Below are 56278 nucleotides of genomic sequence, written 5' to 3' on the forward strand. Positions count from 1 at the left end.
TTTGACCAGTGCGTCGAGAGGCGAGACTGTCGCATCTCTAACTGGCCCAACTGTCGCATTACTAAATAGCCACTACACAGAACGATCGCGTAATCAACATTATGGAACCTTATCATGTTACTACGAGGGGACGCGGTCTGCCGCTCAGGGTGCCGCCGGCGGCCGACAAAGGGACACACACCCAAGAAGCTGTTACGTCACCGCGTCAACTCCCCCCACTTTTTTAAGTGGCCATCGCAGCGGCCATCGCACTTTTGGTCGTCTCGATAAGCTGCTGGTCGCTGAATGGCTTGGCGACCACGGGAACGCCCGCAAACCTCGTCGGAAGGTTCTCCCGGCCGTAGCCGCTGACGAACACGAAGGAGATTTTCTTGTCCTGCAGCGCAGAGGCCACGGCATCGACAGCCTGGCCACGCAAGTTTCCGTCGAGGAGCGCGACGTCGACGTCGACATGGCTGATCATGTTCAGCGCCTCGTCGATGCTCGCGGCGATGCCGGCAATTTCGAAGCCGTCCGTTTCCAGCAGCGTGGCAATATCGAGAGCCACAAGGGGCTCATCCTCGATGATCAGCGCTCGGCGTGGTCTTTTCGAAGGCAACGCGTCTCGCGTGACCGCGATCCGATCGAGTTCATTTCCCGCCGCGAGCGTCGATTGTCCTACCAGGCTTTCAGGCATGTCCTCAATTAACAGCTTGATATGCCACTCGATGCCGTTCGCCGCGACCGTCATGTGGGCGGATCCGCCACCTGCTCGTGCGCTTTGCTCGATCAACGTAGTTCCAAATCCCTTCGGAGCCTTCGCTGCAAGGCGCTGCTTGCCTTCCTCAACCCATCGCAGATAGAGCAAACCGGCGTCGAGTTGCCAGTCGAGCCGGGCACGGCCCTCGGCAACCGAGTAGGCGCCATACTTGACCGCGTTGGTGGTGAGCTCATGCACGATCATCGCGATGTGAAGCGCTTCCTGTGGCTTCAGATAGACTGACGGCCCGGCATACGTGAAGCGATCTTCCTCGATAAGTCCGAGCCTCAACTGGTCTGCGACGATTTCATGAAGCTTTGCTCCCCGCCAGGTCGCCGCGCTTAGCATCGAATGCGCGCGAGACATCGACTGGATGCGTCCGCCGAACGTCTCGGCGAACGAAGCGGGATCACCGGTAAACCGGAGCGTATGAGCTGCCATGGCCTGGACGGTTGCCAGCGTGTTCTTGACGCGGTGATTGAGTTCGCCAATCAGCAAGCGCTGTGTTTCTTCGGCACGCTTGCGGCCGGTCACATCAAGAACCTGGACGCTCATCGACACTAAGCGGCCCTTCGCATCGTAGAGCGCTGAGAGATACCATTCGGCGGTGAACAAAGTGCCCTTGCGATCGCGCGCGACCAGCTCGCATACACCCCTTCCGGTTGCGTCATCTTCTACAAGCGACGCTGCCAACGACGCGAACTGCTCAGCATCCTGGGGCCGGAACACATCGAGTTCGGCAAATGTACGGCCCATTGCGTTATGCGCGGCCCAGCCGAGCATACGCTCGGCGCCCCTCGACCACGACGTCACGCGAAACTGGCAATCCAGTTGAATGAACGCCATCGGCGAGTTGTCCGTATGGGCCTGAATCAGCTCGAGCGCCTGGTTGAGCTTGGTGGTCTGCGCGCGAAGCGAGTTTCGCTGACGCGCCAATTCGAAGAACACGCCGGTCTTGTTGTGTAGGACGATTGGATCGATCGGCTTTTGCAGGTAATCGACGGCACCTGCTTCATATCCACGGAAACGTCGGGCTTCATCAGCCGGCAAGGCTGTCAGGAAGATGATCGGAATGTTGCGGGTGCGCTCGGGCCCGCGCATGACCTCTGCCAGCTCGAAGCCGTCCATGCCGGGCATTTGCACGTCGAGAAGCGCCAGAGAGATGTCGTGGACGAGCAGCAACTCAAGGGCCTGTGGGCCGGACGTAGCCCGGATGAGTTCCAGCCCGTCCCGAGGAAGCAGCGCCTCGAGCGCAACGAGGTTTTCTTCCAGATCGTCGACGATCAGGAACTTGACGGTGTCACGGTCAGCCATGACGTATTCCTTCATTGCTATGGTGCCGCATGTCTTTGCGATAGATTTTCTCGGTCCGGGCAAAGACATCGAACCGGTCCGCGTATGCCGAGAAACTCAAGGTCTCCTGCATGCCGAGCCCCAGGAAGCCGCCGTGCACGAGCGAGTGATCGAACACGGCGATTGAACGATCCTGCAGCGCCTTGTCGAAGTAGATGAGCACGTTTCGACAAGAGACCAGATGGACTTCGGAAAACACCTGGTCGCTAACAAGGCTATGTTCCGAGAATACGGTGCGAGCCCGCAGCGATTTGTCGAAGACGGCGGAGCCATATGCAGCAGTATAATAATCGGACAGGGACGACCTGCCACCGGACAACCGGTGATTTTCGGTAAAGTGGGCCATGCGGTCGAGCGCGTAGATACCGGCCTCCGCCTTCTTCAGCGCAGCGGGGTTGATATCCGTCGCATAGAACATGGTGCGGCTTTCAAGACCCTCTTCACGAAAGAGGATGGAGAGCGAATAGAGCTCCTCCCCGTCGCTGCAGCCAGCAATCCAGACTTTCAGCGAAGGGTAGGTCTTGAGGTGCGGGATCACTTTTTCCCGCAGCATGCGGTAGTATTCGGGATCGCGAAACAGTCCGCTCACCTGCACGGTCAGGAAGTTGAGCAATTCGCGGAAGACCGAGGGTTTGTGGAGCACGAGGTGCTGAAGCATGGAAAGGCTGCCGCACCCGAAATGGACCCTCGCCTGCTCCATCCGTCGCGCCAGCGACGCCTGGGAATAGCCCCGGAAGTCGTAGTGGCTTTTCTGGTAGATGGCCTCCAGCAGCAAGGTAAGCTCGATCTCATCGATCCTGCTTGCGGACAGTGCAGCATCCGTCATCGCGAGATCCAGACCCGCGCTAGCGATAGCAGCTTGTCGACATCAAGCGGCTTGGCCAGGTAGTCGTTGGCGCCGGCGTCGATCGACTGCTGCTGGTCCTGGGGCATGGCCTTGGCTGTCAGCATGATAATCGGCAGGCCCTTCAGACCCGGGCGCCTGCGAATTTCGCGAACGGCAGTCAATCCATCCATTTCGGGCATCATCACGTCCATGAGCACGAGATCGAAGGGTGATCCGGCGCCTTGCTTCTGGCCCTCGTCAATTGCCTTCAACGCCTCCAGTCCATTTCTGGCGATGGTGACGCTTGCGCCATGGGTTTCGAAGATGCTGGTCAAGGCATAGACGTTGCGCACGTCGTCCTCGACAATCAGGATGCGCCGGCCTTGCACCGCTTCATCGCGATTGAGCGATTTCGCGAGCATCTCCTGCTGCTGGTTTGGAAGCGTTGAAACGACCTGGTGCAGGAAGAGAGTGACCTCGTCCAGCAGGCGCTCGGGCGACTTCGCTCCCTTGATGATGATCGATTTGGCGTATCGCCTCAGACGGAGCTCGTCGTCGGGGGTGATGTCGCGGCCGGTATAGACGATAACAGGCGGGAAGGCGATCGAAGCGTCCTGGCTCAGTTCGTCCAGAACATCCAGGCCCGAGGCGTCGGGCAAGGTCAGATCGAGCACCATGCAGTCGAATGTCTCGCCTCTCAGCTTCTCAAGGCATTCGGCTGCGGTCTTGGCGCCGACAGTGCTGACATTGCGCGAGTTCAGGAGCAGTTGCACACTCTCGAGCTGCGTCGCATCGTCTTCAACGACAAGCACGCGTCGCACGGGTTCGAGCAGTTTGTGTTCGAGGCCCTCCAGCGCCTGCACCAGTTCCTCGCGCTTGACCGGCTTTAGCGTGTATCCGGCTGCCCCCAGCGCACGCGCGCGGCGGACATAATCCGAAGCGGAGACGACGTGCACGGGGATGTGACGCGTCCGCAGGTCATGTTTCAGCCTGTCGAGCACGAACAGGCCGGTATGGTCCGGCAGACCGATATCGAGGATGATCGCATGCGGCAGGTATTGGCGGGCGAGAATGACGCCGTCTTCCGCGGTGCCGGCAACGATGCATTGAAAACCGAGTTCGTGGGCAAGATCATAGAGGATCTCGGCGAAGGTCGCGTCGTCCTCCACGGCCAGCATCACGCGGCCACCGGCCGTCAACCTGGCGCGGTCGTCGGGGATCAGTTTGGTCGATACGTCTTTGGGAGCGTGCGCCTCTGAGGAGGCCTGTACAATGACAGGCTGGCCGACGACCGATGTCCTCGTCGGGGATTGCGCCGATGTTTCGAGTTCAAGAGGCAGTACCAGCCTGAAGGTGCTGCCCTGCCCTTCCCGGCTTTCGACCTCGATGCGGCCGGAGAGCATGGTGCCAAGCTCGCGCGAAATCGAAAGACCGAGACCGGTGCCGCCGTATTTGCGGCTGATCGTCCCGTCGGCCTGCCGGAACGGCTCGAAGATCGCCTGCTGATGCTCTTCGGAGATCCCGATCCCGGTGTCACGAACGCTGAACGAGATATGGCGCCCTCCACTCTTTTCGATTACCAGCGCAACTTCGCCATTGTGCGTGAACTTGATCGCATTGCTGAGGAAGTTCTTGAGGATCTGCTCCAGTCGGAGCGGGTCGGTGACGACGGTCGCCGGCGTTTCGGATGGGATATCCACGCGCAGCTTCAGACCTTTCTCGACGGCAGTGGTCTCGAACATGCCCTTTAGCTTGCCAACGATATCAGCAACGGCGACTGACTGGGGCTGAACCTCGACCTGACCGGCCTCGATCTTTGAAATGTCGAGGATATCGTTGATCAGCAGCAGCAGGTCATTACCCGAAGATTTGATCGTGTTTGCAAACTTGACCTGCTCTGCGCTCAGATTGCCAGCCTTGTTGTCAGCGAGCAGTTGGGCAAGGATAAGCAATGAGTTCAGCGGTGTCCGCAACTCGTGCGACATGTTGGAGAGGAATTCGGATTTGTAGCGGCTCCCCTTCTCCAAATCCCGGGCCTGCTGCTGCAGTACCAGTTTGGCGCCAGCGAGGTCATCGCGCTGTGCCTCGAGTTCACGTGTCTGGCGTTCGAGCTGGGCGTTGTTCTGTTCCAGTTCGGTCTGCTGAAGTTCCAGCCGCGATTGTGAGTCCTACAGGGACCGGCTCTGGGCCTCGAGTTCGTCGTTCGCGGCGCGCATCTCGTCGCTTTGCGCCTGAAGTTCGGCTGCCTGTTCTCGCGTCTCTTCAAGAAGGTCCCGCAGGCTGTCGCGATATTCCACCGAACGGACGGCGATGCCGATCATGGGAGACAGCCGTTCGACGAGCGCGGCGCCGTCCCTATCGATATCCTTGAGGAAGCCGAATTCCAGAACGGCGTTGATGACGCCGTTATCCTCGGCGGCAAACATCAGCAGATTGCGCGGAACCGCACGGCCAAGGGCCGAGCCGACATAGAGATAATTTTCCGGGACGGCCGAGAGCGTGATGGTCTTTCCGTCCTTCGCTACCTGGCCGATCAGTCCGTCTCCGATCGCGACCGATTGCGGGACCGGCGCGTCGTCGGGCACGCCGAACGATGCCTTGCGACAGAAGGTGGCGCCCTTGCCAATAAAGATCGCGGCACTTTGGGCCCCGAGGAAGGACGTCAGATAATCCAGCACATTATCGGAGAGCTGCTCGATCGTCTGTTCACCGGCTATGCGGCTCGCGAGCCCCACCTGGCCCGCTTGCAGCCATTCCTGCCGACGCACTTCGGTCTTGTTGCGGATGAACGCAAAGCCGGTGGCCGCCAGAACCCATATGGTTGCGACGCAGAGAGAGCGATTGATCTGGGCCAGGCTTTCCGAAACGCCGCTCGGGGCCAGAAAATAGCCTATGACGATGAGGATGGTCGACACGACCGCCACGATAATGGGCGCCTCTTGCCGCCAGGCAAAGAAGGATACCGCAGCCGCCAGGATGTAGACGACCCAGACGGCGGTGCCCAGAGGCAGCATGAGATCGGCTATGAACGGCAACACGACCAGGATCGCGAGGAGAGCATAAATCCAAGGAGCGGACTTTTCCGCCGATGCAGTCGTCATGTCTGTCAATTTCCCCGAGCCGATGCCACTTCGAGCCCACAACTAGCCCTGCAGCATCGCGGCAGATAGTGCCGGACATGGCTTTTTCCAGTCAAAGGCCTGGATAAATATTCATGCGTTCAACAAGGTCTCCCAGCCATTGTTGTCGCTGGCGCGATGGCAACGAAGAAATCGCTGCCAGACAAGGCCCGCCACGGTGGCAATCAGTCCCGGACCAACTGGTGACAACCGCAGAATTGGCGGATGGACTACCGTTGCAAACAGTCGGGTCGCGCCTCAATTTGGAACGAAGACGAGATTGCCGACGAAGCCCTTGGCCATGAAATCCGCCTGCACGCGATGGAAGGCGGATGTGCGCCCGCCTGCCCTGACTTGAGCCATGCAGTTCGAGTTGTTTCAGATACAGGATGCGCAGATCGAGCCGAACGACCGGCCCGCCAATCGCGCCTGCCGTCGTGTATCGGCCCTCCGATCTGAGCACTTTCAAAAGCTCGTTGAAGAGCGGGCCGGCGACGAGATCGGCGACCACATCGATCGGCCTGCCTTTCGCCGCCTTGCGGACCGCATCGACAAAATGATCGTCACCACGACCTGCGGACCGATGGCAAGAACGGGTTGCTCCTTGCCCGGGCCCGTTACGGCAATCGGGATCGCATCGAGCACGCGCTCAGCTGGATGATGGCGATGCCGACCCCGCCCGATGCACCGGTCACCGGCGCGGCCTCGCCGGCTGCAAGGCCGGCCCGCTCGAGCACGCGTTCTGCCGTTAGATAGGCACAGCAGAATGTCGCGAGCTCGATATCGGTCAGGTCTGTATCGACGAGCGCGTTCTGCGCCGCCACCGCCACGTATTGCGCGCAGCTGCCATCGCGGCCCCGTGGCCGACGCGTTGCACCGCGCCCATCGTGCTCGGCATCGCGGGCATGACGGTCATCGTGCGAACACCTCTTCGATCGCTGCCGCTGCTGCCTTCACCACCACGTCAGCCTCTTCCCTAGACAGGCACAGCGGCGGGGCGAAACCGAGAATGTCTCCCTGCGGCATGGCCCGGCCGATAACGCCGCGCTCGGCAAGTGCTGCCGCCACCTGCGGTCCGATCTTCCGGCCCACATCGAAAAACCGCCGGTCATCCCGGTCTTCGACGAACTCGACGGCCGCCATCATTCCGTCGCCGCGAACCTCGCCGACATGCACATGATCGCCGACCGCCTCGGCAAGCTGCTTACGGAAATAGGCGCCGGTCACGCCGGCATTTTCGACAAGGCCAAGCTCGTCGATCAGTTCGAGATTGGCGATCCCGGCGGCGGCGCAGATCGGGTGGGAGGAATAGGTCCAGCCGTGGCCGATCGCACCCAGTTCGTCCGATCCCTGAACCAGCACCTGCCAGACCTTGTCGGAGACGATCGTTCCCGAAAGCGGCGCATATGCGGAGGTGAGGCCCTTGGCGATGGTGATCAGATCCGGCTTCATTCCATAGTGATCGGAGCCGAACATCGTGCCGAGGCGGCCGAAACCGGTGACGACCTCGTCGGCGATGAGCAGGATATCGTATCTGTCGAGCACGACCTGGATCTTCTGCCAGTAGCCCTTGGGCGGCGGAACGATGCCGCCGGTGCCGAGGATCGGTTCGCCGATGAAGGCGGCGATCGTTTCAGGGCCTTCGGCAAGGATCATGTCCTCCAGCTTGTCGGCGCAATATTGTGAAAACTGCTCCTCGTCCATCGAACGGTCCGGCCGGCGGAAATAATAGGGCGCCTCCGTATGCAGGATCGGCGCGCGCGGCAGGTCGAAGGCGTTGTGAAACAGCGCAAGGCCGGTCAGCGATCCGGTCATGACACCGGAACCGTGATAGCCGCGCCAGCGCGAGATGATCTTCTTCTTGTCCGGCCGGCCGAGAATGTTGTTGTAGTACCAGATCAGCTTGATGTTGGTTTCGTTGGCGTCGGAGCCGGAAAGACCGAAATAGACCCGCGACATGCCCTGCGGCGCGCGGTCGATGATCATCTTCGACAGCGTGATCGAGGCCTCCGTGCCATGCCCGACATAGGCATGGTAATAAGCGAGGTTCTTCGCCTGCTCGGCGATCGCATCGGCGATCTTCTGGCGGCCGTAGCCGACATTGACGCAGTAGAGCCCGGCAAACGCGTCGAGGCTGGTGCGACCGTTGACATCCGTGATGTAGACGCCCTCGCCGCCGGCGATGACCCGCGTCGGTGTTTCGCCGCGCGCATGCATGCCCATATGGGTCGACGGGTGGAAGAAATGGTCACGATCCCAGGCGGTCAGTTCGTTGTTGCGGTCGAGCATTTTCTTTTGTCCTTATGCTGTCGTCTTGAATGGATCTCGCGCCTTCGACATCAGGCCGCGGTGTCGATGCAGAGGTATTTGAGCTCGGTAAAAGCCTCGAGCCCGTGCCTGGAGCCCTCGCGGCCGAGACCCGATTGTTTCCAGCCGCCGAACGGAACAGGCCCACCGGTGATCTTCACACGGTTGATCGCCACCATGCCAAACTGCAGGGCGCGGCCCATGCGCCATTGCCGTTTGCCATTCTCCGTCAGGACATAGGCGACCAGACCGTATTCCGTGTCGTTGGCCCGGGCGATGACCTCCGCCTCGCTGTCGAACACCGTCACGGCCGCAACGGGGCCGAAGGTCTCTTCTTGCATGATCAGGGCGTCATCCGGGACATCCGTCAGAAGAGTCGGCTCATAAAACAGCGCCCCCGCGTCGTGCCGCTTCCCGCCGGACAGAAGCGTCGCCCCTCGCATCAAGGCGTCGGCGACCTGCTCCTCCACCTTGGCGACCGCGCGCTCATGCATCAGCGGACCAATGTCGACGCCGGGGCTGAGCCCGGGGCCGACTTTCAGCGCAGCGATGCGCGCCGCAAAAGCGGCGTTGAAGGCCCCGACGATCGGGCGCTCGACATAGATGCGGTTGGCGGCCAGGCAGTCCTGGCCGGAGGTCGCAAACTTGGCGTTGACCGCGATATCGGCGGCCTTTTCGATATCCGCGTCGGCGAAGACAATGAGGGGTGCATGGCCGCCCAGCTCCATCACGAGACGTTTCATGGTTGGGGCGCATTGTGCGGCGATCAGACGGCCGATCGCGGTCGAACCGGTAAAGCTCATGGCACGGACCCTGTTGTCGTCGCACATCTGGCCGACGATCGTCGCGGCATTGCCGGTGACGACGTTGAAGACGCCGGCCGGAATGCCGGCCCGTTCGGCGAGTTCGGCAAGCGCCAGCGCCGAGAGCGGCGTTTCGTAGGAAGGATGGGCGACCACCGTGCAGCCGGCCGCAAGGGCAGCGGCCGCCTTTCGCGTTACCATCGCCGAAGGGAAATTCCAGGGCGTGACGATGCCGACGACGCCGAGCGCTTCCCGCCGCACGACCATCTCGGCGCCGGCAAGGTGGCTGGTGACGCTTTCCGCATTCATACGCTTTCCTTCTTCGGCATACCACTCGAGGAAGGAAGCGGCGTAATCGATCTCGCCTCGCGCTTCGGCAAGCGGCTTTCCTTGTTCCAGCGCCATGATCAAGGCGAGATCATCCCTGCTGGCAAGCATCAGTTCGCCCCATTTGCGCAGCATCGCGGCGCGGTGATGTGGGAGAAGATCATGCCAACCGAGAAAGGCCCGGTCCGCAGCATCGACGGCGGCCGTCGTTTCATCTCCGTCGAGCGAGGCCACCCGGGCGAGCGAACCGCCCGTTGCCGGATCGGTGACCGCAAAGCTCGTGCCGTGGCGGGAAGAAGTCCAACGCCCGCCGACATAGGCAAGCTCGCGCAGCAGATGGCGATCTTTCAACTGGTGCAGCGTGTCGTGAAACGGCGTGCGGGCGAAAACGGCGGTCATCGGCATCTCCTCGGCATGTGTTGCGGAGATGGTGACAGCAGGGGCGCGAGAGATTGTCTCTTCAGCGCATGACCAAGAGAGAATTTGTCTGAATTTAAGCTCGAAGGCAGAGAGATGGTCTAGGGCGATGCGGGAAGCAATGCGGCAAGCGGCAGAACGGTTTCTTCCTTGATCGTCTTCGTCACGATGTAGGTGAAGTAGCGGTCGATGCCGAGTTCGCGATCGAGCAGTCCGTCCACCAGCCGCTGATAGGCGTCGATGTCGGCAGCGACGAGCTTCAAGATATAGTCGACGCCGCCGCCGACCGACCAGCAGGCGGTGATCTCGGGGATGGCTGCGACAGCGCGCTCGAAGCGTTCGAAATCGGCCTGCCGGTGATTGCCGAGCGTCACCTCCATCATCACGCTCGCCACCGGCGCCACGCGGCGCACCGCGACGCGGGCATGATAGCCAGTGATGATGCCGGCCTTTTCCAGTTTGCGAAGCCGCATCCAGCAGGGGGTCGGGGAAAGCCCTGCCTTTTCCGCAAGCGCCAGCTTGGTGATGCGCCCGTCTTCCTGGACCGCCTCAAGGATGCGCAAGTCGATGGCGTCGAGTTTCATTTAGGGGGCTTTCACGCGTGCTGTTTCATGTCAAATCCGGAAAAAGAGATTGGGTGTTGATTTTGGCGTTGTCAATTGACCTCATTTTCAGCAGTGTAAAATCATGACAAATTGGCGCCCCGACCCTGCCCAGCTCCGCCGCCCGGCCTACCTCTCGTTGGCCGAGCAGTTCGCACGCGCCATCCAGGAAGGCAAGCTATCGAACGGGCAGCGCCTCCCGACCCATCGTCATCTCGCCGACGAGCTTGGGCTGTCTGTGCAAACGGTCAGCCGCGCCTACGATGCGCTCATCCGCCGTGGATTGATATCGGGCGAGATCGGACGCGGCAGCTTCGTACAGAGCCAGGCGAAGGAGCCGGAGCCACCCTATCTACCGGAGCGCCTTGGTGAACTGATCGACCTGTCGATCCTCAAGCCAGTCTGCGAACAGCTGCATCTGCAGAAGATGCGCGGCGCCTTTGGCTGGCTTGCGGAGAACCTGCCTTCCAGCTCTGCGCTTTCCTTCCGCCCCCACATGGCGTTCCCGCGCCATCGCAGCGTCGCCGCCGAATGGCTTGCGCGCTGCGGCCTCCAGATCTCGCCGCTCAACATCAGCCTCACCAACGGCGCGACATCCGCCATGACCGTGGCACTGATGAGCGTCGCACCTCCCGGGTCGACGATCGCGACCGAGGCGGTCAGCCACCACACGCTGGTGCCGCTGTCGACCTATCTCGGCATCCATCTCGAGGGCTTGCCCATCGATCAGGACGGCATGGTCCCAGAAGCGCTGGACGAGGCGTGCCGCAAAGGCGTCATCCGGGCTATCTTCCTGCAGCCGTCGGTCATTAATCCCACGGCAACACTGATGAGCGAGGCAAGGCGCGCAGCCCTTGCCGAGGTTGCCCGCCGGCACGACATCGCGATCATCGAGAACGACATCCTCGGCCCGCTCGTCGATGCCGGACTGAAGCCGGTGGCAGCATTCGCGCCGGAGCGCACGCTCTACATAACCAGTTTCACCAAGATCACCGTACCCGGCCTGCGCATCGGTTATCTTGCGGCCCCCGATCGCTACGTGGCGGCCGTTGCCAATAGGCATCTCGTCTCCAACTGGATGGCGACCCCGGCGATCGCCGAGATCGCCACACATTGGGTCAGCGATGGAACCGCATCGGAACTGGTCGACTGGCAGCGTCGGGCGCTGGCTGCGCGCCATGCCATTGCCGCCGACGCACTCGGCAATCTCGACTATCGCTCGCATCCCCAGGGCTTGCACATCTGGCTGCCCCTGCCGGAAGGCCATACGGAGGAAGGCTTCGTCTCGCAGGCGCGGCTTCGGGGCGTGGCGATCGCGCCAGGTTCCTCATTCCGCACATCGGACCTTGGCTGGCGGCCGGCTGTGCGCATCTCTCTCGGCTCGACGAGCGAGCAGGAATTGGGTCAAGGCCTCGGCATCGTCGCCTCTCTGGCGCTTGGAAGTCCCGAAGCTCTGCTGCTTGCGATTTGACGCAGTTGCCTCATTCATGAGCGGAATCGGAATAATTGTCATGATATTATTATTCCAATTAACATGATTTAGATGAGCGATCATCGTTAGGGCATCACCGCGGCCTTGTCGCTGCCGACGAGCGCTATTTCTAGCGGATGCGCGGGAAGATCGGCATGGTGTTCCAGCACTTCAATCTGTTTCCGCATAAATGCGTTCTCGACAATGTCACGCTCACTCCGATGCTGACCAAGGGCATGGCAAGGCCGGCCGCGCAAAAGCCGGCAATGGAGCTTCTCGACATGTGTGCGGCGGTTGCCTATTCGGAGCCGGCGCTGTGCGACGCGGAAGCCTTCGCGCTGAAGAAGGGCAATCCGCTGAAGCTGATGAGTTACAAGGACATCGCCGACAACGCCGACGTCAAGATCGGCGCGCCGGATGGCGGCACGGAGGAGAAACTGGCGCTCGAAGCGGGTGTGCCGCGCGATCGCGTCATCGTCGTGCCAGACGGCCAGAGCGGACTGAAAATGCTGCAGGACGGCCGCATCGACGTCTATTCACTGCCCGTGCTCTCGATCACGATCTGATGTCGAAGGCCAACGATCCGAACCTGGAGGTTGTCGCACCGGTCGAGGGTGCGCCGGTGTATTGCGACGGCGCCGCCTTCAAGAAAGGCGACGAAGCGCTGCGGGACGCATTCGACGTCGAGTTGGCCAAGCTGAAGGAATCCGGCGAGTTCGCCAAGATCATCGAGCCCTATGGCTTTTCCGCCTGGGCCGCGATGTCGACCACCCGCGAAAAACTCTGCGCCGCCAAGTAACGCGCTCCGGCTCCCTCATGCGCCTTGCGACGCGGGGGCCGGTCCCGATCTTTTCGACGATGCGACGAACCTGAGCCTCTGTCATTCCACATCGCGCGCTGTGCCATTGGGCCGAAAGCCGGCACCATGATGCCTGGCCGGCAACCGGTTGCCCTCACCGAATAGCCGGTTGCGCAGGCTGCCTTCGCCATAGGCTGTCTTGTAGCGACCCCGTTCCTGCAGCACGGGCACCACGAGATCAATGAAATCCTCGTAACTCTCCGGCGCAACGGTCCGTGCAAGGTTGAAGCCGTCCACCTCGCCCTCGTCTATCCAGGCCTCCAACGCATCGGCAACCTGGTTCGGATCGCCAACGATCAGCGGATACCGTCCACCGAGTGCCATATCCGACAGGATGCTGCGCTTTGTCCAGCCGCGCTCGCGCGCAAGATCGACGGATGTCTGGACGAAATTGCCCTTGCCGTAGGTGATCGGCTCGTCGAGTTCATATTGCGAGAAATCCATGCCGGTACCGGCGGAGAAGTGGGCAAGGCCCGCTTCCGGGCTCGCGTAGCGCAGGTAGTCTTCATACTTTTCGCTGGCGGCCCTTTGCGTCCTGTCGACCACGACGGTGATACCGGCGAAAATGCGGACATCATCAACGCGTCTGCCTTCGCCGACGGCCCCCTCGCGGATCGCGCGCGAAGCAGCGCGGGCAACTGTCGTGTCCGGCGAGGAGATGAAGACGCATTCGGCGTGGCGAGACGCAAATTTGCGCCCTCGGCCTGAAGTCCCAGCCTGGTAAAGAACCGGCGTGCGCTGGCACGACGGTTCGCTGAGGTGGTAAGCGTCAGCGCGATAGTAGGTGCCCTCGTGCCGGATCTTTCGGACCCGCGCCGGGTCCGCATAGACCCGCGCCTTGCGATTACCCAGCACGGCGTCGTCATCCCAACTGCCTTCCCAGAGCGCATAGAGAAGATCGAGGCACTCGTCCGCACGATCGTATCGCGTGTCGTGCTCGCCAAGTGCTGACTGTCCCACCGCCCGTGCGGCGCTGTCGAGATAGCCGGTCACGATGTTCCAGCCGATGCGCCCATCCGTCAGGTGATCGAGCGTCGACAGGCGTCGCGCGAAAATATAGGGCTCTTCCGCATGCACATTGACCGTGACGCCAAAGCCCAGCCCCTTGGTCACGGCCGCCATGGCGGAGACCAGCATCAGTGGATCGTTGACCGGAAGCTGGATGGATTCACGCAGCGCCAGATCCACGGATTGCTGGTACACGTCATAGACCCCGACGATATCCGCCAGAAACAGGCCATCGAACAGACCACGCTCAAGCGTCGCCGCCATGGACGTCCAATAGTCGAGCCGGTGATAGCGGTCCGACTGGTCGCGCGGATGGGTCCACAGGCCATGGTTGATATGCCCGACGCAATTCATGTTGAATGCGTTGAGGAGAATTTCTTTCGGCATCACGCACTCACGCAACAGTTGGGCATAAGGCCCGTCAGATCCAGGAATGCAGCGGCGGTTGCACGCCGTTCAGGTAATATTGGCCGACGGCGTGGAATTTCCACCGGACCGGATCGTGCAGCGTGTGCGTGCGCGCGTCGCGCCAGAACCGGTCGAGATTGTGGACGCCGAGCGTCGAGCGCGTGCCGGCAAGCTCGAACAGCTTGTTGGCGGCGGCAAGGGCCACTTCCGTTGTCAGCACCTTGGCCTCGGCAACGGCGATCTTCGCCCTCGCGATCGTCTCGTCGTTGACATCGGCAATGGTCTCGTCGAGCTGCCGGCCGGCCCGCTCCAGCAGGGCTTCCGCTGCGTGCAGGCGGATCTTCAGATCGCCGATTGTAGCGATGGTATAGGGGTCGTCCGCGGCTCGGTCCAAGCCGCTGTCTATCCACGGCCGTGCATGGTTGCGCACGAGATCGATGGTCGCCTCGATAGCGCCGCGCGCAATGCCCGCGTCAATCGCCGCATGGATGAGCTGGCTCTGCGGACCGACAGCACTCTGGTTCTCATAGACGATGTGCGCGGGCAGAACGCGGCTGGCCGGTATCGAAACTGCATCGAGGATGACCGTGCCGCTCGATGTCGTGCGCTGACCGAAGGCCGACCAATCGTTGACAACCTCCAACCCCTTGGCGTCGCGATCGGCAATCGCAACGACGACATGCCCCTCTTCATCGATGGCGACGATCGGCACGAGATGGGCGAAGAGCGCCCCGGTGGAATAGAACTTGCGGCCGCTCACGACGAAATCGTTGCCCGAACGCACCAGTTTCGTCTCGAAGGCCTCGACGTTCTTGCCACCGAATTCGGAGAAGGCATTGCCCAGGCGTTTGCCCGCAAGCACGGCACCGAAAAGATCGCGTTTCTGCTCCTCGCTTGCTGTCTGGCGGATGACGTCGATGATTTCGAAGCTGTTTTGCGCGATTTGCGTCAGTGACGGATCGCCGGCGGCGAGCGTGGCGAACACCTTTGCCAGCGTCACCTGCGACACCCCTGCGCCGCCATAGGCCCTTGGGATGGTGATCCCCCAGAGCCCGCTTTGCGAAAACAGGTCAACCTCCGCAAAAGGCAGGCGTCGTTCACGGTCCCGCTCCTTCGCCTCGGCGGCAAACAACGGCTTCAGCCGTTCGGCAACGGCGATCGCCTCTGCGTCGTCACGGATAATGTGGGCGGCCTGGACGGGCGGATGTGGCAGCCAGCCCGCCTCACCAGGCACGGGATCGGATGTCAGGGATTTCGCGCTGGCGTTCGTTACGGTGGTCATGGCTCTGCCGTTCGTGCGGTGGGATGAAGATGGGCCGGGCTGCGATGGAGCGCAGCCCGGCGTCGAGAGACCGAATGTCTCAGAAGGCTGCCGCGACCTGTCCCTTGTAGCGCTCCTCGATGAACTTGCGCGTCTCCTCGCTGTTCAAAGCCTTGGCAAGCTTTGCTACACGCGCGTCATCCTTGGTTTCGGGCCGGGTGACGAGATACTCGCTCCAGACGTTATGGCCGTCCTGGCCCCGATCGATGAGGATAGACTTCGAGATGTCGAGCTTTGCCTCGAAGACATAATTGCCGTTGAGGGCCGCGAGATCGACCTCGCCCAGTGCCCGTGGCAGGAGCGCGGACTCCAATTCGACGATCTTCAGGTTCTTCGGGTTTTCGATCACATCCTTTATGGTCGGAAGCGGGTCTTCCGGAGAGGTCAGTTCCGGTTTGCCCGACACCTTGATCAGCCCCAGCTTCTGCAGGAGCAGCAGGCCGCGGCCGCCGTTGACCGGATCGTTGGGGATGGCGACGGTCGCGCCGTCTTCCAGCTTGTCGGCTGAATCAACCTTCGTCGAGTAGGCGACGAACGGCTCGATATGCACCGGCACGATCGGGACCAGCTCGGTACCGCGCTGCTTGTTGTAGTCGTTCAGGAACGGTCGATACTGATAGTAGTTGGCGTCGAGCTCGCCGGAGACGAGCTGGGCGTTCGGCTGGATGTAATCCGTGAACACGCGGATATCGAGGTTCAAACCGTCCTTGGCGAGGATCGGCTTCACGAACTCCAGAATTTCGGCGTGCGGGATCGCCGTGGCGCCGACGACGAGCGTTTCGTCCGCCTTGGCGGAACCAAGGGCTGCCAGAGCAAAGCCGGCAGCGATGGTTAGGGACTTCAGGATGCGCATGTTGTCCTCCTAGCTAAAGGTTATCTGCAGGAAAAATGGGTGACGAGCCGATTGCCGCCCGCCTGAATGAGCTGGACGAAGACGATGAGGATCGCGACGCAGACCAGCATTATTTCCGTCTGAAAGCGGTGATAGCCATAGCGGATCGCAAGGTCGCCAAGCCCGCCGCCGCCGATGGCACCGGACATGGCGGTGTAGTCGACCAGCACGATCGCCGTGACGGTCACAGCGGCAAACAGGCTCGGCAGGGCTTCCGGCAGCACGGCGCGCAAGATCGTCTGGCTTGTCGAGGCGCCCATGGCAAGGCTCGCTTCGATGATGCCCCGGTCCACTTCACGCAGCGCCGTCTCGACGAGCCGGGCAAAGAAGGGAGAGGTGCCGACGACCAGCGGGAAAATCACGCCGCGGATGCCGAGGGACGTGCCGGTAACGAGGACCGTGACCGGCATCAGCACGATGAGCAGGATGATGAACGGCACCGAACGGATAATGTTGAGCACGAAGGAGAGGCTGCCATAGGCGACCGGAGCCTGGAAAAGCTGTTGCCGCCCGGTGAGGAAGAGCAGGATGCCGAGCGGCAGACCGACGACAATGGTCAGCAGCAGGGCGCCGCCGACCATGGCCAGCGTCTGACCGAGCGCCGCTGCGATGTCGCCCCAATAGATGTTCTCAAACGACATGAAGCGCTCTTTCCCCGACCCGAGGTGAAGTAACCGCTGTCTGCTCGGTTTGCGGCCCACCCTGCAGTTCGACATCGACCCCACTGGCCCTGAGGCCGGCGATCGCACCGGCGATATCGCGGCCGCTCAGCGAGACGATGAATTGTGCATAGGGCGCTTCGCGGATGTGGCCGACGCGACCGGCGAGAATGGCGTAATCGACGACATTCTCCCGGGCGATGCGACCGAGGATCGGCCTGTGGGCGTTCGGCCCCGTAAACGTCAGCCGGACTGTCGAGCTGCCGAGCTCGGATGCGGAAATAGCCTCAAGTGACCCACCGTCCGGCTCTGCCTCGCGCACCAGCCGCAGCGTTGCCGGGTGGCGCGGATGCAGGAAAACATCAGTGACCGGCCCTTGTTCAACCACACGACCGCGGTCGATTACGGCCACCCGGTCGCAAGTCCTGCGGATGACATCCATCTCATGCGTGATGAGCACGATGGTAACGCCGAGGTCGCGGTTGATCTGACGCAGTAGGTCGAGCACCGCACCGGTGGTCTGGGGATCGAGCGCGCTCGTCGCCTCGTCACACAGCAGGACCTGCGGCTCGCAGGCAAGGGCACGGGCGATACCGACGCGCTGTTTCTGGCCGCCGGAAAGCTCGCGCGGATGTTTATGCGCATGCTCGCTCAAGCCCACCCGGGCAAGCAACCTGGCGACTTTCTCTGTAATCTCGTCCTTGCCGTATCGTCCCGTCAGCTCGAGTGGATAGGCGACATTGCGGGCGACCGTGCGGGCGCTCAACAGGTTGAAATGCTGGAACACCATGCCGATCGAGCGACGAAGTTCGCGCAAGCGCTCGCCCCTGGCATCCGTGACCCGTTCACCCGCGACGAAGACCTCACCGCCCGTCGGGCGTTCAAGCAGGTTGATAAGGCGCACCAGCGTCGACTTGCCGGCCCCGGACGAGCCGATGATGCCGAAGATCTCACCCTTGGCGATCGACAGATCAATCCTGTCGAGCGCCGACACCGGACCATCCTTGCCGGCGAAGCTTTTGGAAATGCTTTCGAGCCTGACCATCACCATCAGCCCGCGCTTGCGCCGATGCGCCACTGATAGGGCGGCGGCGTGCCGTTGACCGCGAAATCGCCGATGATGCGGTGCTTGTAGATCCGGGGATTGTGCGAGGCGAGCGTGCGGGCGTTGCGCCAGTGCCGGTCGAGGCCCGCCGGTTTCTTCGTTGCCGAAGCGCCGAGCGCATCGAAAAGCAGGGTCGAAGCTTCAAGGATCAGATCGGACACCACCGTCTGGGCCTGCGCGGCCTCGAGCTCCGCGATGGCGTTTGCCTTCTCCTCTGCTTCGGGATCGTCGATAAAATGCGCCTCATAGGCACGCTCAAGACTGCTTGCCGCCTGTAATGTAATGGCGCTTGCCGCATAGGCGGCTGCACGAATACGGCCAACAACCTGCAGCACCTGCGGATCCTCGCTGGAGCGCGACGCCGCCGCGTGAGTATAGGTACGCCGCCGTTCGGCAACAGCCTTGGCGACATCTGTCGTGATCGCCCGGCCGATGCCGGCGAGCGTGGCCAGATGTACGATCTGGTAGAAGGCGGAGCTGTATTTGAAACGCTCATCGTCGACGACGATATCTTCAGGTTCGACGGCCACATTGCGGAAGGTGGTTGTACCGCTCGCGGTCAGCGTCTGGCCGAAGCCGTCCCAGTCGTCGACGACTTCCACGCCCTCGGCGTCGCGCCTGACGGCAACCGCGATACCCTCGCCGTTCGCGTCCGAAGCGCCGACATCGATCCAGTCGGCAAAAAGCGAACCGGTCGTATAATATTTTGCGCCATTGAGGAGGAGCCGGCCGTCTTTTTCCGCCACGTTGGTGGAGAAACGATCAAGCGTCGCAGCCGCGCCGATTTCGCTCCAGGCGCTGCCGGCGGTTTCACCGCCGGCGATGCGACCGAACCAGAGCGAGCGACGCTCGGCGTCCTTCGAATTGAGGATGTCCTCGGCGTAGCCGAAGTGCGCGCGCAGGGCCTGGGTGACATTGGAATCTGCCGCCGATAGTTCTATGAGCAGGTTGAAGAACTGTGGCAGGCTTGCTCCCCTGCCGCCGTGTGCTGTCGGTAGCCGAACGGCGCCGAAGCCAGCCTCTTTCAGGCTTCGAATAGCGTCGTGAGGCAAATGTCGCTCGAGATCGCGCTTGGGCGCCTGGCGAGCAATTTCCGCGAAAATCGGACGAAATGTTGCAGCCAGCGCTTCATAGCCCGCCCCCGGAGCGGCCCCCCAGGCATTCTCGATCTGTGTCATGTTTACTCGTCGATTTGAGTTATCGGGCGGGATGCCCTGCTTGAAGTGAGATGGAGAGTAACTCATTGCGACTGTGAATCTAGCAAATCTATCTTTTTTATATACTTACAAATGAAATGTCCTTGCTTTCAGACGCCTCGGGAATTTGTGGCACCTGATGTGTCGGGAACAGACCACCATTGCAGAAGAGTAAGGGCCACGCGGGACGTCGAGGACAGGAAATGTCACTGACGACAGCCGTCGCCCGTGGGCAAGCTAACGGCCTCGCGGACCCCGCATCAATCCGTCGTCTGTCGGGACATCGTTTTTCAAGGACCGTCTCGGCTCACCGCTGCAGCTAGATCTATCAGACCCCGGTGTTGGCTGGCCGCGGCTTGGAGCTTGGCGACGGTGTCATTTCCCGCGCGAAAAAGGCAAAGCAGGATGGCTGCGGCGAGTTCGCTATCGGGGTGATCCCTCGGCAGCAACGAATGTCCACGCCACTCGTCGAGCACTGCTTCGACCATTCGAAGGTCGCCTGGTTCGAATGTGGTTTCAAGGAAACTCTTCATAGGGATGTTGCATTCCCATTGCGAAACGAAAGCGATCTGGGTCGACAATTAACGTTTCCAACCACCAGTTACTGGCCCGAGCGATCGTGGCGGAATTGCCGCAGCGCTTCTCGGAATACTGGCCGACAGCTATGGCGTCGAAACGGTCTACTACGTCTGCTCAGGGCTTCTTGCATGGTTTCTTCCGAAGATTGAAGAAGGCCACGCTTGAAGGCAAAAGGGACCTTGGGCAGGGGGCCGCACTATGGTCGCTGAGACCTCGCTACAGACTCAGTCGGAAAGTAACCTCCGAACTGCTCGGCAGTACCACCCGTCCTTGTTCCAGGCGACTCCGAGCCCGATCAGGAAGTCGACGCCCCTCACCTTCCTGAGCTCGAAGTTGCGGTTGGGCAGATCCAGTGTCCACTCCGGTGCAAAGGCGATGCCAAGGCCCGCCGAGAGCAGCGACACCAATGAGAAGGTGTCGTCGCAGGTATAGGCGACGCTCTTCGAGAGATCGTGCTCCTCCAACGTCTTGTCCCCAACGACACTGTCGCAACTTGGACCCTCCCACAGGGGCCAATTTTCAGCGTTTGTGATCTGCTCGACGCTGGATCATGGAGGCCAACGCTGCGCGGCGACTCTGGGGCAGCTTCAAAATGAAGGTGTCCATGTCGCGTCCAAAGTTCGACCACGCCTTGTCGCCGGCATGGCCGGGCTCGATCACGCCGGCAGCCTCGAGTTCCGAGCGGTCCATGTTGACGCGGGCGAGGGAAATTTCCAGCAAATCCGTTCCAGTGATCATCGACCCGCCCCTTGCTGCCGGAAGTTCATGGTGCCATGAGTGGACTGCCGCGGGGCATTATCGGGCTCGGCCGCTTCCTCCTCCTCAATGAGCTTTTGGTAACAAGCCTCGATGTCTTGGGCGATGCCTTCCGCGTCGTAGAGGTAGCCATCCGTGGCGCCGTCGGTTTCGATGATCTCCGCCAGCGAGTTCATAACCGCTCGACCGAGCCGTTGCAGCGCGTCTCTATGCCGGTCGGCGCCGCCGCTCTCGAAAGCCTGATTGGCCTCTTCCAGCGCCTTGTGCATGGCCTGAAACGATCCGTCGATATGGAGCTTCGTGTTCATAGCACCGCCCTCCCTACGCTCGGCTTGGTGCACCAGACTCCTCAAACGCAATACTCGTGGATAGGTTCATCCTACTATCGACAACCCACTAAACGCCACAATTGATTCGCGTATTAGCGGGAACAAACGTAATCTGCCTCCGTTGAATCCGGGTTCACCGGGAGAAAGCGACATGTCTGGACGTGCTCTTTGGAAGGGCTTTCTGAAGTTTGCCGAGATCAGTTGCCCGGTGGCGCTGCACAGCGCCGCGTCAACTTCCGAGCGCGTGAGCTTCAACACCCTCAACCGAAAAACGGGCAACCGGGTGAAGCGCGAGTATGTCGATATCAAGACCTGGAAGGTGGTCGAGCGCGAGGATCAGATCAAGGGCTATGAGGTCGATGATGGCCGGTACGTGCTGTTTGAACCCGACGAGCTTGCCGCCGCCGTGCCTCAAAGTGACAAGACCCTGCGCATTCAGTCCTATGTTCCCTTCACCGAGATCGACGACCTCTATTTCGACAAACCCTACTACCTCCTGCCCGATCGATTGGGCGAAGAGACCTTCGTTTTGATCCGGGATGCGATGCGCGAATCCAAAGTCGGCGCCCTCGGGCAAGCTGTGCTCTTCCGCCGGCTCCGGACCGTTCTGATCCGCGCCCACGGCGACGGGTTGATCGCGACCACCCTCAACTTCGACTACCAGGTCCGCTCCGCAACGGAGGCCTTCGCCGACATCCCTAAACTCAAGATCGAGGGCGAAATGCTCGACATCGCCAAGCACATTGTGAAAAGCAAGACGGCCCTTTTCGATCCACGAACGTTCGACGACCGCTACGATGCCGCGCTGGCCGAACTTGTGAAAGCGAAGATGGAAGGCCGCACAGTCAAGGTGAAGCAGCGGCCGAAGGTCGAGCGCTCAACCAATCTCATGGAAGCGCTGCGCATGAGCGCCGGGTTCGGCTCGGCTCGCGCATCCAAGCCTCGCACCGCTGCAGCAGCTGCTCGAGCCGCCCCGGTACCACGGCCCGCCGCCGCCCGTAAGAAAGCCGGTTGATCCATGGCCGACGTTAAACCGTATTGGAAAGGCTATCTGAAGCTGTCGCTGGTTACCTGCCCTGTTGCGCTGTCGCCGGCGACAAGTGACGCAGAGAAGGTCCGCTTTCACACCATGAACCGCGCGACGGGCAATCGAATAGCTTCACGATATGTCGACAACGTAACCGGCAAAGAAGTTGACCCTGACGACCAGGTCAAAGGCTACGAGCGCGGCGAAGGCGATTACATCATCCTCGAGGAGGAGGAACTGGATGCTGTGGCGCTTGAAAGCGTCCGGACGATCGAGATCGACATGTTTACGCCGCGAGATTCCATCGAGTGGATCTGGCTGGACAAGCCACACTACCTGGTGCCGAACGACAAGGTCGGCGAAGACGCCTTCGCTGTTATCCGCGACGCCATGCGAGCTGAGCACGTGGTCGGCATTTCCCGGCTGGTCTTCGGCCAACGCGAGCGCGCGGTTATGCTTGAACCGCGGGGCGAAGGCATCGTGCTCTGGACGCTCCGCTATGGCGACGAGGTCAGGCCGGAGGAAGAGTATTTCTCCAACATCAAGGCAAAGCCAGAAGGCGGGCTAGCTCCCCTCATGAAGCAATTGATCAAGGCCCAAACGAAGAAATGGGTGCCCATCACCGACCCCATTCAGGACCGAATGCTCGAACTCATCTCTGCGAAAAAGAAGTCGCTGAAGCCCAAGGGTAAGCGCAAGATTGAGCCAATGGCGAAAGACAACGTCGTCGACATCATGGCAGCCCTACGTGACAGCCTGGAGCGACAGAAGCGGGGCAAAGCTCAATAGATCAGGAGGAGACAAACTTCGACGAGACCCAGGCCAACCAAGGAAGAAGTACGGGACGTAATGGCTGAGGTCGACGCCCTTGATCTGCCCGACGGCGCCCGCTGGGCGCTTGTGCATGAGAGACTCGATCTCGAATATGGCGTTGCCTTCGACTACATCTTAGACGACCCGGAACTCTTCGGCGCCGAAATGGAATGAAGGAATTGGGCTAGTTACAATAGCTTTAACGCGCGTTCGACCAACATATCAATGAGACATTAGCAGTTGGAACAATACCCGTTTTCGCGGGTTTCAATTTCGCAGCGTTTGGCGTCCTGTGGGAGGCGATACGACGCGGCTCCAGACGGTCTAGTTCGCCCCGGACCGTCTGGATTTCCCCCGCAATTTCAGAATTGAATCCCCCTCTGCCGGACATACTCGATGCGAGGCTAACGTCCGGCCTCCTTTCCCCGGGCCGTATGGATTTAGCCGAAGAACCTTCGCAAGTCCGGATGTCTCCCATCCCTCGCCTTGATGGGATTCGAGCCCGCGGCTCCTGCAGTTTTTGAATTTCAGGGGTAAGACGTCGACGCATATCGCCGGCTAGGCCGCCCACTCACTTTACACTTGGGCCGCTCCAAGACAGGGCAAGGATGCCAACATTGCCGAGTTTGCACGCACCAAAGCGGACACTTAGCGTAGATTTCATCACCAAATGGTGCTATTTCAAGACACTTGAATCAGGAAACAAAACGATGCGCTCGACTATCAACCTCGACGACACGCTCATGGAAAGGGCTAGGTCCCTAACCGGCACGAAAGAAACCGCCGCTTTAGTCCGCCAAGCGTTGGAGACGCTTGTTCGTGTCGAGTCGGGAAAACGCCTCATCGCGCTCGGAGGTACCATGCCCGATGCAGAGTCAGCCCCGCGCCGCAGGAGCGTAGCGGCCAAGTGATACTTGCGGACACGTCTATCTGGATTGATCATTTCCGGCACGGCGATGCAGAGCTGCGTAGGATTATTGAGGACGACCGTCTCCTCTGCCATCCAGCCGTGATTGGTGAATTGGCACTTGGCAGCCTTAGGGATCGGGGTAGCGTGATAGCTTTCCTGGCAGCTCAACGCGAAGCGTTCGTCGCAACGCACGACGAAGTCATGATGATGATTGATCGCCACGCTATTTTCAGTATGGGCATTGGTTACACAGATGCCCACTTGCTGGCCTCGGTTCTCCTTGATCAGCGAGCGATCTTGTGGACCAGAGACAAGCGTCTGCGGGCAGCGGCTGACAAGGCGGGGGCTCTACTGCATGACCCTGCCAATGCACAGAACTAAATGGTGAATCAAAGTGATAACCGTTGTTCATGCTGATCTGAGGGTTGAGCTGCCAGAGGGCATAATTCCACGCGATACATTATGCGACTTTGGGCGCACAAAACCGGAACATAGAGAAAACCACTGTCTCCTTACCAGTAAATCCGAGCTAAAGTTTAGGCGTAATTCGCCGCTCATTTTTTTGTGACGGCCGCGCGTAAACGGGATCACTCCGTGACATCGCTCGATCGTTTCCCACGCACTCCTTTAAGGACCTCTGGAGCGATCTCGCACCGGTTCATAGCGCTCCGTAGAGAAGCCATAAGGAACGCTCCCTAAAACTTAAGTCGCATGCGATTTAATCGAAATGCGATTGACAATTCGAGCGCGCTAAAGCATTTATATCGCATCCGCTTTAATAGCATCCGCTACATAGTGAACAGGAGAGACATGATGTCTAATCGATCATCGAAGATAACCCTCGCAACGGCAGCGATCGTCGGTGCATTAAGTGTCCTGCCCAGTCAGGCTGTAGCAGGGGCGAATGAAGAAATTCGACCATTTCGCTTTACGGCAACGGAAGAACAGCTTTCTGATCTTCGTCAGCGCATTCTCGCGACACGCCTGCCGGAGAAGGAGACCGTCACGGACAATTCCGAGGGTGTCCCTCTGGATACAGCTCAGAAGCTCGCGAAGTACTGGGCCAACGATTATGATTGGCGCAAGATCGAGAAGAAGCTGAACTCCTATCCTCAGTTCGTCACCAACATTGATGGATTGGATATCCACTTCATCCATGTCCGTTCCAAGCACAAGAACGCCTTGCCGATCATCGTCACCCACGGTTGGCCGGGGTCGATTATCGAACAGCTGAAGATCATAGACCCACTCACCAATCCTACGGCACACGGTGGCAACGCTTCCGATGCGTTTGACGTCATCATTCCATCCATGCCGGGGTATGGATTCTCCGGAAAACCTACGGAGGCGGGGTGGGACCCGGCTCGTATCGCTCGGGCTTGGACAGTTTTGATGAAACGGCTCGGCTACGACAAGTTTGTGGCCCAGGGCGGGGACTGGGGTGCCCTCGTTGTCGATCAACTCGGAGCCCAGGCACCAAAGGGACTGCTAGGCATTCATACAAACATGCCAGGGGCCGTCCCCGTCGAACTCGACACGGCGGCCTTTACCGGGGCGCCTGCCCCTTCCGGTCTCACCGCAGACGAGCTGAACGCTTACAATCAGCTCTCGTTTACTTACAAGAATGTGCAGTACGCGTTCTACATGGCATCCCGACCGCAAACCTTGACTGGTCTCACAGATTCTCCGGTCGGACTCGCGACCTTTATGCTCGATCACGATCCGCTTAGCCTGGAACTCATTCAGCGGTCGTTTGACGGAAAAACCGAAGGGCTAACCCGGGACGACGTCCTGGACAACGTGACGCTATTCTGGCTCACGAATACGGCAGTGTCCTCGGCTCGTCTCTATCGCGAGAACAAGCTTGCTTACTTCAGCCCCAAGGGCGTCTCGGTTCCTGTAGCGGTCAGCGCGTTCCCCGACGAACTGTATCAGGCTCCTCGCAGTTGGGTGACCAAAGCCTATCCCAATTTGATTCATTACAACAAACTTCTGAAGGGCGGACACTTTGCAGCTTGGGAACAACCGAAGTTGTTCACCTCCGAGTTGAGGACGGCCTTCAGGAATTTCCACTAACTACATAGGACGGTCTCCGACACGGGGGACCGTCCTATAGTGCGCATTGTTCTACGTGTGGCATCAGCGGGCGCACGACGTCGTGTCGCCGGCAATCAAGGGCTCTCAAACAAGTCACCGCTTCTGATACGCGTGGAAAATATAGTCTTTTGCCTCCACGGCGGTGTGGCATGTAAACCCACAGTCGGAGCCATTTCCATCCGGCGCAAACGAATCGGATGGCGCGTCATAGTTGAAGTTGGCATATCCCCACCCGCCACTGGCCTCAAATCTCTTGCTGTCCTTTTCGATGAAGGCAACATTCCGCAACGCGTTCGGCACGTTCACGGAAAATGGTGAATCTGCATCTTTTGTTGCCTTCCATTGGATTTTCGCAATCTTCGACCCGTCGGGGAATTTCGTACCATTGCCCGGAACGCCTTTCTTATAGGCCTCAATCATCGTCGGGTTGGCCATGATGACGTTCAGAACCGTACCGGAATCGCCGCCCATCACCGATTCTGCAGGATCAACGGCGGCAACAGAAACCACTTCCCAGCTTTCGTAACCCTTGAAGTCAGCGAAGCCGAGACCATCCGGCACACGGATGGTCTTTTTATCGTTTGCAGCGATGCCCACACCGCCTATCGCGGCCAGCGTTCCCGCAAAGAGTAATAAGGTTGGAAATTTTCGCACGATCATACCTCCGATGCTATTTCCACAAAAGCTTCAGGGACATTCGTTGAAACGGGACCGACACTGAAACCGGTGGTCTCCAGCTCTCACAATAACATCGCGGCTGCAGTGTTGAAACACGCCGAACGATTAGCCATTCGAGCGATCTGCGTACCGCCGACGCCTCCACGAGGATGATGGATCGCAGTGGCGTCGCCAAGCCGCATATAGTGGCGCGGGCGTGGCGCTCAGTGACGAAATCGGTTCAGCACGAGACTAAACGAGGATCGTTATTCTCGGCTTGAAAGGAATCGAACCGCCGACAGCCAAAAGAATTGGCGTAGGATTCACTCGTTGCCGAGCTCAAAGGGCCATATCTGGGCACCGTGCAAAATGCGCAGAATGCGAACGCGGTCGTCTGTCACCGTGTATGCGGCGATGTAGGGAGTGCGCGGAATTACCAACTCCCGCGTTCCCTCAATTCGACCAGGGCGGCCGCTTTCGGGAAAGTCAAGGAGACGCCGAACTGCGTGCGCAATCTCCTCATCGACGTGCACCGCCGCTTTCGGGTTTTCACTTTCAATGTAGCTGAAGATAGCGTCCCGATCGTCAAGCGCATACTGCGCCCAGACAAGCCTCATCGGTCGCCAGCCCCGGCCTTTCGCAGAGTTGCCGCCCGGCGCTCGCGAAAGCGAGCCTCAGCATCCGCATCCTCGTAGTCAGGTCGCGTATCCTCGAGAGCCTCCAACACTTTGGCGCGGAACCAGGCATCGTGGGCGTCACTGCTACCGACCATCTCGAGCGGTAATGAGCCTTCGTTCGCCGTTCGCGTCAGAAGGATACGAACAGCATCCGATACAGTTAGCCCCATGTTTTGTAGGACAGCCGTGGCGCGGTCCTTGATGTCAGCATCAATCCGCGTCTGGACCAGTGCATTTGCGGCCATGACAAATCTCCTTCACAAGCCAATGTAATGCGCCTGCATGACAAAATCCAGTATCATCGCGGACGCACAGAACGGGAACATCCCATCGCAAGACGTCCGCCTTGGGTCACACGAAGTTAAGATCGCCGACGTTTATCTTGGTCGTTCGACCATGTCATGCTCTCGCCTGAGCGAGCCCTTGAATTCGATTGTGGTAAAAGCAAGCTGTGAGGAGCCAATGTTCGTCAGATCGTGAACCATCGTCTCGTCCGCGGCAAAGGCGAACACCTTGCAGTCGCCGGCCTTGTAGTCGGTAACGACGGTGTTGCCGTCCGCGTACATGGAGCGAGACCGTCCTGACGTCAGTGCGATCCAGCAATAGTCCAGTTCGTGGCGGTGAAAGCCAAGGCGTTCGCCGGGTGCAAGGTTGATGTGCCAGACACGCACGAGGTCAGTTTCGGATACCAGTGTTTGTCCCACACGCTCGTCCGCGTTCGCGATCTCATCGCGAAAGGCCTTCGACATCGACACATTGCTCTGCGCCATCGGTACCATTCCGGTTCCTCCGTCATGTGGTGGGAATAACGCCACCATCGATATTGATCACATCGCCGCTGATGAACTCGGAGAGATCCGAGGCCAGGTAGAGAACAGCAGTGGCCACGTCGCGCGCGGCTCCAAGCCGACCCGCGGGCAGTCTGGATTCGGCAAGGAACGCATCCACTGCACCGTCGATCGTCGTGCCGTAGCGCTCGGCGAGCGCATGGAGGAAGCCACCCGGGCGGTCCCAGAGTTCGGTTCGAATGTGGGCAGGCGCGACCACATTCGAGCGAATCCCCTTCGGCGTAAATTCCCGGGCAAGCGCCTTGGACAGAAGCGTGATCGCCGCCTTGGATGTGCTGTAGTCCGGCAGCAGCGGGTGCGGCATGCGCCCGGCTTCCGAACCACAATGGATAAGCACGCCCCTCTTCTGCGCGAGCATGGCAGGCAGCACGGCCCGCGCCATGCGAACATAGCCCATGAGATTGACATTGAGCGTCTGCGCCCAGTCCTCGTCCGAGACTTCGAGAAAGCCGCCGCGGGTCGGACAGATGCCGGCATTGTTGAAAAGCACGTCGATGCGGCCGAAGGCTTTGAGCGCGGTGTCCGCGGCCGCTTCCCCTGCCCCCTTCTCTCCAAGGTCGACCTCGCATGTCCGCCAACGGTCATGCGCAGCAAGATCCTTCACCGGCGCCATATCACGGCTGACGCCCAGAACGCGGGCGCCCTCGGACAGGAACAGCTTTGCCGTCTCCAGCCCGATGCCGGAGCTCGCGCCCGTGACGATTACGACCTTGTCTTTAAGGTTCAGGTTCATGACTGCAGTCTCCTCCACATGCTCCGCGTTGGCCGCAGCAAGGATGCCACGGCAATCGAGGAGCGCGTCAAGGTTTCTTCGGCATTCACCAACAGCTGTTCTGTCAAAGAAGCTTCAGCTTCGTCGTCCGCGAGACCACCGACACGGCGATCACGATGATGATGCCCTTGACGATGCTCTGCACGTAGGTGTCCATGCCCACCAGGTTCAGGCCATTGTTCATGATGCCGATTAGCAGCGCTCCGAAGAACGTCCCCATGACGGTCGCCGTGCCCGGGCGAAGCATCGTCATGCCGATGAAGACGGCAGCGAGACCGTCCAGCAGATAGGTTTCGCCACCGTTCGGCTGGCCGGAACCAAGCCGGGCCGAAAGAATGATCCCGGAGATCGCGGCAAAGAGCGAACTCAGTGCCAGCCCATAGACCCGGTAGGAACGGACCTTGATGCCCGAAAGCTCGGCGGCCCGCGCATTGCCGCCGACTGCATAAAGGTAACGGCCGAATGTCGTGCGCTCCATGAGGAACCACGAGGCGGCAACGACGACCAACATGATCAGTGCCGGATAGGGCAGGATGCCTGCGACCTTGCCCTGGCCCACCGCCAGATACTCGGGGGGAATGCCACCATAGATCGCACGACCGCCAGAGATCATGAAGTTGATGCCCCACAGAATGGAACCGGCCGCAAGCGTCGCGATCAGCGAGGGAACGCCGACGCCGACGACGAGCGCAGAATTGATGAGGCCGACGGCAAGGCCAGCTCCGAGCGCGCCGACGATCGACAAGGGGATCGGCACACCGGCCACCATCAATAGGGGTGCCAGCAGACCGGCGAGCCCAACGACATAACCGACGGAAAGATCCATCTCCTTGGCGGCGAACCCAAAGGTCAGACCGACGGCGACGATCGTCAGCATCGAGATCTGCTGGAGGATGTTGACGAGATTGGTGCCGGTGAAGAACCGGTCCGTGCCGATCGAGAAAGCCAGGAAAAGGACGACCAGGACGGCAAGCGTGCTGTACTTCTGTACCAGTGTGCCAATGCGCATCGGGCGGGACGCTTTTTCCTGAGCAAGAGTTGTTGTCATGGTCATTGGGTTACCCCCGCAATTGCATTGATGAAGACAGCTTCGCTGAAGTCGCGGCGAGCGATCTGGTCGGCATCCCGACCGTTCCTGAACGCCACGACCCGGTCGGCCACATGGGCGATTTCGAGCAGATCGCTTGAGGCGACGATGACCGCCGCGCCGCGTTCGGCGAGCGAGACGATGAGGTCATGGATCTCGCGTTTTGCGCCGACATCCACGCCTTCGGTGGGCTCGAGAAAGACAAAGAGCTTGTACTTACCCTCGGAAGCGAATTGCCATTTGGCGACGGAGACCTTCTGCTTGTTGCCGCCGCTGAGCTCGACGATCTTCGTCTCCGCGCTCGACGTCTTGATGTTCAATCGCTTGATCAGGCGGTGGGTCTCGGCGCGCTCGCGCCCGTTCTGGACCACTCCGAACGGCTTGAGGCTGGTCTCCTGGATACCCGCCATCGACATGTTCTCCCGAACTGTCCAGTCGCCGATCATGGCATTGATCATCCGGTGATCGGGGATGAGCGCAGCACCGCGCCGTTTCATGTCGCGCACGCTGGCGCGCCCGACATCCTTGCTCTTGAAGCGATACTCCCCCGCCGTGGCAAGGCGTGGTTCAAACAGCGACTGGGCGAATTCGAAGTGCCCGGAACCGGTCAGTCCGATCAGTCCGACGATCTCGCCGCTGCGAACTTCCAGGCCATCCATGAGGAAGCGCGCACCCTGCCAGCCCTTGATATCGACGACGATCTCCGCGTCGTCGGCAAGGCTGCGTTCCGTAAGAGCGCTGTCGAACAGACGATGTTGATTGCCGGTCTGCCCGCGATTGAGCATGAGGTCGATCAGCTGGCGTTCAGTCACCTCGTGCCCCGCATTGGAGAGGTGGCTCACCTTGCGGCCGTCCTGCAGGACGGTGATCTCGTCGCAAAGATCGACCACCTCCTGAAGGAAGTGACTGATGAGAACCACCGCCATCCCGGCATCGGACAGTTGGCGGATCAGTGTCCAGAGGCTCTGTTTTTCCTTGGCCGGCAGCGTTGCCGTCGGCTCGTCGAGGATCAGGACCTTTGGACGCGAGTGCAGCGCGCGCAGGATTTCGATGACCTTCTGGTCGGCATAGGGAAGTTCATCGACCTTGCGATTGAGTGCGATTGCCGTTTCCGGGAACCACTGTTTCGCCAGCTCTTCCGCCTGCCGCTGAACTTCGCGCCGGTTGATGAAAAAGCGGCTTTTGACCGGCTCGAAGCCAAGACAGATGTTCTCGGCGCCCGTCAGGTGCGGCACCAGGCTGCCTTCCTGCGATACGAGCGAGACGCCGTTTGCAACGGCCGCCGCCGGATTTTCGAAAGCGACCGGCTGGCCTGCCATGCTGAGCGTGCCGGCCGTCGGCTGGACGGCGCCGCTCAAAATGCTGACGAGGGTCGTCTTGCCGGCACCGTTCTCGCCGACGATGCCGTGCACGCGGCCCTCGACGATCTCGATGGATACGCCGTCGAGCGCGAGCGTGCCGGGCCATTGCTTGGTGATGTTCTCAAGAACAATCGACATGTTGCACCTCCGAAATGGACGGGCGGTCGCACCGCCCGCCCGGCCGGTTCACTTGCAGTTGTCCTTGGTGAAGAGCGTCGCACCGTAGTAGACGATGTCCTTGCCGTTGGTGACCTCCTTCGGATGGTCACCATCCACCATGACGCGCTTGGCATAGGTCGCAAGATTGACGCCCCACTCCTCGAACTGCTGCCGCCCGGTGGCGACGAACATGGAGTTGGGCTCGCAGATCGCCTTGATCGCCTCCGGGTGGCCGTCCATGCCCGAGACGGGCACGTTCAATCCGGCGCCCTGGAGCGCGGTGATCGCTGCCTGTGCCGGCTCGTCCCAGGGCGTCCAGACAGCGGTGATTTCTTCGCCGTAACGCGTGGCGAAGTCCTGAACGGCGTTCAGCGTTTCCTGGTAGAAGTTGGCCACGTCGAAATTGTATTCGCCGATGACCTTGATGTCGGGATACTCCTTCAGGATCGCCCGCAGCGTATCGGTACGCTCACGCACCGGCTTGATCTTGTCGGTGGTGATGATGATGAGGTTGCCCTTGCCCTTCATCTGGCTGATCAGGCTCAGCGATACCTCGGCGGACATCTGCCAGTTGTTCGTGGTGATGTCCGCGGTCGAGCCCGGGATCCAGCCGGAGTCGACCGTGTAGACCGGAATGTGTGCCGATTCTGCGCCCTTGAGCGCGTTACTGGACGCGCGCAGGTCCGCGTAGGTCACGTAGATGACATCGACACCGCGGTTGACGGCATCCTCGATGTTGTTGGCGACTTTCTCCGCAGACCCGGCAGAGTCGAGATAGGTCACTTCCCAATCGTCGATGTTGTTGTCGGTCAGGTACTTCTTGAAGCCGTCCTGCGTGCGTTGTTCGGCCTGGAAGGCCGCGTTGCCCTGGATCCAGCCGATCTTGACGGGATTGGCGAGGGCCGGTGATGCGGCCCACAGGGCAAGGATTGCTACGCTGGTGAATTTCAGAACTGTCGACATGATTTTTCCTCCCACTCTGTCGTCAGATTGATAGAAAGCCGCCGTCGATATTCAGATCGACGCCGGTGCAGTAACTGGCCGCTTCGCTTGCGAGAAACACCGCCGGTCCGCCCACTTCGTGTGGTTGCCCCATGCGTTTCATCGGCGTCATCTCGGCGAACCTGCGGACATTCTCGGCCACTTCCGGGCGGCTGTTCATGGGCGTTGCCATGAAGCCCGGGCTCAGGCAGTTGACGCGCACGCCCCGCCCGGCCCATTCGGCTGCGAGGCTCTTCGTCAGGCGGATCACCGCCGCTTTCGTTGCGTCGTAGTGCGCCTGTTCCAGACCCCGGATCGCGGTCGAGCCACAGATCGACGCCATGTTGAGAATGGAGCCGCGACCACGTTCCAGCATGCGGCGGCCCTCGACCTGACAGGACCAGAAGAGCCCGTTGAGGTTGATGTCCATCATCCTCAGAAACTGGGACTGCGGCATCGTCTCGGCCGCGCTGACATTGGCAATACCGGCGCTGTTGACGGCGATGTCGATCTCACCGAGCTCCCGTTCGGCACGATCGAATGCGGCTTCGATCGAACTGCGATCGGTGACGTCACCGTCGAGGGCAAAGCCGCTTCGACCGGTGGCGGAGATCGCCGCCAGCGTCACGTCCTGACCTTCGGCACCCGACAGGTCGAAGCAGGCGACATCGGCACCCGCCTCGGCAAGCGCAATGGCGATCGCCTGTCCGAGACCACTGCCGGCACCGGTGACGAAGGCACGCTTGCCGCCAAGATCAAATCTTTTCACCTGCACCTCCCGAAACCTGCTGATTTTATTGATAAACCGATTGGCTCTTGCGATTGAGGACGTTGCCCTGAATTCACTCTTCAGCGCCGCTGAAGAAGGCTCAGAGAATGGCCCGGATGGTGCCGCCCTCCGCACGCATCGCCATGCCGTTGAGGTGCGGGCTTGCTGCGAGATGCACGACGCTGCGTGCGACTTCGTCCGGCTCGATCATTCTGCGGATAAGCGAGGTCGGCTCGGTTTCATCGAAGTAGTCGGAGACGACCGCTTCGCGGGTCGTGCCCTTCTCATCGGCAATTTCCTGGTGATAGCGACGAACGGCTTCGGTGTTCGTGGGCCCTGGCAGGATGGTGTTGACCCTGACCCGCGTGCCCTTCGTCAACTCGGCAAGGGCCCGCGACAGGCCGAGCAGACAGGTCTTCATGGCGCCGTAATGGGCCATCCAGGGCTGTGGCTTGACGGCGCTTTCGCTGCTGATGAAGACGACGCTGCCTTCGCCGCGCGCCAGCATCTCCTTCAGCACCAGCCGCGACATGCGTACGCCGGTCATGACGTTCACATCGAAATAGCGAAACCAGTGCTCGTCCGTCGTCTCGAAGAAATCGCGGACTTCGAAGATGCCGATGCTGTTGACGAGGATATCGACAGGGCGATGGGAGGAGGCGAAGGCATATAGGCGCTCGGCCTCCCCCTCGACCGTCAGATCCCCGGCGATCCCACGGCAGCGCTGGCCAAGAGCCGCGATGGTATCCCCAACCTCCGCGGCGCTGATGCCGCTCACGGTGACATCCGCGCCTTCGGCAAGAAAGACCGAGGCAATAGCGCGTCCGATGCCCGTGGCACCGCCCGTCACCAACACGTGTTTGCCGGTAAGACCATAATCCATTCTAAAAAATCTCCATGCGTCGTCGTTCGGTGGCCAGGAAGGCGCACCGTCGGAAGTTAGGATGATGTGGAACGCGATCAGGCGGCGCCGCGCAGCCTTGGATACTCGGTCCTGCAAAGCTCGGCGCTACGGCTCAGGCGCTTCACGCGCTGCAGGAGAAAATCGATGAACTCGGCCGTCCGCAGAGGCAGGCGATGTCTCGGTTCAGACAGGAGATGGATGATCTCGGGGTCGCAGTCGAAATCCCTGAGGACTGCGACCAGCGTTCCTTCTTCCAGTTCGCGCGCGACATCCCAGGACGACACGCGAATGAGGCCCTGTCCGGCCTTGGCGAGATCGATCAGCGCCTGCCGGTCGGAGACGATGCGGTTGCCGCTGACCCGCACGAGCGTCGGTTCACCTTCGACGGCAAAACCCCATTTGTCAGCAGCGGTCTTGCCGTCGAGATAGACCAGACAGTTATGGACAACGAGATCGGACGGCGCATCCGGTGCCCCCATACGCGCCAAATAGTCGGGCGCTGCACAGATCACCATCGGGTTTTCGCCGAGCTTGCGGGTGGTCAGTGCGCTATCTGGCACCGTACCGAAGCGAATGACGATATCGCAATCGTCGTCGACCAGATTGACGTCGTCATCACCAAGGATGAGGCGGAAGCCGATTTCGGGATGCGCGGCGCCGAACTCGCTGGTCAATGGGATCAGGTACTTCCGTCCGAATTCCGTTGGCGCGGCGATGGTCACCGTTCCGTTCGGGTTTTTCTTGCGCTGACGCATTGTCTTGTCGAGCCGCTCGAAGTCCTCGAGGATCCCCTGCGATGTTTCGAAGAGGTAGCGCCCCTCCTCCGTCAGGCAAAGCGAGCGCGTTGTCCGCTTCAGGAGGGCGACGCCGAAGTGACATTCGAGTGCCTTCAGCCGCCCACTCATGGTTGCCGGCGACAGGCCAAGCTTCGAGGCGGCGAGCGAAAAGCTGTTCGACTTGACGATTTCCGAGAAGACGCGGAGGTCCTGGATACTATTCATTGGCCCGCCTCCACCTCGGGCAGGAACTGTCCGAGATTGCCCATGCTCGCGGCAAGGCCAGTAACAAACACTTCGACGCGCGCGCGGATGATCGGGTCGAGATCATCCGGTATCTTGTTGCGGTAGACGTATTTGCGCACGCCCATGTAGAAGAAGCTCGAGTGAAAGCCCCAGACGATCTCAAGCACCAGTTCGTCAGCCTTCGGACCGGACGGAACGGCAACGCCAGCTTCCGCGGCAATCTCGGCGAAGATCAGCGGAAAGGTCGTTTCGTGCAGCAGCCCGAGATATTTCTGTGTGATCTGCGGGTCTTCAAGCGCCGATGCGATGAAAATCCGGATCCAGCGCTCGTCGAGGATCGCAGCCGTATAGGCCCGCAGGTAAAGGACGAGGCGTTCACGGATCGAAATCGAACGATCGGCGAGCAGCTCGTTCCAGCCCGGATCCCAGCGCTTCAGATACACTTCGTCGTAGATCTTCTGGAGCAGGTCGTCGCGGTTCTTGAAATACCGGTAGAGCAGCGGCTGTGAGACGCCGAGCGCATCGGCCAGTTCCCGCGTCGTAAACCGTAGTCCTCTCTGGGCGACGAAATCGATCGCAAACTCGAGGATCTGCTGCTCGCGGTCAGCCGCGTCGAGGTATTTTCGTGCTGCTTTTGCCATAGCCTATCGCTCTGACACATAAGTGGTGTCAGTCCTAATGCTTTGAAAATCAGACTTGGCTCCGACCCGAACGACGGCCGGGAACCTCCCATGCTCTCTCCCTGAGCTGACATAAGAGGTAACACCATCACCAAAACTGATCAAGTGATAATTTATCAATTGATAATTTCCTATATCGACCGTGCTAGGAAATCGAGGAACCTGCGAATTCTCTGCGGCACATGCGTCTGAGCCGAATAGATCGCGGAGATCGGCTCGGTCTCTCCGGCATCCCAGGAAACGAGCAGCCGGACGAGACGTCCTTCCGCAAGATCCCGACCGATGTGAAACGCAGAAAGCCGGGCGATGCCGGCCCCCTGCAGCGCGAACAGCCGCATGGACTCGCCGTTGTTGACGAGCAGCCGGCCGCCAACGTCGACATGAACCGAGGCACCATCCGCAGGGTCCTTGAACTGCCAGGTGCTGAGGTGCGGACGGCCACCGAAGGTCAGGCACGCGTGCTGACGCAATTCCTCAGGCCGGGCCGGTTCGCCATGCCGGGCCAGATAGTCTGGCGAGGCGACGATGTGCCTTTGTGAATCCAGCAACCGACGGGAACGTAACGAAGAATCGCGCAGAACGCCCGTCCGGATCGCGATATCTGTCTTCTCCGCAATCAGGTCGACGGGTTCGTCGCTGAGTTCGAGATCGATGCGCATGCCCGGGTTTTCGTCGAGAAACCGGACGACCAAAGGCGAGAGCACATGCGTGCCGAACGGCAGGTTGGTGCTGACCTTCAGAAGCCCGCCGATGGCCTCGGCCTTGCGCGCGATCTTTGCCTCGGCCTCGGCGATTTCCTGTACGATGGCCCGTGACGTCGTGTAGAAATCGCTGCCCTCAATGGTCAGTCGAAAGCTGCGGGTCGAGCGGACAACGAGCTGAACGCCGAGACGCTTTTCAAGCCGCGTGACCAGCTTGCTGATGGCCGATGGCGACATCGAAAAGATGCGGGCCGCCGCCGAGAAGCTACCAGCATCGACGATCGTCACGAAGACTTCCATCTCGAGAGCGCGGTTTTGCATCCCAAATACCATTCGTGAATTCTATTCACTTCAGTTATTCCCCAAGCCAGCCTACCTGACCAGAGGGTAAAGCGTCATCCTCTCGCCCACACATCACAAAGGGAGGAATCCATGTATCAAAAACGCGCATTGATCGTCGGTGCAACGGGAATCGTCGGGCTGAACGTTGCCGAACATCTCAGAGACCTCGGCGGCTGGGAGATCCACGGCGCCTCACGCCGGCCACCGCTGGGATCGTCGTACATCAAGCCGCACGCGGTTGATCTGTTGAAGCGGGACGAGGCGATTGCCGCCCTTTCGCACCTTGCACCGACGCATGTCTTCTATTGCTCCTGGACGCTGGGGTCGAACGAGGACGAAAACATTCGCCTCAACGGCGACATGCTGAAGAATGTTCTCGACGCCTTCAAGGACAAGGGTTGCCTGCAGCACGTCGGCGTCGTCACCGGCACGAAGCATTATCTCGGCCCTTTCGAGGACTACGGCAAGGTCCAGCCGGTCACACCATTCCGTGAAACGGCGCCGCGGTTGCCGAAGAAGAACTTCTACTACGAGCTCGAAGACATCGTCATGGCCTATGCCGCCGAGTACGACTTCGGCTGGTCTGTACATCGCTCCCATACGATCATCGGCTATGCGGTCGGCAACCTGATGAACATCGGCGCGACGCTTGCCACACACGCTTCCATCTGCAAGGCGACCGGCAGGCCGTTCCGCTTCCCCGGAAGCCCGACAGCTTATCGCGGCCTCAACGACATTACCGATGCGCGTATCCTCGCCAAGCAGATCGTTTGGGCCGGCACCGAGCCGAACGCCCGCAACGAAGCATTCAACGCGGTCAATGGTGATGTCTTTCGTTGGGAACAGCTCTGGCAGACGATCGCCGACTACTTCGAGATCCCGGTGGCGGAGTACCCTGGGCAGTACAACTGCCTTGCCGAACAGATGAAAGATCTCGGCAACGATTGGGCCCGCCTTGTCGGCGACCACGGCCTTCAGCCGAACAAGCTCGACCGCCTCGCCTCCGCATGGCACACCGACCTCGACCTCGGTCGCCCGATGGAATGCGTCCACTCGATGGCAAAGGCCAGGGCGCTCGGCTTCACTGAAACGCAGGACACGGAGCGCTCCTTCGTCGACGTGTTCGACCGGCTGCGCGCCGAACGCATCATTCCCTGAGCACAGAGCCAACTCGAAAAACTCCAAGGCGCGCCCCCGGGCGCGCCGTTTTGCGTTTGGCGGTTGGAACATCAAGCAAGCGGCGAAGGACACAGAAAAACCGCGCTCCTTGCGAAACGCGGTTTCAGTCTTTCCACAATTCCTTGCCTTGTCAGACGATGAGCGGTCTCGATCCCAGTCGACGCGCCAGTCGATCCAGCGTCTTGAGGCTCGCATTGACCTGCTCGCAGCGGACCTCCGCCACGCCGTCCACTTCCATGAGATAGGTGCGGATCGGACCGACATAGGTCATCGCCATGTTGGGGCAGGCCTTGCACGCGCCGACGAGCTTGATGCTGACGACGCCCTCCGGGCTGATATCGGCGATTTCGATATCGCCGCCGTGGCCAAGGATCAGCGGCCGGATGCGCGCGAAGGCGGCCTCAAGCGCGTCCGGTGATATGGTGGGCCGGGCAGTCATGCGACCAGCCCCAGCTCGATCTTCTTGGCTTCGATATCGATGCCCATGCCGCGGGCAAACGCCTTGCCGAGGATGTTTTCCTTCATCTCGCGGGTGATTTCCGGATAGCCGTAGCGTTCCTGCAGTTCCTCCGGCATTTCGAGGTTGGCGAGCGTATCGATATAGGTCTGCACGTGCGGCCAGATGAAGGCCTCCGAGCCGTAGCAGATACGATCAGAGCCGACGTAGAGCAGCGCTTCTCCAAGCCGCGCCAACATCTTCCAGGGCTGAAGGTAGTACTGGTTAAACCAGAGAGGCAGGATCAGGTAGATGTTGTCGAAACGGCTGGCGATCGAGATCGTCTCGTCGACGTAGGGATCGCCAAGATGGTGAATTCCGAAGTTGAGCTCGGGAAAATCCGCCGCAGCATATTGAATGTCGTTGGGTTTGAAGGCTTCGACAGGCCCCAGTTCCAGCGGGAAGCCCTTGTGGAATTGCACCATCTTGATGCCAAGCTCGATCGCCTTCTCCCAAAGGGGATAGGCAATATCGCGATCATCCGCGCGCCAGGAACAGCCGCGGCGTTGATACTGATAAAACTTCATGCTGACTGCGCCGAGTTCCTTGACCTGGCGCTCCATCTCTTCGAGCGCGAAATCAAGACCATGATAGGCCGGGTCGACGCCGCCGGTCAGCACCACGCGCTTCGGATTCGATTTCGCGAAGGCATCGCTAAGTTCGACCGGGCCGAGCCCCGCCCGCCAGTGCGAAAACAATGGCACGGAGCAGGCGCTCGCCATGTCGGTATCAGAGTTCTCAAACAGCATCTTGTTGCCCCATTCGAGATCGGGGTTCGAGAAGGTTTCGGTTTCCGGTGGCGGACCGCGGCGACCTGTCAGGTTAATGAATCCGGCGATCTGCGAGCGCAGCAGTTTGACGCGCCTGCCATCGCTTCCCGGCTTGATCTGGTTGTCGCCGAAGTCCTGCGTATGGACCGCCGCGTCGAAAACAAACATCCCGTCTTTCATTGCTTACCTCCTTGAGAAAACCGCCGCCTTCACTTGCGTCCCTCTCTAAGTAACATGAGCCAACCCGTTCATTTCTTTGGAATAGTTGAAGATTGTTTTCAGCTAATCGTGCGGGCGGCCGCGCGTTTCTCCAGCTAAAACAGACCTCGTGATCAAGCATCCCGTGGGGCGACCCACCTTGAGGACGAGGACAGCACGTGACCCAACCAAGCAGGATCGAAACAACCGGGGGCCGAAACAGCCTCAGACCGAATGACGAGGAGATTGCATTCCTCAAGGACCGCGCCAAATTCTGTCGCCTCGAGACAATTAGGCTGATCGAAATCGCGAAGGTCGGGCACTACACCTCCGTCTTCTCCGCGGCGGAGCTGTTCTCGGCACTCTACTACGACGCCATGGACCTGAGGCGCGGTGAACCGAAATGGGAGGATCGCGACCGTTTCATGATGGGCAAGGGGCACGCTGCCGTCGGGCTCTTTCCCATTCTCGCCGACCTCGATTTCATCGATCGCGACGTCCTTGACGGTTACACCCGCCTCGGCAATCCGCTCGGCGACCATCCTGATATGACAAAGGTGCCCGGTATCGATTTCAGCTCGGGTTCGATCGGCCACGCACTTTCGGCCGGTTGCGGAATGGCGCTCGCCGGCCGGATGCTGGGCAAGGACTTTTGCACTTACGTGATGATCGGCGACGGGGAACTGCAGGAAGGCCAGGTCTGGGAGGCTGCCCTTTTCGGCGCCCACAACAGACTCGGAAAGCTGATCGGCATCATCGATCGCAACGGCTACCAGCTCGACGGCTCGGTTGACGACATAATCGGCGTCGAGCCGATCGTCGAAAAATGGCAGGCGTTTGGCTGGGAAACCCATGTCGTTGACGGCCACGATGTCGCTGCTGTCGCAACCCTGTTTCGCACGCTCAAGTCCGATCGCGAGCGGACCCGTCCGGTGATGATCGTTGCCGAGACGGTCAAGGGCAAGGGCGTCTCCTACATGGAGACCGAACCGGGCTGGCACCTCGGCTATCTCGATCCTTCGGATGCTGCGCGCGCAATTGCCGAAATCGAAGCGATGGAGATCTGAGATGAGCAAGCCGCTTTCCGACAAGTCCTGGCAATACCGCCAGCTCAACGCCGTGACGCCCGGCCTCGATGCGCTCTCTGACGCCCTCATCGAACTCGTTGCCGCAGGCGAACCGATCGTGGCCGGCACGGCCGATCTGCAATACTCGAACGGGCTTGCGAAATTTCATGCGCTCCATCCCGATCGCTTCATTCAGTTCGGGATCTCCGAACAGAACATGGTGTCGGCCGCAGCCGGGATGGCTGCCGTCGGCATGAAGCCCTATGTCGCAACTTTCGCATCGTTCCTCGCGCTTCTCTGCTGCGAGCAGATCCGCATGGATGTCGCCTATTCCAAGCTGCCGGTTCGGCTGATCGGCCACCACGCCGGCATCTCGCTCGGCTTCTACGGCACCTCGCATCATGCGACGGAGGACCTCGCCATCATGCGGTCGATCGCCAACCTGACGGTAATCGCGCCCGCCGACGGCAATCAGCTCAAGGAGGTGATAAAGGCGGCGAACGACTATCCGCATCCGATCTATATGCGCATCCAGCGCGGGCGCGATCCCGAAGTCTATGCCAACCGCCAGCCGTTCACGATCGGTAAGGCGATTTCTCATTATTCGGGAACCGACCTTACGATCATTGCCACCGGTTCCACCGTGCACCCCGCTCTCGAAGCGACGCGCGCGCTGCGGGCTGCGGGTGCCAGCGTCGGCTTCCTCGACATGGCGACGGTAAAACCGATCGACCGCGATGCCATTCTTGAAGCGGCGGCGCAAAGTCCGCGGATCCTGACGATCGAGGAGCACAATGTGCTTGGGGGCTTGGGTGGTGCGGTTGCAGAGGTGCTGGCGAGTGAAGGTCTAGCCGTCAAGCTGACCCGTCACGGCATCTACGATGAGTACAGCCTGATCGCACCGCCCACTCACCTCTACGCACACTATGAACTCGACGCGAAAGGCATCGAGGCCCGCGCAACGAGGCTGCTCGACAGGAACGTGTGAAAACTGCAGCGCCTGCCGTTCTCTCAAAAGACCGCGGAGTTTAGGCTCCGCGGTTTTTTCCTTGTCGTCTCTGTCTTACGCAACGCCGCCGAGGCAGACATATTTGATCTCGGTGAATTCCTCGATGCCGTATCTGGAGCCCTCGCGGCCGAGGCCGGAGAGCTTGACGCCGCCGAACGGTGCTTCCGCGGTCGAAATCAACCCGGTGTTGACCCCGACCATGCCGTATTCCAGCGCCTCGGCAACCCGGAACACCCGCGCCAGATCCTTCGCATAGAAATAGGAGGCCAGGCCGAATTCCGTGTCGTTGGCCTTTTCAATTACGTCGGCCTCGTCGGTGAAGCGGAACAGCGGCGCCACGGGGCCGAAAGTCTCTTCGCGAGCGACTGCCATCGCCTGGGTGACGTCGGCCAGCACCGTCGCCTCATAGAAGGTACCACCGAGGGCATGGCGTTTGCCGCCCTGGATCACCCGCGCGCCCTTGGCGGTGGCATCGGCAACATGTTCCTCGACCTTCTCCAGTGCCGCCTGGTCGATCAGCGGGCCGAGGATCACGCCCTGGTCGAGACCATTGCCGATCGTCAGCTTGGCAACGGCCGCCGCCAGCTTGTCGGAGAAGGCGTCATAGACCTTGTCCTGCACATAGATGCGGTTGGCGCAGACGCAGGTCTGGCCGTTGTTGCGGAACTTGGCGATCAGGGCGCCTTCCACGGCCGCATCGAGATCGGCATCGTCGAAGACGATGAACGGTGCATTGCCGCCGAGCTCCAGCCCGAGCTTCTTGATCGTGCCGGCGCTCTGGCGATAGAGCTCGGCGCCGACTTCCGTCGAGCCGGTAAAGGTCAGCTTGCGCACCACCGGGTTGGCGGTCATCTCCGCGCCGATCTCGCGAGCCGAGCCGGTGACGACGCTGAAGAGACCCTTCGGCAGGCCGGCACGTTCGGCAAGAATGGCGATCGCGATGGCCGAGAACGGCGTCTGTGCCGCTGGCTTCAGCACCATGGCGCAGCCGGCTGCAAAGGCAGGACCCGCCTTGCGGGTGATCATCGCATTGGGGAAGTTCCAGGGCGTGATCGCGGCGACGACGCCGATCGGCTGCTTCATCACCATGATGCGCTTGTCCGGCTGGTGGCCGGGGATCAGGTCGCCATAGATGCGGCGCCCTTCTTCGGCGAACCACTCGACGAAGCTTGCGCCGTAGACGATTTCGCCGGTCGCCTCGGCGAGCGGCTTGCCCTGTTCGAGCGTGAGGATGCGGCCGAGATCGTCCTTGTTCTCGATCATCAGCTCAAACCAGCGGCGAAGCACGCCGGCGCGGTCCTTGGCAGTGCGAGCAGCCCAGCCCTTCTGCGCCAGACGCGCCGCTTCGATCGCCGCCTTCGTCTCCTTGCCGCCAAGCTTCGGCACGCGTCCGATGAGTTCGCCCGTCGCCGGGTTGGTCACTTCGATCGCATTGGCGGCATCCGCTTCAATCCATTCGCCACCAATCAGGGCAGCCTGGCGAAACAGTGACGGGTCCTTTAAGTGAGAGAGCATTGTTCCTCGACGATCTCCTGGAGCTTCCGAAACACACCTCCGGCCCACCCGTGACAGGGCGACGCACGGTGCTGCCGTTAGCATTTAGGATTTCGGCGGCTTTGTTTCATCGAAAATCCTGAAAGCTCTCTTCGGCATTCAGTGCGTGATTTTTGCGCCTGATCCAGCATAGGATCGATCTTGGTTGAGTAGTTCGTCGCGGCCCTAGGAGAATGGGAGCCTTGCGTCCAACCTCATCTCATGAGCATTGGGAGGATGCCAGAACATGCCTACGACTGTACCGACGCGCAAAAGCGAATACCGGATGACGCTTCTCGAACAAGTGCTTGTTTTGCTCGGTCAAGGGAGCATCTGGTACACTTGCTACGCCTATCCCTACGACCCGCGGGAACGCAACGCATCTGTCGAAACCGGGCTTGCCTGAACGGAAGAGATGGCCCGTGGTCCGGCGGCAAAAGTCAGACCCTATAAGCGGGTCGATCGAGCGACCGACGCTCCGAGGCGGTGCCCAGAAGCGTCGGTTGTGACCACAGCCAGCGGGGCCGTCGTCGGCATCGAGGCGTTGTCCGCACCTAAGAAGTCGTTTCGTAGTAGAACGTGCTGCGACGTAACGTTTTCTACGCCAGTCTCAGACCTGAGCTACCCGCGGATCGTTCGGTCGAATAGCAATTCCAAGACCGCATCGTTGTCGCACTCCAGGTGTTGAAAGCGAAGACCTTCAGCGACTGGTCCTGATGATCGGAGCAGTGGCATCACACCCGACCCAACCCGCATGGTCCGTTCCCGTCGACACGTTATGCGATCATAGTGGCCCCGATAGTCGTTGTCGAAGTCGAATCTCCCGCAAGCAGCGCTTCATGGTAGCTCCAGAACTCGCTCACAAACCGTTCGGCAAGCACGCTGTCGGAACCTTGGCTGCGCCGGATCGCGAGGAAGCCTGCATCGACGAAGATGGCGAAAGGCCTGACGACAACGCCGCGCCCACGGAATTCGGTCGCGGACGATGGGTCGATAATCGCAATGCCCGCCCCTTCGGAGACCAGCGTCAGCGCGGTATGGGAAAGGCGCGTTTCCAACGTCGATGACCGAGGAATGCCGGCCAGCGCCACTTCCACGCGCATGGCAAACAGCGTGCCAGGCTCCAGTGTGATCATGCGCTCATTGGCGAGATCGGCCGGCATGATGTCTTCCCGGCCGGCAAGCCTGTGACCAGTGGGAACCGCGACGACCGCAGGTATCGGACGGGTCTCGATCAGAAACCCGGGACGGTCGAGCGGACCATCGGCAAAACCAAGGTCCACCTGCCCCGATGCGACCGCCTCGATCACCAGAGACGACGGAATACCGTTCAGCGACGCATGAACGTTTGGACGGTCGCGCAGGAACCACGCAAGAAAACGCGGCATGATCCCGTTTGCCAGTGCTGGCATGGCGGCAATGCGGAGCATCCCGGCATTCTGCCTGCTGATCTCTTCGGCAAACGCCTTGATGCGCGATAGGCCGACATAGGCCCGCTCCACCTCCTGGAGCAACGTCAGGGCCTCCCGAGTGGGCGTTAGCTGGTTTCCCCTGCGGTCAAACAGCTTCAGCTTCGTATCGATTTCAAAGTCACGGATCAACCGGCTCACCGCCGGTTGAGTGATGGACATCAGCTCCGCCGCCGCCGTCATTTTTCCGGTCAACATGACGGTACGGAACGCTTCCACCTGACGCAGGTTCATGGATCACCATAATATTTGGTTATGCTCGCGGCCAGATTACGAATTTGACGGTATTGAAGCAAGCTGTCAAACCCACTGGAAACAAACCGTGGCGCCTGGCTCGAACCGGCGCCGCACCAAGGGAACAAACTGGTGGGTGCTTTGAGCGCGTATCTCGATCTGATGGGGTTCGCCGAGGGAGCCTGGGGCATGGATATGCTCAAGGCGACAGGCGTTACCCTTTGCGTTGCCCTCAGCGGCTTTGCCGCCGGGGCGGTTTTTGGCTGTCTCTCCGCGGCGGCGTCGTTCTCGTCGCTGCGTGCTCTGAGGGCGTTAGCCGATGGTTACACCACCATCCTGCGCGGTATTCCCGACCTGCTCGTCATCTATCTCTTCTATTTCGGCAGCAGCGCGGTTTTAAGCCGACTCGGTGCTCTGTTCGGCTCCGAGGGCTTCATCAGCGCGCCCGTCTTCCTGACCGGCGCTCTGGCGATCGGGGTGGTTTCAGGCGCCTATCAGGCTGAGGTCTATCGCGGTGCGGTGCTCGCGCTCTCCAAGGGCGAAATTGAAGCGGCAAGAGCCTATGGCATGCCGAACCACCTTCTGTTTCGCCGCATCATCCTGCCCCAAGCGACGCGGTTCGCAATCCCAGGTGTCGGCAATGTCTGGCAACTGGTGCTGAAGGAATCAGCGCTCATCTCGGTGGTAGGGCTGATCGAACTGATGCGACAGGCCCAGATCGGCGCGGGCTCGACCCGCAAACCCTTCACGTTCTTCCTGACGGCTGCGGTGCTTTACCTGCTGATCAGCTTCGTGTCGGGCGTCCTGTTCCGGATTGCAGAGAAGCGCGCCATGCGCGGGATCAGGCGGGCACTATGATCGATCTTCCCTTCATCTACGACGCCTTCGTGCAGCTTTGCAGCGGCATCCCGCTGACGCTGCAACTGATGGCGGTGTCCGTCGCATCCGGCGCCGTTCTGGCAATTGCTCTTGCAGCGATGAGACTGTCGTCCTGGCCACCGCTCGACCTCCTGGCGCGGATTTACATCTTCATCTTTCGCGGCACGCCGCTTCTGGTGCAGCTCTATCTCATCTACTACGGCCTCAGCCAGTTTCCCGAACTGCGCAAGACCTTCCTATGGCCGTTCCTGCGGGAGGCCTATTGGTGCGCAGCGCTCGCGCTCGCGCTCAACACAGCAGCCTACAGTGCCGAAATCATCCGCGGCGGCGTGCTCTCAGTGCCTGCCGGGCAGATCGAAGCCGCGCGTGCCTATGGGATGAGTGGCCTTACTCTCATTCGCCGCATCATCGCGCCACAGGCGCTGCGGCAGATGCTGCCTGGCTACTCCAACGAAGTGATCCTGATGGCGAAATCGACGGCGCTGGCCTCGACCATAACCATGATGGAAGTCACAGGGCTGGCGGCAAAACTCATCTCGGCGACCTACCGCCCCGTGGAGATCTTCATCGCCGCCGGCGCGATTTATCTGCTGCTCAATTTCATCGTCAGCCGGCTGTTCAAGCTGTTCGAGTACCGGCTCTCAGCCGCGCAGCGCCAACCCATCTACCGACGTGCCGCAGGAGAAAATGCATGATGAACGCAGCCCTCGCACCGGCCGTGAAGATCACCGGGCTCGAGAAGAGCTACGGTGCCTACAAGGTGCTGCACTCCATCTCGTTCAGTGCCAACAAGGGTGAAGTCGTCTCGATCCTCGGGGCCTCGGGATCCGGCAAGTCCACGCTGCTTCGCTGCATCAACATGCTGGAAGTGCCGGATGCGGGCGAAATCTCCATTCACGGTGAGAGCTACAGGCTTACGCAGCGTTCGGGCTTTGCCCCGCGCGCCGCCGATCCGAAGCAACTGCTGCGGCTTCGTTCCCAGGCGACGATGGTGTTCCAGTCCTTCAATCTGTGGTCACACCTGACGATCCTGGAAAATCTGATCGAAGCGCCGGTCCATGTGCAAAAGCGCAACCGCGCCGAATGTGTCGCGGAGGCTGAAGCCCTCCTCGAGCGGGTGGGCATTGCCGACAAGCGCAACTTCTATCCGGCGCATCTTTCCGGCGGCCAGCAGCAACGTGCGGCGATTGCCCGGGCACTCGCCATGCGGCCCAAGATCATGCTGTTCGATGAGCCGACTTCGGCGCTCGATCCGGAGCTGGTCGCCGAAGTGCTGAAGGTCATGCGCGATCTCGCAGCCGAGGGCCGCACCATGCTCGTCGTTACCCATGAGATGGACTTTGCCCGCGACGTCTCGAGCCGCGTTCTGTTCCTGCACAAGGGGCTGATCGAAGAGGACGGCCGCCCGGAACAGGTCTTCTCGAACCCGAAGAGCGAGCGCTTCCGCCAGTTTATTTCCAAGCACAACGCCTGAAACCAACTTTGAAAAAACGAAGAGAGGAGAACGCATGAAACTGAAGATTATCTTGTCTGCCATCGGCCTGCTGGCAACAGCCCATGTCGCGCAAGCGGAGGACGTGATCCGCATTGCCACGGAAGGCGCTTATGCGCCGTGGAACTTTTCCGGCCCCAACAACGTGCTGGAAGGCTTCGAAATCGACCTGGCGAACGACCTTTGCGAGCGCATGAAAGCCAAGTGCGAAATCGTCGCGCAGAACTGGGATGGCATCATCCCTTCGCTGACGGCCGGCAAATACGACGCCATCATGGCGGCCATGAGCATCACGCCAAAGCGTGAGGAAGTAATGGCCTTCTCCGCCCCCTACGCCGCAGCGATCAATTCCTTTGCGGCAATGGAAGACAGCGGTCTCGCCAACCTGCCGGAAACCGGCAAGCCGCTTTCGGTCGATTCCGAGGCCGCCAAGCCCGTGCTTGAGGAAATTGCCAAGAAGATCCAGGGCAAAGCTGTCGGCGTACAGGGCTCCACCACGGCTTCCGCGTTCATGGAACAGTACTTTCAAGGTGGCGCCGACGTTCGCGAATACAAGACCACCGAAGAGCACAACTTCGATCTGGCGAGCGCACGCCTCGACGCAGTCGTGGCCAATGCGACCGTTCTCGCAGCAGCACTCGAGAAGGACGACATGAAGGGTGCGAAACTCACCGGCCCGCTCTTCTCGGGCAAGGTGTTCGGCATGATCGGCGTTGGCCTCCGCAAGGAAGACACCGCACTGAAGGCGCGTTTCGATGACGTCATCAAGGCTGCCGTCGCCGACGGCACTGTGAAGAAGCTCTCCGAGAAGTGGTTCAAGGTGGACGTGAGCCCGCAGGAATAAGCCTCGACAACTGGCCCGTCCGAGTTTCGGGCGGGCCACGCCACCGGCATACGGACCGAAAAGCATGCGCAGACTACCAGATCAAAACATCGTCATCATTGGAGCAGGCCTTGTGGGCGGCGCCCTCGCCTGGGGCCTTGCGCGCGCGGGTGAGCGGCCGCTGCTTCTGGACGGAGACGATCTGTCGCTGCGCGCATCTCGCGCCAACTTTGCGTTGATCTGGGTTCAGGGCAAGGGGGTCGGCGCTCCCCATTATGCACGCTGGACAATGCGCTCGACCCGCCTCTGGCCGGAATTCGCGGCAGCCTTAAAAGAGACTTCCGGCGTCGATGTTGCTCTGAAGCAAAATGGGGGCTTCACTTTTGCGCTGAGCGAAGCCGAGCTGGAACGGACGCACGAAGACGTCGTGACGGTTGCACGCGAACTTGGCGATGATGCCACCGAACATACCCTGCTCGACCACGCAGAGACGGCGAAACTGGTGCCGGCGATCGGACGGGATGTCGTCGGCTCCGTCTATTCGCCAATGGATGGCGACGTGAACTCGCTCCGCCTGCTTCGGGCGCTTCATACCGGCATGATAAATCTAGGCGCTGCTTATGAGCCGCATTGTGAGATCGACGAGATCACCCCCCGATCGGGCGGGTTCCAATTGAAGGGCTCCTGGGGCGAGGTTTTCGCCAAACGCATCGTCCTGACGGCTGGCGTCGGCAACAGCCGGCTTGCCGCGATGGTCGGTATTCACGCGCCCTCCGTGCGCAGCAAGGGGCAGATCCTCGTTACCGAAAAATGCCGTCCATTTTTCCCCTACACCTCGGCCACGCTCAGGCAAGCCGACGAAGGCGGCGTGATGATCGGCGACAGCCAGGAAACCCACACGGACTCGATTGCGACCAACCAGGACATCAGCGCGGTTCTGGCCGATCGCGCCATCCGGACATTTCCCTGCCTGAGTGGCGTCAACGTCCTTCGCACCTGGACCGGCTTCCGCGTCAAGACGCCCGACGGTTTTCCCATTTACGAGCAGTCGACCGCCCATCCCGGTGCCTATGTGGCGATGTGCCATTCCGGCGTGACGCTTGCCGCAATCCACGCGCTCGTCGTCGCCGGTGAGATCGCCACCCAGCAGGCCGTACTTGCCGGCAACACATTCCCCGGCCGGAGATTTCATGTTTCGCAGAATTGATAAAGCAGCGGATACCGTCGCCATCACGTTCGACGGTATCCCGATGCGCGTCGACACCGAACAGACGGTGGCCGCAGCACTCCTTAGCCAAGGTATCAGCACGTTGCGCAGGAGCGTCGTCGGTGATCGCCCACGTGCGCCCTACTGCCTGATGGGTGTCTGCTTCGAATGCCTTGTCACCATCGACGGCATTCAAAACCGGCAGGCTTGCATGACCGTCGTGCGGGACGGGATGGCGATCTCATCGCAAAGCGGTGCCCGCTCTCTGGACGAAGGGTGCTGACGATGGCGCTCCGGATAATCGACGATCTTCACCTTCTCGACCGCGAATACGATCTCGCGATCATCGGTGCAGGGCCGGCGGGGATGGCCGCTGCGGCGCAAGCGGCCGCCGCTGGCGCGCGAACGATCCTCCTTGATGAAAACCCCGCTCCCGGCGGCCAGATCTACCGGTCGATCGAAAGGAATTCGCCAGCAAGACGCTCCTTCCTCGGCAACGATTACTGGAAGGGAAAGGGCGTCCTTAAGGCGTTTCTTCAGTGCGACGCCGCCTACCTACCCCAAGCACTTGTCTGGAGTGTCGAGCAAGGCGAGACCGATGGAAAGGCAGCTGTCGAACTGCGCGTTTCGGCCGGTGGCAAAAGCAGCATCGTCCATGCACGTCGGGTCGTCTTCGCCACCGGCGCGATGGAACGGCCGATGCCCGTAAGGGGGTGGACGCTTCCCGGCGTGATGACGATCGGCGCGGCTCAAATCGCACTCAAATCTTCAGGGCTTGTGCCCGACGGCCGCGTTGTCTTGGCAGGCAGCGGCCCCCTGCTTTATCTCTTTGCCGACCAATTGCTGCAGGCAGGTGGCAACCTCGTCGCAGTACTCGACACCACGCCGCGTTCGAACTGGGCGAAGGCGCTGCCTTTCCTGCCCCCGTTTCTGGTTTCGCCCTATCTGCTGAAGGGCCTGGCGCTGTTTGCCAAGGTCCGGCGCTCGGTGCCGGTTTTCACCGGCGTCGGGACGATCGAGGTCATCGGTCAGGACCGGGCCACCGCAATCCGCTTCCAGGCCAAGGGCCGGACGGAGGAAATCGGCATCGACAGCGCCTTCCTGCATCAGGGAGTCGTCCCGAACAACAGCCTAGCCAACGCGACCGGATGTCTTCTTGCCTGGAATGACCGTCAGAAGTGTTTTCAGCCAGAACTTGACACATGCGGTAGATCCTCGCTGCCGGCGATCTACGTCGCCGGTGACGGCGGCGGCATAGGCGGCGCGCTTGTCGCGGAGGTCGGCGGGCGGATAGCGGCGCTGGCCGCCTGTCTCGATCTCTTTCCGGAGAAGACGCGCCGGATCGGACCGCTCCTGGCGAAGCACGAAAAGCGGCGCAGGGTCTTGTCGCGCGGGCGCACCTTCATCGACACGCTCTATCAGCCCGCCGTGGCGTTTCGCGCGCCGACCGATCTGGAGACGATCGCATGCCGCTGCGAAGAAGTGACGGTCGGTGCCATCCGTGATGCCGCCGCGCGCAACGTGGTCGGCCCCAACCAGCTCAAAACGATGCTGCGTTGTGGCATGGGGCCGTGCCAGGGGCGCATGTGCACGGCGACCATCACCGAAATTCTGGCTGACGTGCAACAGCGGTCCCCCGCCGAAATCGGCACCTACAGGCTTCGCACACCGATAAAGCCCGTCCCCTTGCGCGAGTTCGCCTCGCTCCCGCTCACGCCGGATGCCGTTCAGGCCGTTACCGGTGACCACTCCGACAGAAGCTGACCCCTCAACAAAGGAAACAAAAATGGCAGAACGTCATCTCCGCACACCCATCATGCACCGCGTCGTTGAACACAACGGCATCGTCTATGTCGGCGGCACGACCTGTGACGACGAAAGCCTCGACATGGCCGGCCAGACCCGGGAAATCCTGGCGAAGATCGATCGTTATCTGGCGGAAGCTGGCACCGACAAGACCAGGCTCCTGACGGCCACGATCTTCGTGACCGACCTTGCCAAGAAGCCGGACATGGATGCCGTCTGGAAGGCCTGGGTTGGCCCGGAAGAGCTGCCGACCCGCGCGACCGTGGGCGTCGCCGATCTCGGTGGCGACACGCTGATCGAAGTGGTCGTCTCGGCCTACAAGTAGCCGTCGCTGACCGGATCATGCGAGACGACCCAGTCTCGCATGATCCGGCGCAATCATTCAGGCGCTCGGACGGGACTGAAGCTTGTCGAACGGGGCGACCGCCTGTCGCAGAAAATCTATGAGCTTGCTGGCTGCGAGCGATCGTGGATGGTTCCTCGGTGTAAGCAGCCACAGATCGATCGTCGTGTCCGGAACGATACTGCGCCGCACGAGAACGTCGCTGCCAAAATCGAGCCCGACGAACGAAGGCACGATGGAGACGCCGACGCCGTTGGCAACGAAACAACAGGCAGTCTCCGAGAGCGGAACCTCGATCCGGTTTCTCTTCTGCACGCCCTTGATCTGGAAGGCACGGTCAATCGTCATCAGCGAGCAATCGTCACGCGCCAGCGAAATGAAGGGATCACCGCCGAGATCTTCGAGATCGATGACGGATTTGTCCGCCAGCGGATGGTGCGCGGGAAGCACGCAGACCATTTCGAAACGCATAAGACGCTCGGCATCGACGTTGGGATGCTCGAACGGCAGCACGCTGAGGCCGATATCCACCTGTTGTGCCGCGACGAGATCGATGATGCGCGGCGAAGGCAGGCTTCGCATCGTGAAGTGAATATCGGGCTGTTCGGCAAGCAGGGGCGAAAGCGCTTGGGCGAGAAAACGCGTGGTCAACGCGGGCGGGGCAACAACGGTAATCTCCCCCCATTCCTGATTGCGGACGGCATCGGCGAGCCGTGCCACGCGCGCGGTCCCCGAGAACATCTTTGCGACCTCGACCGCAAGCAAGCGGCCTTCGAGCGTTGGTGTGAGCCGGCCGCCGGCGCGAACGAAAAGCTGGAAACCGCAGGCTTCGGAAAAGCTGCGCAGGAGCTTGCTGACCGCCGGCTGAGAGATCCGCATGCGCTCGGCGGCAAGTGTGACGGATCCGGTCTCGACGGTGTTGTGGAATTCCGAAAACCAAAGAAGCGGGAATTCGGCGTATTCAAGGTGGTTGAAAGGCTCGAACACCCGTTGGCGCTTGCTCCCAGCAGCTGGTTCAAAATAGCGGCTCACCGGTCATGAGGGCCGGTTGTTCGATGCCCATGAGCTTAAGGATGGTCGGAGCAACATCCGCAAGTATCCCGTTGCGCAGCGCGGCCACGCCGTCAAGACCAAAGAGGAAGGCCGGTACCGGATTGAGCGTATGTGCCGTGTGCGGCTCATTGCTGACAGGGTCGATCATCAGCTCGCAGTTTCCGTGGTCGGCAATAGCCAACAAGCAGCCACCGCTGCCATGAACGCTCCTAACGATTTCACCCAAGGCCGTGTCCACCGTTTCAACCGCTTCAATTGCGGCTTTCAAGCTGCCGGTATGCCCAACCATGTCGGGATTGGCGAAATTAACAACCACGAGGTCGTAGGCACCGCTTTCGATCGCCGCCACGACCTTTCCCGTCAGCTCGGGCGCCGACATCGAGGGCTGCAGATCGTAGGTCGCGACCTTCGGCGAAGGCACGATGAGCCGGGCCTCGGACGCAAAGGGCGCTTCGCGACCGCCGTTCAGAAAATACGTGACATGCGGGTACTTTTCAGTCTCCGCCATATGAATCTGCGTACGACCGGCCCTGGACACGGTTTCGCTGAGGCCATCCGCCAGCGTCTGCGGTGGGAACAGGGTATGCATAACCGCATCGAGATCCCCACCGTACGACACCATGCCGACAGCGCTTGTAAGCTGAGGCATGGATTGTCTCTGAAATCCCACGGCTCCCGGAAGCAGAAGCGCGCTTAAAATCTCGCGGACGCGGTCGGAGCGGAAGTTGGCGCTTAGAATGGCATCCCCGTCCTTGAGGCCCTCGTAGCCGTCAACGACGGTTGGCACTATGAACTCATCTGTCTCGCCACGTTCGGCAGCATCGCGAACGGCCATCTGCACGGATAAAGCCACATTGCCGCGGCCATGTACGATTGCGTGATACGCACGCTCAACGCGATCCCACCGCGTGTCACGGTCCATGGCATAGAAGCGCCCGCTAACGGTTGCGATCATGGCGTCGGCCGGCAGCTGCGCAGTGAGCAGCTTGAGATATTCTCCAGCCGTTCCAGGCTGCGTATCGCGACCGTCAGTGAATGCGTGAATGATCGACCGTACGCCCAGGCTGGAGAGTGCGTGCGCAAGTGCTGCGATGTGGCCCTGATGGGCATGCACACCGCCTGGAGAAACAAGCCCCATGATGTGGCAGGCACCACCGGATCGCTGTAGCCGTTCGGCAACGCCACTTTCGGCAAGGTGCTCGACCAGACTGCCATCCGAGACCGCGGCATCGATGCGCGGAAGGTCCTGCATCACAATGCGGCCCGCGCCAATGTTGAGGTGACCCACCTCGGAATTGCCCATTTGCCCTTCAGTCAGGCCAACCGACGGGCCGTGTGTCGTCAGGAACGCATGCGGACAAGAAGACCACAAGCGATCAAAGTTGGGCGTCGAGGCCAGGAGGACGGCATTTCCATGGGACTCCTCGCGCCAACCCCACCCATCCAAAATCATGAGAACTGTCGGTTTCCTGCCGGTCATCTATTCTGGCACCGTTTCCTTCAGACGCGCTTCAAGGATTGCAAGGAAGGCACGAAGCTTCTTCGGGACAAACCGGCTCTTCGGATAGAATGCCTTGATCACCCGCCGCGAAATGATCTGACTTTCGAAGAGCGAGACGAGTTCGCCAGAGCGGATCTCCTGCGCAACGCTGTAGAGCGGCAACCGCGCGACCCCAGCCCCTTGCACGGCAGCAAGCACGATTGCGCTTTCGAAATTGGAATGGAAAATACCATCCACCTGCACCGTCACCTCCTCGTCGCCAAGACGCGCGCTCCAAAGTCTGGGATCCGGCTTCTGCGTGGTATGAATCAGGCAGTTGTGATGTTGCAGGTCCACCGGCTGCGAGGGGCGTGGATGCTGTTGCAGGTAGGCGGGCGCAACGCAGATCACGTATGGTGCAGGTCCAAGCTTGCGCTCGAACAGACCTGTGTGGAAGGAATCATCGTCATCGAAATCGCGACTGCCGATGACCACGTCGACGCCGCGCTCCATCAGATTGACTGAACTTGCCGAGACCGTCAGCTCAACCTTCACAGCCGGGTAGAGCGCATTGAAATCGATGATCGCCGGCGCGACCAGCGCTTGGCCTACTCCGGGCGTGGAATGAACCCGCAAGGTTCCAATCAGCTCGCTGCCGAGCCCGCTCGCATCGGCCTTTGCCGCCTCGATCTCCGATAGAATGCGCACACAATGATCGAAGAAGACGGTGCCAGCATCGGTCAGGAACACATTGTGCGTCGAACGGTTGAGCAGGGTCAGCTTCAAAGCATTTTCGAGCTGGGTGACGTGCTTGCTCATATAGGATGGAGACTTGCCAAACAGCTTGGCCGCCGTGGTGAAGCTGCCGTGCTGCACCACGCGGGAGAAGATGACGATATCGTTCAGATCGAGCCCGTCAAAACTCGATCGCGTTGCATCGGAGGAACTGACCATCGCCAACGTATTGGCATAAGCCGGCTCCTCCGGCAATTCAGGAGAAGAGAAGAGATTTGATGACAACGGGGATAACGCCCGGCGGGTTCATGAACTCTCCCAGATCGACGAAATCGAGGTCTTTCAAGCGAACACCATCCACGGAGATCAGATGCGTGTGGATGCCAAGCTCCCGATCCAGAATGCGCCCGATGGTCTGACCTACATCTCCATCGATCATCAGGACAAGCGGTTCCTCGCGCGTTCCATCCGGTGCTGCCACCGCCTTGATCCCCTGCGCCACAGCAAGAAGCCGCTGATACTCCGGTTCTCCTGTCCAGGTGAAGGCGAATGCAATCATCGCCATTGTGTCGCGATCCTGCCGATCGGCGCTCTGGCGGAAGGCCGCGGCGATCTCTTCCGCGTCGACGACTTCAGGCAGTTCCCGGCCGAGATGGACCACCGGGATATTGTGCTTCGGCAGCACGTTAGCACCGTTCATGTAGAGTGTCTTGCCGCTCACCTGTACAGTGAACTGTGAGGCACCGATGACTGTTGCGCGGATGCGCTGCCCGGCGTCGACGATGGGGATGCTGATGTGCGGCGTCAGCTGGCTGATGATCTCGTCTGCCAGCAGTCGGGCGATATCGCCATGGTCGCTCTCTTCGTAGCCGAAAATGTACTCCGAAACGCCACCGGAGAAGGTGATGTAGCTCGGCTCGACAGATCGCTCGAGAGGTTCGGTCAAAAGGAAGCGGCGACCGAGATCGTCGAGCGGCCCGCCCAGAATTTCGTCAACGGCAAGGCTTGCAAGGCGCTTGGCAATCGCTGCGCGGTTGGTTGGGTCCGCCATCGCGGTTGGATTGGTCGAGATCCCCAGTTCTTGCGCAGTCAGGCGCGCGGAATCGTCGAGCCGCGACCAGACGCCCTGCGTGTCCTTGGCAACGAGGCGGCCGCCAACTGCGAAAGCGGCCACGCTGACAATTTCACCATTGTCGATCAGCGCAAGCTTGGTCGTGCCGCCTCCAATGTCGACATGCAAGCCGCAGGCGCCACGCTTCTTCGAAAGGGCCGTGGCACCGGAACCATGGGCCGCCAGCATGCATTCCAGTTTGTGCCCAGCTGTGGCGCAGACGAAACGACCGGACTCATTTGCAAAAATCTCGTCGATTGCGCGCGCGTTCGTCTTCTTGATCGCCTCACCGGTCAGGATGACGGCGCCGGTATCGATATGGCTGCGACGATAGCCAGCATCCTCGTAGCAATGCTGGAAGAAATGGCGCAACTCGCGCGCGTCAATTGTTCCGTCCGGTAGGAAGGGGGTCAACAGGATGGGCGAACGCCAGACGACCTGGCGATTGATGACCACAAAGCTGCTGGAGAGATCCTCGGTCTCGCGTCGCATTACCACCCGCGCAAAGAGC

57 protein-coding genes and 2 pseudogenes (1 of these 59 cut by a window edge) are annotated in these 56278 nt (G+C 60.5%); 20 read left to right on the top strand and 39 right to left on the bottom strand.

Annotated features, from left to right (window positions below; translation table 11 throughout):
- Positions 1-223 precede the first annotated feature (223 nt).
- The 8 genes and pseudogenes from AC07UR_RS23785 to AC07UR_RS23820 all read right to left on the bottom strand — a co-directional run bounded on the left by AC07UR_RS23785 (position 224) and on the right by AC07UR_RS23820 (position 10475).
- Positions 224-2068, bottom strand: a complete 1845-nt coding sequence (locus tag AC07UR_RS23785; RefSeq protein WP_494700204.1) for a response regulator — start codon at positions 2066-2068, stop codon at positions 224-226.
- The gene (locus AC07UR_RS23790; RefSeq protein WP_209792933.1) at positions 2046-2918 is read right to left on the bottom strand and encodes a CheR family methyltransferase; all 873 of its coding nucleotides are present in this window, start codon (positions 2916-2918) and stop codon (positions 2046-2048) included. Before AC07UR_RS23790 ends, AC07UR_RS23785 begins: the two co-directional genes overlap by 23 nt.
- Entirely contained in the window at positions 2915-4945 is a 2031-nt protein-coding gene (locus AC07UR_RS23795; RefSeq protein WP_234942067.1) for a response regulator, read from the bottom strand. Before AC07UR_RS23795 ends, AC07UR_RS23790 begins: the two co-directional genes overlap by 4 nt.
- A 141-nt stretch (positions 4946-5086) precedes the next feature.
- The gene (locus AC07UR_RS23800; RefSeq protein WP_234942068.1) at positions 5087-6019 is read right to left on the bottom strand and encodes a GAF domain-containing protein; all 933 of its coding nucleotides are present in this window, start codon (positions 6017-6019) and stop codon (positions 5087-5089) included.
- Between the two features lie 276 nt (positions 6020-6295).
- A pseudogene (locus AC07UR_RS23805) lies at positions 6296-6960 on the bottom strand (zinc-binding dehydrogenase); the annotation flags it as partial.
- Entirely contained in the window at positions 6950-8326 is a 1377-nt protein-coding gene (locus AC07UR_RS23810; protein ID WP_173422847.1) for an aspartate aminotransferase family protein, read from the bottom strand. The pseudogene AC07UR_RS23805 and the gene AC07UR_RS23810, both read right to left, overlap by 11 nt.
- A 50-nt stretch (positions 8327-8376) precedes the next feature.
- Positions 8377-9873: an NAD-dependent succinate-semialdehyde dehydrogenase gene (locus AC07UR_RS23815; protein WP_173422848.1), complete on the bottom strand. Its 1497-nt coding sequence runs from the start codon at positions 9871-9873 to the stop codon at positions 8377-8379.
- Positions 9874-9992: 119 nt separating this feature from the next.
- Positions 9993-10475, bottom strand: a complete 483-nt coding sequence (locus AC07UR_RS23820) for an Lrp/AsnC family transcriptional regulator (protein ID WP_173422849.1) — start codon at positions 10473-10475, stop codon at positions 9993-9995.
- 103 nt (positions 10476-10578) lie between these two features.
- On the opposite strand from AC07UR_RS23820, the gene ehuR reads away from it, so the two are divergent.
- Complete coding sequence (gene ehuR, locus AC07UR_RS23825; RefSeq protein WP_173422850.1) at positions 10579-11964, top strand: MocR-like ectoine utilization transcription factor EhuR; 1386 nt, start codon at positions 10579-10581, stop codon at positions 11962-11964.
- Between the two features lie 278 nt (positions 11965-12242).
- Positions 12243-12763: pseudogene (gene ehuB, locus AC07UR_RS23830) on the top strand (ectoine/hydroxyectoine ABC transporter substrate-binding protein EhuB); the annotation flags it as partial.
- 81 nt (positions 12764-12844) lie between these two features.
- Here ehuB and AC07UR_RS23835 read toward each other — a convergent pair.
- The 10 genes from AC07UR_RS23835 to AC07UR_RS23880 form a co-directional block, all read right to left on the bottom strand.
- Complete coding sequence (locus tag AC07UR_RS23835; RefSeq protein ID WP_173422851.1) at positions 12845-14218, bottom strand: LLM class flavin-dependent oxidoreductase; 1374 nt, start codon at positions 14216-14218, stop codon at positions 12845-12847.
- 34 nt (positions 14219-14252) lie between these two features.
- Positions 14253-15521 (bottom strand): SfnB family sulfur acquisition oxidoreductase, encoded by a 1269-nt coding sequence (locus AC07UR_RS23840; RefSeq protein WP_173422852.1) that lies wholly within the window; start codon positions 15519-15521, stop codon positions 14253-14255.
- A gap of 79 nt (positions 15522-15600) precedes the next feature.
- Entirely contained in the window at positions 15601-16413 is an 813-nt protein-coding gene (locus AC07UR_RS23845) for a MetQ/NlpA family ABC transporter substrate-binding protein (RefSeq protein WP_209792935.1), read from the bottom strand.
- Between the two features lie 20 nt (positions 16414-16433).
- A complete protein-coding gene (locus tag AC07UR_RS23850; protein ID WP_173422853.1) occupies positions 16434-17093 on the bottom strand; it encodes a methionine ABC transporter permease in 660 nt (219 codons plus the stop codon).
- Positions 17083-18156: a methionine ABC transporter ATP-binding protein gene (locus AC07UR_RS23855; protein WP_494700205.1), complete on the bottom strand. Its 1074-nt coding sequence runs from the start codon at positions 18154-18156 to the stop codon at positions 17083-17085. Before AC07UR_RS23855 ends, AC07UR_RS23850 begins: the two co-directional genes overlap by 11 nt.
- Positions 18157-18161: 5 nt before the next feature.
- A complete protein-coding gene (locus tag AC07UR_RS23860) occupies positions 18162-19394 on the bottom strand; it encodes an acyl-CoA dehydrogenase family protein (RefSeq protein WP_173422855.1) in 1233 nt (410 codons plus the stop codon).
- A gap of 308 nt (positions 19395-19702) precedes the next feature.
- Positions 19703-19993 (bottom strand): hypothetical protein, encoded by a 291-nt coding sequence (locus tag AC07UR_RS23865; protein ID WP_234903060.1) that lies wholly within the window; start codon positions 19991-19993, stop codon positions 19703-19705.
- Between the two features lie 222 nt (positions 19994-20215).
- Positions 20216-20500 carry a LysR family transcriptional regulator substrate-binding protein gene (locus AC07UR_RS23870; protein WP_268833772.1) on the bottom strand — a complete coding sequence of 95 codons (285 nt, stop codon included), beginning with the start codon at positions 20498-20500 and terminating at the stop codon, positions 20216-20218.
- A 10-nt stretch (positions 20501-20510) separates the two neighbouring features.
- Complete coding sequence (locus AC07UR_RS23875; RefSeq protein WP_173422856.1) at positions 20511-20729, bottom strand: hypothetical protein; 219 nt, start codon at positions 20727-20729, stop codon at positions 20511-20513.
- On the bottom strand, positions 20726-21055 hold the full coding sequence (locus AC07UR_RS23880; RefSeq protein WP_173422857.1) for a hypothetical protein: 330 nt from the start codon (positions 21053-21055) through the stop codon (positions 20726-20728). Before AC07UR_RS23880 ends, AC07UR_RS23875 begins: the two co-directional genes overlap by 4 nt.
- 172 nt (positions 21056-21227) lie before the next feature.
- Between AC07UR_RS23880 and ku (AC07UR_RS23885) the strand changes: the two genes are divergently transcribed.
- The 6 genes from ku (AC07UR_RS23885) to AC07UR_RS23910 all read left to right on the top strand — a co-directional run bounded on the left by ku (AC07UR_RS23885) (position 21228) and on the right by AC07UR_RS23910 (position 25902).
- The gene (gene ku / locus AC07UR_RS23885; protein WP_209792972.1) at positions 21228-22091 is read left to right on the top strand and encodes a non-homologous end joining protein Ku; all 864 of its coding nucleotides are present in this window, start codon (positions 21228-21230) and stop codon (positions 22089-22091) included.
- Positions 22092-22094: 3 nt separating this feature from the next.
- The gene (ku, locus tag AC07UR_RS23890; RefSeq protein ID WP_173422858.1) at positions 22095-22892 is read left to right on the top strand and encodes a non-homologous end joining protein Ku; all 798 of its coding nucleotides are present in this window, start codon (positions 22095-22097) and stop codon (positions 22890-22892) included.
- Between the two features lie 60 nt (positions 22893-22952).
- Positions 22953-23090 (top strand): hypothetical protein, encoded by a 138-nt coding sequence (locus AC07UR_RS23895; RefSeq protein WP_173422859.1) that lies wholly within the window; start codon positions 22953-22955, stop codon positions 23088-23090.
- A gap of 536 nt (positions 23091-23626) precedes the next feature.
- Entirely contained in the window at positions 23627-23827 is a 201-nt protein-coding gene (locus AC07UR_RS23900) for a type II toxin-antitoxin system VapB family antitoxin (RefSeq protein ID WP_173422860.1), read from the top strand.
- On the top strand, positions 23824-24207 hold the full coding sequence (locus tag AC07UR_RS23905; RefSeq protein WP_209792940.1) for a type II toxin-antitoxin system VapC family toxin: 384 nt from the start codon (positions 23824-23826) through the stop codon (positions 24205-24207). The genes AC07UR_RS23900 and AC07UR_RS23905 overlap by 4 nt, the downstream gene beginning before the upstream one ends.
- 432 nt (positions 24208-24639) lie before the next feature.
- Positions 24640-25902 (top strand): epoxide hydrolase family protein, encoded by a 1263-nt coding sequence (locus AC07UR_RS23910; protein WP_209792942.1) that lies wholly within the window; start codon positions 24640-24642, stop codon positions 25900-25902.
- A gap of 114 nt (positions 25903-26016) precedes the next feature.
- Here the strand turns inward: AC07UR_RS23910 and AC07UR_RS23915 are convergent, their stop codons facing one another.
- The 13 genes from AC07UR_RS23915 to AC07UR_RS23975 form a co-directional block, all read right to left on the bottom strand.
- Positions 26017-26583, bottom strand: coding sequence for a cytochrome P460 family protein (locus tag AC07UR_RS23915; RefSeq protein WP_173422863.1), 567 nt, complete (start codon positions 26581-26583; stop codon positions 26017-26019).
- Between the two features lie 320 nt (positions 26584-26903).
- The gene (locus AC07UR_RS23920; protein WP_173422864.1) at positions 26904-27197 is read right to left on the bottom strand and encodes a type II toxin-antitoxin system RelE/ParE family toxin; all 294 of its coding nucleotides are present in this window, start codon (positions 27195-27197) and stop codon (positions 26904-26906) included.
- Positions 27194-27502 (bottom strand): type II toxin-antitoxin system RelB/DinJ family antitoxin, encoded by a 309-nt coding sequence (locus AC07UR_RS23925; protein WP_173422865.1) that lies wholly within the window; start codon positions 27500-27502, stop codon positions 27194-27196. Before AC07UR_RS23925 ends, AC07UR_RS23920 begins: the two co-directional genes overlap by 4 nt.
- Positions 27503-27634: 132 nt before the next feature.
- On the bottom strand, positions 27635-28027 hold the full coding sequence (locus AC07UR_RS23930) for a cupin domain-containing protein (RefSeq protein ID WP_234942069.1): 393 nt from the start codon (positions 28025-28027) through the stop codon (positions 27635-27637).
- A gap of 22 nt (positions 28028-28049) precedes the next feature.
- A complete protein-coding gene (locus AC07UR_RS23935; RefSeq protein WP_173422867.1) occupies positions 28050-28838 on the bottom strand; it encodes an SDR family NAD(P)-dependent oxidoreductase in 789 nt (262 codons plus the stop codon).
- Positions 28839-28941: 103 nt separating this feature from the next.
- Positions 28942-29931, bottom strand: a complete 990-nt coding sequence (locus tag AC07UR_RS23940) for an ABC transporter permease (RefSeq protein ID WP_173422868.1) — start codon at positions 29929-29931, stop codon at positions 28942-28944.
- Positions 29928-31463, bottom strand: a complete 1536-nt coding sequence (locus AC07UR_RS23945) for a sugar ABC transporter ATP-binding protein (protein ID WP_173422869.1) — start codon at positions 31461-31463, stop codon at positions 29928-29930. Before AC07UR_RS23945 ends, AC07UR_RS23940 begins: the two co-directional genes overlap by 4 nt.
- 48 nt (positions 31464-31511) lie before the next feature.
- Positions 31512-32447, bottom strand: coding sequence for a sugar ABC transporter substrate-binding protein (locus AC07UR_RS23950; protein ID WP_173422870.1), 936 nt, complete (start codon positions 32445-32447; stop codon positions 31512-31514).
- A gap of 22 nt (positions 32448-32469) precedes the next feature.
- Complete coding sequence (locus AC07UR_RS23955; RefSeq protein WP_173422871.1) at positions 32470-33234, bottom strand: SDR family oxidoreductase; 765 nt, start codon at positions 33232-33234, stop codon at positions 32470-32472.
- A 100-nt stretch (positions 33235-33334) separates the two neighbouring features.
- Entirely contained in the window at positions 33335-34117 is a 783-nt protein-coding gene (locus AC07UR_RS23960; protein ID WP_173422872.1) for an SDR family NAD(P)-dependent oxidoreductase, read from the bottom strand.
- 77 nt (positions 34118-34194) lie between these two features.
- On the bottom strand, positions 34195-35139 hold the full coding sequence (locus tag AC07UR_RS23965) for a LysR family transcriptional regulator (protein ID WP_173422873.1): 945 nt from the start codon (positions 35137-35139) through the stop codon (positions 34195-34197).
- Entirely contained in the window at positions 35136-35801 is a 666-nt protein-coding gene (locus tag AC07UR_RS23970) for a TetR/AcrR family transcriptional regulator (protein ID WP_173422874.1), read from the bottom strand. Before AC07UR_RS23970 ends, AC07UR_RS23965 begins: the two co-directional genes overlap by 4 nt.
- A gap of 170 nt (positions 35802-35971) precedes the next feature.
- A complete protein-coding gene (locus AC07UR_RS23975; RefSeq protein ID WP_234903061.1) occupies positions 35972-36862 on the bottom strand; it encodes a LysR family transcriptional regulator in 891 nt (296 codons plus the stop codon).
- A 111-nt stretch (positions 36863-36973) separates the two neighbouring features.
- On the opposite strand from AC07UR_RS23975, the gene AC07UR_RS23980 reads away from it, so the two are divergent.
- Positions 36974-38041, top strand: coding sequence for an SDR family oxidoreductase (locus tag AC07UR_RS23980; RefSeq protein ID WP_173422876.1), 1068 nt, complete (start codon positions 36974-36976; stop codon positions 38039-38041).
- 151 nt (positions 38042-38192) lie between these two features.
- Here the strand turns inward: AC07UR_RS23980 and AC07UR_RS23985 are convergent, their stop codons facing one another.
- Complete coding sequence (locus tag AC07UR_RS23985; RefSeq protein ID WP_173422877.1) at positions 38193-38501, bottom strand: NifU family protein; 309 nt, start codon at positions 38499-38501, stop codon at positions 38193-38195.
- A complete protein-coding gene (locus AC07UR_RS23990) occupies positions 38498-39508 on the bottom strand; it encodes an amidohydrolase family protein (protein ID WP_209792943.1) in 1011 nt (336 codons plus the stop codon). The genes AC07UR_RS23985 and AC07UR_RS23990 overlap by 4 nt, the downstream gene beginning before the upstream one ends.
- Positions 39509-39705: 197 nt before the next feature.
- On the opposite strand from AC07UR_RS23990, the gene AC07UR_RS23995 reads away from it, so the two are divergent.
- A complete protein-coding gene (locus AC07UR_RS23995; RefSeq protein ID WP_327795899.1) occupies positions 39706-40593 on the top strand; it encodes a transketolase in 888 nt (295 codons plus the stop codon).
- A 1-nt stretch (position 40594) separates the two neighbouring features.
- Positions 40595-41581: a transketolase family protein gene (locus tag AC07UR_RS24000; protein ID WP_173422879.1), complete on the top strand. Its 987-nt coding sequence runs from the start codon at positions 40595-40597 to the stop codon at positions 41579-41581.
- A gap of 75 nt (positions 41582-41656) precedes the next feature.
- On the opposite strand, the gene gabD is transcribed toward AC07UR_RS24000, so the two are convergent.
- Complete coding sequence (gene gabD, locus AC07UR_RS24005) at positions 41657-43117, bottom strand: NADP-dependent succinate-semialdehyde dehydrogenase (RefSeq protein ID WP_209792944.1); 1461 nt, start codon at positions 43115-43117, stop codon at positions 41657-41659.
- A gap of 265 nt (positions 43118-43382) precedes the next feature.
- Between gabD and AC07UR_RS24010 the strand changes: the two genes are divergently transcribed.
- On the top strand, positions 43383-43541 hold the full coding sequence (locus AC07UR_RS24010) for a hypothetical protein (protein WP_173422755.1): 159 nt from the start codon (positions 43383-43385) through the stop codon (positions 43539-43541).
- 370 nt (positions 43542-43911) lie between these two features.
- Here the strand turns inward: AC07UR_RS24010 and AC07UR_RS24015 are convergent, their stop codons facing one another.
- Positions 43912-44838, bottom strand: a complete 927-nt coding sequence (locus AC07UR_RS24015) for a LysR family transcriptional regulator (protein WP_173422756.1) — start codon at positions 44836-44838, stop codon at positions 43912-43914.
- A gap of 162 nt (positions 44839-45000) precedes the next feature.
- On the opposite strand from AC07UR_RS24015, the gene AC07UR_RS24020 reads away from it, so the two are divergent.
- The 8 genes from AC07UR_RS24020 (at position 45001) to AC07UR_RS24055 (ending at position 51370) form a co-directional block, all read left to right on the top strand.
- Positions 45001-45696, top strand: a complete 696-nt coding sequence (locus tag AC07UR_RS24020) for an ABC transporter permease (protein WP_173422933.1) — start codon at positions 45001-45003, stop codon at positions 45694-45696.
- A complete protein-coding gene (locus tag AC07UR_RS24025; protein ID WP_210264601.1) occupies positions 45693-46412 on the top strand; it encodes an ABC transporter permease in 720 nt (239 codons plus the stop codon). The genes AC07UR_RS24020 and AC07UR_RS24025 overlap by 4 nt, the downstream gene beginning before the upstream one ends.
- Positions 46409-47191, top strand: coding sequence for an ABC transporter ATP-binding protein (locus tag AC07UR_RS24030; protein ID WP_412728428.1), 783 nt, complete (start codon positions 46409-46411; stop codon positions 47189-47191). The genes AC07UR_RS24025 and AC07UR_RS24030 overlap by 4 nt, the downstream gene beginning before the upstream one ends.
- A 34-nt stretch (positions 47192-47225) precedes the next feature.
- A complete protein-coding gene (locus tag AC07UR_RS24035) occupies positions 47226-48053 on the top strand; it encodes a lysine/arginine/ornithine ABC transporter substrate-binding protein (protein WP_173422757.1) in 828 nt (275 codons plus the stop codon).
- Between the two features lie 64 nt (positions 48054-48117).
- Positions 48118-49239: an NAD(P)/FAD-dependent oxidoreductase gene (locus AC07UR_RS24040; RefSeq protein WP_173422758.1), complete on the top strand. Its 1122-nt coding sequence runs from the start codon at positions 48118-48120 to the stop codon at positions 49237-49239.
- Positions 49223-49522 carry a (2Fe-2S)-binding protein gene (locus tag AC07UR_RS24045; protein WP_173422759.1) on the top strand — a complete coding sequence of 100 codons (300 nt, stop codon included), beginning with the start codon at positions 49223-49225 and terminating at the stop codon, positions 49520-49522. The genes AC07UR_RS24040 and AC07UR_RS24045 overlap by 17 nt, the downstream gene beginning before the upstream one ends.
- 2 nt (positions 49523-49524) lie before the next feature.
- Entirely contained in the window at positions 49525-51003 is a 1479-nt protein-coding gene (locus AC07UR_RS24050; RefSeq protein ID WP_173422760.1) for an FAD/NAD(P)-dependent oxidoreductase, read from the top strand.
- 22 nt (positions 51004-51025) lie between these two features.
- Positions 51026-51370 carry a RidA family protein gene (locus AC07UR_RS24055; RefSeq protein ID WP_173422761.1) on the top strand — a complete coding sequence of 115 codons (345 nt, stop codon included), beginning with the start codon at positions 51026-51028 and terminating at the stop codon, positions 51368-51370.
- 57 nt (positions 51371-51427) lie between these two features.
- On the opposite strand, the gene AC07UR_RS24060 is transcribed toward AC07UR_RS24055, so the two are convergent.
- The 4 genes in view from AC07UR_RS24060 to AC07UR_RS24075 are tightly spaced (at most 37 nt apart) and all read right to left on the bottom strand, a layout consistent with a single transcriptional unit that may run on beyond the window.
- A complete protein-coding gene (locus tag AC07UR_RS24060) occupies positions 51428-52375 on the bottom strand; it encodes a LysR substrate-binding domain-containing protein (protein ID WP_327795900.1) in 948 nt (315 codons plus the stop codon).
- A 28-nt stretch (positions 52376-52403) separates the two neighbouring features.
- Positions 52404-53921 (bottom strand): 2,3-bisphosphoglycerate-independent phosphoglycerate mutase, encoded by a 1518-nt coding sequence (gene gpmI / locus AC07UR_RS24065; RefSeq protein WP_209792945.1) that lies wholly within the window; start codon positions 53919-53921, stop codon positions 52404-52406.
- On the bottom strand, positions 53922-54875 hold the full coding sequence (locus tag AC07UR_RS24070; protein ID WP_209792946.1) for a LysR family transcriptional regulator: 954 nt from the start codon (positions 54873-54875) through the stop codon (positions 53922-53924).
- Between the two features lie 37 nt (positions 54876-54912).
- A protein-coding gene (locus tag AC07UR_RS24075) for an ethanolamine ammonia-lyase reactivating factor EutA (RefSeq protein ID WP_209792947.1) crosses the window boundary here: on the bottom strand, positions 54913-56278 show its 3' portion. The gene runs 140 nt beyond the window's last position; the window shows 1366 of its 1506 coding nt (coding positions 141-1506); its start codon lies beyond the right edge, outside the window; its stop codon occupies positions 54913-54915.

The sequence above is a fragment of the Ensifer sp. GW821-FHT05G01 genome (assembly GCF_059419585.1).

Coding starts and splice junctions, on each gene's coding strand:
- gpmI (WP_209792945.1), bottom strand. CDS start 53,921: ATGACCGGCAGGAAACCGACAGTTCTCATGATTTTGGATGGGTGGGGT.
- AC07UR_RS23970 (WP_173422874.1), bottom strand. CDS start 35,801: ATGGCAAAAGCAGCACGAAAATACCTCGACGCGGCTGACCGCGAGCAG.
- AC07UR_RS24045 (WP_173422759.1), top strand. CDS start 49,223: ATGTTTCGCAGAATTGATAAAGCAGCGGATACCGTCGCCATCACGTTC.
- AC07UR_RS23790 (WP_209792933.1), bottom strand. CDS start 2,918: ATGACGGATGCTGCACTGTCCGCAAGCAGGATCGATGAGATCGAGCTT.
- AC07UR_RS23925 (WP_173422865.1), bottom strand. CDS start 27,502: ATGGCCGCAAATGCACTGGTCCAGACGCGGATTGATGCTGACATCAAG.
- AC07UR_RS23875 (WP_173422856.1), bottom strand. CDS start 20,729: ATGATCACTGGAACGGATTTGCTGGAAATTTCCCTCGCCCGCGTCAAC.
- AC07UR_RS23785 (WP_494700204.1), bottom strand. CDS start 2,068: ATGAAGGAATACGTCATGGCTGACCGTGACACCGTCAAGTTCCTGATC.
- AC07UR_RS23835 (WP_173422851.1), bottom strand. CDS start 14,218: ATGCCGAAAGAAATTCTCCTCAACGCATTCAACATGAATTGCGTCGGG.
- AC07UR_RS23965 (WP_173422873.1), bottom strand. CDS start 35,139: ATGAATAGTATCCAGGACCTCCGCGTCTTCTCGGAAATCGTCAAGTCG.
- AC07UR_RS24055 (WP_173422761.1), top strand. CDS start 51,026: ATGGCAGAACGTCATCTCCGCACACCCATCATGCACCGCGTCGTTGAA.
- AC07UR_RS23960 (WP_173422872.1), bottom strand. CDS start 34,117: ATGGATTATGGTCTTACCGGCAAACACGTGTTGGTGACGGGCGGTGCC.
- AC07UR_RS23840 (WP_173422852.1), bottom strand. CDS start 15,521: ATGACCACCGTAACGAACGCCAGCGCGAAATCCCTGACATCCGATCCC.
- AC07UR_RS23945 (WP_173422869.1), bottom strand. CDS start 31,463: ATGTCGATTGTTCTTGAGAACATCACCAAGCAATGGCCCGGCACGCTC.
- AC07UR_RS24025 (WP_210264601.1), top strand. CDS start 45,693: ATGATCGATCTTCCCTTCATCTACGACGCCTTCGTGCAGCTTTGCAGC.
- ku (WP_173422858.1), top strand. CDS start 22,095: ATGGCCGACGTTAAACCGTATTGGAAAGGCTATCTGAAGCTGTCGCTG.
- AC07UR_RS23920 (WP_173422864.1), bottom strand. CDS start 27,197: ATGAGGCTTGTCTGGGCGCAGTATGCGCTTGACGATCGGGACGCTATC.
- AC07UR_RS24015 (WP_173422756.1), bottom strand. CDS start 44,838: ATGAACCTGCGTCAGGTGGAAGCGTTCCGTACCGTCATGTTGACCGGA.
- ku (WP_209792972.1), top strand. CDS start 21,228: ATGTCTGGACGTGCTCTTTGGAAGGGCTTTCTGAAGTTTGCCGAGATC.
- AC07UR_RS24020 (WP_173422933.1), top strand. CDS start 45,001: ATGGGGTTCGCCGAGGGAGCCTGGGGCATGGATATGCTCAAGGCGACA.
- AC07UR_RS23880 (WP_173422857.1), bottom strand. CDS start 21,055: ATGAACACGAAGCTCCATATCGACGGATCGTTTCAGGCCATGCACAAG.
- AC07UR_RS24010 (WP_173422755.1), top strand. CDS start 43,383: ATGCCTACGACTGTACCGACGCGCAAAAGCGAATACCGGATGACGCTT.
- AC07UR_RS23855 (WP_494700205.1), bottom strand. CDS start 18,156: ATGGTCAGGCTCGAAAGCATTTCCAAAAGCTTCGCCGGCAAGGATGGT.
- AC07UR_RS23990 (WP_209792943.1), bottom strand. CDS start 39,508: ATGAAAGACGGGATGTTTGTTTTCGACGCGGCGGTCCATACGCAGGAC.
- AC07UR_RS23895 (WP_173422859.1), top strand. CDS start 22,953: ATGGCTGAGGTCGACGCCCTTGATCTGCCCGACGGCGCCCGCTGGGCG.
- AC07UR_RS23930 (WP_234942069.1), bottom strand. CDS start 28,027: ATGGCGCAGAGCAATGTGTCGATGTCGAAGGCCTTTCGCGATGAGATC.
- AC07UR_RS23940 (WP_173422868.1), bottom strand. CDS start 29,931: ATGACCATGACAACAACTCTTGCTCAGGAAAAAGCGTCCCGCCCGATG.
- AC07UR_RS23910 (WP_209792942.1), top strand. CDS start 24,640: ATGTCTAATCGATCATCGAAGATAACCCTCGCAACGGCAGCGATCGTC.
- AC07UR_RS24030 (WP_412728428.1), top strand. CDS start 46,409: ATGATGAACGCAGCCCTCGCACCGGCCGTGAAGATCACCGGGCTCGAG.
- AC07UR_RS23800 (WP_234942068.1), bottom strand. CDS start 6,019: ATGACGACTGCATCGGCGGAAAAGTCCGCTCCTTGGATTTATGCTCTC.
- AC07UR_RS24035 (WP_173422757.1), top strand. CDS start 47,226: ATGAAACTGAAGATTATCTTGTCTGCCATCGGCCTGCTGGCAACAGCC.
- AC07UR_RS23985 (WP_173422877.1), bottom strand. CDS start 38,501: ATGACTGCCCGGCCCACCATATCACCGGACGCGCTTGAGGCCGCCTTC.
- ehuR (WP_173422850.1), top strand. CDS start 10,579: ATGACAAATTGGCGCCCCGACCCTGCCCAGCTCCGCCGCCCGGCCTAC.
- AC07UR_RS23950 (WP_173422870.1), bottom strand. CDS start 32,447: ATGTCGACAGTTCTGAAATTCACCAGCGTAGCAATCCTTGCCCTGTGG.
- AC07UR_RS23810 (WP_173422847.1), bottom strand. CDS start 8,326: ATGCTCGACCGCAACAACGAACTGACCGCCTGGGATCGTGACCATTTC.
- AC07UR_RS24040 (WP_173422758.1), top strand. CDS start 48,118: ATGCGCAGACTACCAGATCAAAACATCGTCATCATTGGAGCAGGCCTT.
- AC07UR_RS23980 (WP_173422876.1), top strand. CDS start 36,974: ATGTATCAAAAACGCGCATTGATCGTCGGTGCAACGGGAATCGTCGGG.
- AC07UR_RS23860 (WP_173422855.1), bottom strand. CDS start 19,394: ATGACACAGATCGAGAATGCCTGGGGGGCCGCTCCGGGGGCGGGCTAT.
- AC07UR_RS24000 (WP_173422879.1), top strand. CDS start 40,595: ATGAGCAAGCCGCTTTCCGACAAGTCCTGGCAATACCGCCAGCTCAAC.
- gabD (WP_209792944.1), bottom strand. CDS start 43,117: ATGCTCTCTCACTTAAAGGACCCGTCACTGTTTCGCCAGGCTGCCCTG.
- AC07UR_RS23915 (WP_173422863.1), bottom strand. CDS start 26,583: ATGATCGTGCGAAAATTTCCAACCTTATTACTCTTTGCGGGAACGCTG.
- AC07UR_RS24070 (WP_209792946.1), bottom strand. CDS start 54,875: ATGGTCAGTTCCTCCGATGCAACGCGATCGAGTTTTGACGGGCTCGAT.
- AC07UR_RS23935 (WP_173422867.1), bottom strand. CDS start 28,838: ATGAACCTGAACCTTAAAGACAAGGTCGTAATCGTCACGGGCGCGAGC.
- AC07UR_RS23850 (WP_173422853.1), bottom strand. CDS start 17,093: ATGTCGTTTGAGAACATCTATTGGGGCGACATCGCAGCGGCGCTCGGT.
- AC07UR_RS24050 (WP_173422760.1), top strand. CDS start 49,525: ATGGCGCTCCGGATAATCGACGATCTTCACCTTCTCGACCGCGAATAC.
- AC07UR_RS23815 (WP_173422848.1), bottom strand. CDS start 9,873: ATGACCGCCGTTTTCGCCCGCACGCCGTTTCACGACACGCTGCACCAG.
- AC07UR_RS23845 (WP_209792935.1), bottom strand. CDS start 16,413: ATGCGCATCCTGAAGTCCCTAACCATCGCTGCCGGCTTTGCTCTGGCA.
- AC07UR_RS23975 (WP_234903061.1), bottom strand. CDS start 36,862: ATGCAAAACCGCGCTCTCGAGATGGAAGTCTTCGTGACGATCGTCGAT.
- AC07UR_RS23900 (WP_173422860.1), top strand. CDS start 23,627: ATGCGCTCGACTATCAACCTCGACGACACGCTCATGGAAAGGGCTAGG.
- AC07UR_RS23820 (WP_173422849.1), bottom strand. CDS start 10,475: ATGAAACTCGACGCCATCGACTTGCGCATCCTTGAGGCGGTCCAGGAA.